The sequence below is a fragment of the Sphingopyxis indica genome (assembly GCF_900188185.1).
In the GTDB taxonomy this organism is placed as follows: domain Bacteria; phylum Pseudomonadota; class Alphaproteobacteria; order Sphingomonadales; family Sphingomonadaceae; genus Sphingopyxis; species Sphingopyxis indica.
In genome coordinates this window covers 111601-165801 of sequence record NZ_FZPA01000010.1, presented here as the reverse complement: position 1 = coordinate 165801, position 54201 = coordinate 111601, and the positions used below count along the sequence as shown (strand labels likewise).

Annotated in this window: 58 protein-coding genes (2 of these 58 cut by a window edge); 22 read left to right on the top strand and 36 right to left on the bottom strand. The window is 68.6% G+C overall.

Annotated features, from left to right (window positions below):
- The 3 genes from CHB69_RS14100 to CHB69_RS14090 form a co-directional block, all read right to left on the bottom strand.
- Positions 1–1885: the 5' portion of a glycoside hydrolase family 2 protein gene (locus tag CHB69_RS14100; protein WP_212541935.1), read on the bottom strand. 62 nt of this gene lie to the left of the window's left edge; the window shows 1885 of its 1947 coding nt (coding positions 1–1885); the start codon lies at positions 1883–1885; its stop codon lies beyond the left edge, outside the window.
- A 119-nt stretch (positions 1886–2004) separates the two neighbouring features.
- Complete coding sequence (locus CHB69_RS14095; RefSeq protein WP_089216653.1) at positions 2005–4365, bottom strand: GH92 family glycosyl hydrolase; 2361 nt, start codon at positions 4363–4365, stop codon at positions 2005–2007.
- A 26-nt stretch (positions 4366–4391) separates the two neighbouring features.
- A complete protein-coding gene (locus CHB69_RS14090) occupies positions 4392–5222 on the bottom strand; it encodes a class I mannose-6-phosphate isomerase (protein ID WP_089216669.1) in 831 nt (276 codons plus the stop codon).
- 229 nt (positions 5223–5451) lie between these two features.
- On the opposite strand from CHB69_RS14090, the gene CHB69_RS14085 reads away from it, so the two are divergent.
- Positions 5452–6819, top strand: coding sequence for a sugar porter family MFS transporter (locus CHB69_RS14085; protein ID WP_089216652.1), 1368 nt, complete (start codon positions 5452–5454; stop codon positions 6817–6819).
- On the opposite strand, the gene CHB69_RS14080 is transcribed toward CHB69_RS14085, so the two are convergent.
- On the bottom strand, positions 6816–8057 hold the full coding sequence (locus CHB69_RS14080; RefSeq protein ID WP_089216651.1) for an ROK family transcriptional regulator: 1242 nt from the start codon (positions 8055–8057) through the stop codon (positions 6816–6818). The genes CHB69_RS14085 and CHB69_RS14080 overlap by 4 nt on opposite strands.
- Before the next feature lie 176 nt (positions 8058–8233).
- Between CHB69_RS14080 and CHB69_RS14075 the strand changes: the two genes are divergently transcribed.
- Positions 8234–8881, top strand: a complete 648-nt coding sequence (locus tag CHB69_RS14075) for a response regulator transcription factor (RefSeq protein ID WP_245836804.1) — start codon at positions 8234–8236, stop codon at positions 8879–8881.
- Between the two features lie 166 nt (positions 8882–9047).
- Here CHB69_RS14075 and CHB69_RS14070 read toward each other — a convergent pair whose 3' ends face one another.
- Complete coding sequence (locus CHB69_RS14070; RefSeq protein WP_089216650.1) at positions 9048–10100, bottom strand: acyl carrier protein; 1053 nt, start codon at positions 10098–10100, stop codon at positions 9048–9050.
- Positions 10097–12298 (bottom strand): thiamine pyrophosphate-dependent enzyme, encoded by a 2202-nt coding sequence (locus tag CHB69_RS14065; protein ID WP_089216649.1) that lies wholly within the window; start codon positions 12296–12298, stop codon positions 10097–10099. Before CHB69_RS14065 ends, CHB69_RS14070 begins: the two co-directional genes overlap by 4 nt.
- A gap of 155 nt (positions 12299–12453) precedes the next feature.
- Here CHB69_RS14065 and CHB69_RS14060 point away from each other — a divergent pair, with 155 nt between their 5' ends.
- The 8 genes from CHB69_RS14060 to CHB69_RS14025 all read left to right on the top strand — a co-directional run bounded on the left by CHB69_RS14060 (position 12454) and on the right by CHB69_RS14025 (position 19946).
- Positions 12454–13140: a DUF4129 domain-containing protein gene (locus tag CHB69_RS14060; RefSeq protein ID WP_089216648.1), complete on the top strand. Its 687-nt coding sequence runs from the start codon at positions 12454–12456 to the stop codon at positions 13138–13140.
- On the top strand, positions 13137–14369 hold the full coding sequence (locus CHB69_RS14055; RefSeq protein ID WP_089216647.1) for a DUF4350 domain-containing protein: 1233 nt from the start codon (positions 13137–13139) through the stop codon (positions 14367–14369). Before CHB69_RS14060 ends, CHB69_RS14055 begins: the two co-directional genes overlap by 4 nt.
- Entirely contained in the window at positions 14359–15324 is a 966-nt protein-coding gene (locus CHB69_RS14050) for an AAA family ATPase (protein ID WP_089216646.1), read from the top strand. Before CHB69_RS14055 ends, CHB69_RS14050 begins: the two co-directional genes overlap by 11 nt.
- Before the next feature lie 190 nt (positions 15325–15514).
- On the top strand, positions 15515–16849 hold the full coding sequence (locus tag CHB69_RS14045; RefSeq protein WP_089216645.1) for a DUF58 domain-containing protein: 1335 nt from the start codon (positions 15515–15517) through the stop codon (positions 16847–16849).
- A complete protein-coding gene (locus CHB69_RS14040; protein ID WP_089216644.1) occupies positions 16849–17877 on the top strand; it encodes a stage II sporulation protein M in 1029 nt (342 codons plus the stop codon). The genes CHB69_RS14045 and CHB69_RS14040 overlap by 1 nt, the downstream gene beginning before the upstream one ends.
- A complete protein-coding gene (locus CHB69_RS14035) occupies positions 17874–18743 on the top strand; it encodes an RDD family protein (protein ID WP_089216643.1) in 870 nt (289 codons plus the stop codon). The genes CHB69_RS14040 and CHB69_RS14035 overlap by 4 nt, the downstream gene beginning before the upstream one ends.
- A complete protein-coding gene (locus CHB69_RS14030) occupies positions 18730–19431 on the top strand; it encodes a nitroreductase (protein WP_089216642.1) in 702 nt (233 codons plus the stop codon). The genes CHB69_RS14035 and CHB69_RS14030 overlap by 14 nt, the downstream gene beginning before the upstream one ends.
- The gene (locus tag CHB69_RS14025; protein ID WP_089216641.1) at positions 19428–19946 is read left to right on the top strand and encodes a hypothetical protein; all 519 of its coding nucleotides are present in this window, start codon (positions 19428–19430) and stop codon (positions 19944–19946) included. Before CHB69_RS14030 ends, CHB69_RS14025 begins: the two co-directional genes overlap by 4 nt.
- Before the next feature lie 480 nt (positions 19947–20426).
- Here the strand turns inward: CHB69_RS14025 and CHB69_RS14020 are convergent, their stop codons facing one another.
- Positions 20427–20873 (bottom strand): hypothetical protein, encoded by a 447-nt coding sequence (locus tag CHB69_RS14020; protein ID WP_141133991.1) that lies wholly within the window; start codon positions 20871–20873, stop codon positions 20427–20429.
- A 98-nt stretch (positions 20874–20971) separates the two neighbouring features.
- Here CHB69_RS14020 and gyrB point away from each other — a divergent pair, with 98 nt between their 5' ends.
- The 5 genes from gyrB to CHB69_RS13995 all read left to right on the top strand — a co-directional run bounded on the left by gyrB (position 20972) and on the right by CHB69_RS13995 (position 25488).
- Positions 20972–23521 carry a DNA topoisomerase (ATP-hydrolyzing) subunit B gene (gyrB, locus tag CHB69_RS14015; protein WP_089216639.1) on the top strand — a complete coding sequence of 850 codons (2550 nt, stop codon included), beginning with the start codon at positions 20972–20974 and terminating at the stop codon, positions 23519–23521.
- Between the two features lie 134 nt (positions 23522–23655).
- Positions 23656–24093 carry a septal ring lytic transglycosylase RlpA family protein gene (locus CHB69_RS14010; protein WP_089216638.1) on the top strand — a complete coding sequence of 146 codons (438 nt, stop codon included), beginning with the start codon at positions 23656–23658 and terminating at the stop codon, positions 24091–24093.
- A gap of 128 nt (positions 24094–24221) precedes the next feature.
- Positions 24222–24695, top strand: coding sequence for a VOC family protein (locus tag CHB69_RS14005; RefSeq protein WP_089216637.1), 474 nt, complete (start codon positions 24222–24224; stop codon positions 24693–24695).
- Complete coding sequence (locus CHB69_RS14000) at positions 24692–25021, top strand: ArsR/SmtB family transcription factor (RefSeq protein WP_089216636.1); 330 nt, start codon at positions 24692–24694, stop codon at positions 25019–25021. The genes CHB69_RS14005 and CHB69_RS14000 overlap by 4 nt, the downstream gene beginning before the upstream one ends.
- Positions 25018–25488, top strand: a complete 471-nt coding sequence (locus CHB69_RS13995; protein WP_089216635.1) for an SRPBCC domain-containing protein — start codon at positions 25018–25020, stop codon at positions 25486–25488. The genes CHB69_RS14000 and CHB69_RS13995 overlap by 4 nt, the downstream gene beginning before the upstream one ends.
- Before the next feature lie 28 nt (positions 25489–25516).
- Here CHB69_RS13995 and CHB69_RS13990 read toward each other — a convergent pair whose 3' ends face one another.
- Positions 25517–26374 carry a TauD/TfdA dioxygenase family protein gene (locus tag CHB69_RS13990; protein WP_089216634.1) on the bottom strand — a complete coding sequence of 286 codons (858 nt, stop codon included), beginning with the start codon at positions 26372–26374 and terminating at the stop codon, positions 25517–25519.
- A 189-nt stretch (positions 26375–26563) separates the two neighbouring features.
- Between CHB69_RS13990 and CHB69_RS13985 the strand changes: the two genes are divergently transcribed.
- Positions 26564–26767 carry a dodecin family protein gene (locus CHB69_RS13985; RefSeq protein WP_089216633.1) on the top strand — a complete coding sequence of 68 codons (204 nt, stop codon included), beginning with the start codon at positions 26564–26566 and terminating at the stop codon, positions 26765–26767.
- On the opposite strand, the gene CHB69_RS13980 is transcribed toward CHB69_RS13985, so the two are convergent.
- Positions 26764–27648 carry an arylamine N-acetyltransferase family protein gene (locus tag CHB69_RS13980; RefSeq protein ID WP_245836803.1) on the bottom strand — a complete coding sequence of 295 codons (885 nt, stop codon included), beginning with the start codon at positions 27646–27648 and terminating at the stop codon, positions 26764–26766. The two genes, CHB69_RS13985 and CHB69_RS13980, sit on opposite strands and share 4 nt — an antisense overlap.
- Positions 27649–27795: 147 nt before the next feature.
- On the opposite strand from CHB69_RS13980, the gene CHB69_RS13975 reads away from it, so the two are divergent.
- On the top strand, positions 27796–28326 hold the full coding sequence (locus tag CHB69_RS13975) for a hypothetical protein (RefSeq protein ID WP_089216632.1): 531 nt from the start codon (positions 27796–27798) through the stop codon (positions 28324–28326).
- An 8-nt stretch (positions 28327–28334) separates the two neighbouring features.
- Positions 28335–28661, top strand: coding sequence for an antibiotic biosynthesis monooxygenase family protein (locus CHB69_RS13970; RefSeq protein ID WP_089216631.1), 327 nt, complete (start codon positions 28335–28337; stop codon positions 28659–28661).
- A 12-nt stretch (positions 28662–28673) separates the two neighbouring features.
- Here the strand turns inward: CHB69_RS13970 and CHB69_RS13965 are convergent, their stop codons facing one another.
- The 4 genes from CHB69_RS13965 to CHB69_RS13950 form a co-directional block, all read right to left on the bottom strand.
- Positions 28674–29102: an OsmC family protein gene (locus tag CHB69_RS13965; protein WP_089216630.1), complete on the bottom strand. Its 429-nt coding sequence runs from the start codon at positions 29100–29102 to the stop codon at positions 28674–28676.
- Between the two features lie 53 nt (positions 29103–29155).
- The gene (locus tag CHB69_RS13960; RefSeq protein ID WP_089216629.1) at positions 29156–29362 is read right to left on the bottom strand and encodes a DUF2061 domain-containing protein; all 207 of its coding nucleotides are present in this window, start codon (positions 29360–29362) and stop codon (positions 29156–29158) included.
- Between the two features lie 106 nt (positions 29363–29468).
- Positions 29469–29801 (bottom strand): Mpo1-like protein, encoded by a 333-nt coding sequence (locus CHB69_RS13955; RefSeq protein ID WP_089216628.1) that lies wholly within the window; start codon positions 29799–29801, stop codon positions 29469–29471.
- A gap of 57 nt (positions 29802–29858) precedes the next feature.
- Positions 29859–31079: a polyhydroxyalkanoate depolymerase gene (locus CHB69_RS13950; RefSeq protein ID WP_089216627.1), complete on the bottom strand. Its 1221-nt coding sequence runs from the start codon at positions 31077–31079 to the stop codon at positions 29859–29861.
- Between the two features lie 174 nt (positions 31080–31253).
- Here CHB69_RS13950 and CHB69_RS13945 point away from each other — a divergent pair, with 174 nt between their 5' ends.
- A complete protein-coding gene (locus tag CHB69_RS13945; protein WP_089216626.1) occupies positions 31254–33056 on the top strand; it encodes an ABC transporter transmembrane domain-containing protein in 1803 nt (600 codons plus the stop codon).
- Between the two features lie 28 nt (positions 33057–33084).
- The gene (locus tag CHB69_RS13940) at positions 33085–33621 is read left to right on the top strand and encodes a DUF1993 domain-containing protein (protein ID WP_089216625.1); all 537 of its coding nucleotides are present in this window, start codon (positions 33085–33087) and stop codon (positions 33619–33621) included.
- A 19-nt stretch (positions 33622–33640) separates the two neighbouring features.
- Here the strand turns inward: CHB69_RS13940 and CHB69_RS13935 are convergent, their stop codons facing one another.
- From CHB69_RS13935 to CHB69_RS13885, 11 genes are all read right to left on the bottom strand, one after another.
- Entirely contained in the window at positions 33641–34066 is a 426-nt protein-coding gene (locus CHB69_RS13935) for an ExbD/TolR family protein (protein ID WP_089216624.1), read from the bottom strand.
- Between the two features lie 236 nt (positions 34067–34302).
- The gene (locus CHB69_RS13930) at positions 34303–35421 is read right to left on the bottom strand and encodes an OmpA family protein (protein ID WP_089216623.1); all 1119 of its coding nucleotides are present in this window, start codon (positions 35419–35421) and stop codon (positions 34303–34305) included.
- 131 nt (positions 35422–35552) lie between these two features.
- Complete coding sequence (locus CHB69_RS13925; RefSeq protein WP_089216622.1) at positions 35553–36005, bottom strand: DUF2793 domain-containing protein; 453 nt, start codon at positions 36003–36005, stop codon at positions 35553–35555.
- 33 nt (positions 36006–36038) lie between these two features.
- Positions 36039–38216 (bottom strand): GTA baseplate fiber-binding domain-containing protein, encoded by a 2178-nt coding sequence (locus tag CHB69_RS13920; RefSeq protein WP_089216621.1) that lies wholly within the window; start codon positions 38214–38216, stop codon positions 36039–36041.
- Between the two features lie 73 nt (positions 38217–38289).
- Complete coding sequence (locus CHB69_RS13915) at positions 38290–38709, bottom strand: NlpC/P60 family protein (protein WP_245836801.1); 420 nt, start codon at positions 38707–38709, stop codon at positions 38290–38292.
- A complete protein-coding gene (locus CHB69_RS13910; protein WP_089216620.1) occupies positions 38702–39529 on the bottom strand; it encodes a DUF2163 domain-containing protein in 828 nt (275 codons plus the stop codon). The genes CHB69_RS13915 and CHB69_RS13910 overlap by 8 nt, the downstream gene beginning before the upstream one ends.
- Positions 39523–41853, bottom strand: a complete 2331-nt coding sequence (locus tag CHB69_RS13905) for a DUF2460 domain-containing protein (protein ID WP_089216619.1) — start codon at positions 41851–41853, stop codon at positions 39523–39525. The genes CHB69_RS13910 and CHB69_RS13905 overlap by 7 nt, the downstream gene beginning before the upstream one ends.
- 179 nt (positions 41854–42032) lie before the next feature.
- Positions 42033–42590 (bottom strand): tail tape measure protein, encoded by a 558-nt coding sequence (locus tag CHB69_RS13900; RefSeq protein WP_089216618.1) that lies wholly within the window; start codon positions 42588–42590, stop codon positions 42033–42035.
- Positions 42583–42738 carry a phage tail assembly chaperone gene (locus CHB69_RS13895; RefSeq protein WP_089216617.1) on the bottom strand — a complete coding sequence of 52 codons (156 nt, stop codon included), beginning with the start codon at positions 42736–42738 and terminating at the stop codon, positions 42583–42585. The genes CHB69_RS13900 and CHB69_RS13895 overlap by 8 nt, the downstream gene beginning before the upstream one ends.
- A 124-nt stretch (positions 42739–42862) precedes the next feature.
- Positions 42863–43177 carry a gene transfer agent family protein gene (locus tag CHB69_RS13890; protein ID WP_089216616.1) on the bottom strand — a complete coding sequence of 105 codons (315 nt, stop codon included), beginning with the start codon at positions 43175–43177 and terminating at the stop codon, positions 42863–42865.
- Entirely contained in the window at positions 43174–43581 is a 408-nt protein-coding gene (locus tag CHB69_RS13885) for a phage tail tube protein (protein ID WP_089216615.1), read from the bottom strand. Before CHB69_RS13885 ends, CHB69_RS13890 begins: the two co-directional genes overlap by 4 nt.
- A 48-nt stretch (positions 43582–43629) precedes the next feature.
- Here CHB69_RS13885 and CHB69_RS13880 point away from each other — a divergent pair, with 48 nt between their 5' ends.
- Positions 43630–43965 (top strand): hypothetical protein, encoded by a 336-nt coding sequence (locus CHB69_RS13880; RefSeq protein WP_089216614.1) that lies wholly within the window; start codon positions 43630–43632, stop codon positions 43963–43965.
- A gap of 96 nt (positions 43966–44061) precedes the next feature.
- Here CHB69_RS13880 and gp17 read toward each other — a convergent pair whose 3' ends face one another.
- The 12 genes from gp17 to CHB69_RS13825 form a co-directional block, all read right to left on the bottom strand.
- The gene (gene gp17 / locus CHB69_RS13875; protein ID WP_089216613.1) at positions 44062–44451 is read right to left on the bottom strand and encodes a tail completion protein gp17; all 390 of its coding nucleotides are present in this window, start codon (positions 44449–44451) and stop codon (positions 44062–44064) included.
- Positions 44448–44996: a head-tail connector protein gene (locus tag CHB69_RS13870; protein ID WP_089216612.1), complete on the bottom strand. Its 549-nt coding sequence runs from the start codon at positions 44994–44996 to the stop codon at positions 44448–44450. The genes gp17 and CHB69_RS13870 overlap by 4 nt, the downstream gene beginning before the upstream one ends.
- Complete coding sequence (locus CHB69_RS13865; RefSeq protein ID WP_089216611.1) at positions 44993–45274, bottom strand: phage fiber-tail adaptor protein; 282 nt, start codon at positions 45272–45274, stop codon at positions 44993–44995. The genes CHB69_RS13870 and CHB69_RS13865 overlap by 4 nt, the downstream gene beginning before the upstream one ends.
- 14 nt (positions 45275–45288) lie before the next feature.
- The gene (locus CHB69_RS20170; RefSeq protein WP_170935563.1) at positions 45289–45444 is read right to left on the bottom strand and encodes a hypothetical protein; all 156 of its coding nucleotides are present in this window, start codon (positions 45442–45444) and stop codon (positions 45289–45291) included.
- Positions 45441–46955: a tail fiber domain-containing protein gene (locus CHB69_RS13860; RefSeq protein WP_089216610.1), complete on the bottom strand. Its 1515-nt coding sequence runs from the start codon at positions 46953–46955 to the stop codon at positions 45441–45443. The genes CHB69_RS20170 and CHB69_RS13860 overlap by 4 nt, the downstream gene beginning before the upstream one ends.
- 303 nt (positions 46956–47258) lie before the next feature.
- Positions 47259–48398 carry a phage major capsid protein gene (locus tag CHB69_RS13855; RefSeq protein ID WP_089216609.1) on the bottom strand — a complete coding sequence of 380 codons (1140 nt, stop codon included), beginning with the start codon at positions 48396–48398 and terminating at the stop codon, positions 47259–47261.
- Between the two features lie 137 nt (positions 48399–48535).
- Positions 48536–49024: an HK97 family phage prohead protease gene (locus CHB69_RS13850; RefSeq protein WP_425442431.1), complete on the bottom strand. Its 489-nt coding sequence runs from the start codon at positions 49022–49024 to the stop codon at positions 48536–48538.
- A 131-nt stretch (positions 49025–49155) separates the two neighbouring features.
- A complete protein-coding gene (locus CHB69_RS13845; RefSeq protein ID WP_089216607.1) occupies positions 49156–49491 on the bottom strand; it encodes a DUF6127 family protein in 336 nt (111 codons plus the stop codon).
- 69 nt (positions 49492–49560) lie between these two features.
- Positions 49561–50706: a phage portal protein gene (locus CHB69_RS13840; RefSeq protein ID WP_089216606.1), complete on the bottom strand. Its 1146-nt coding sequence runs from the start codon at positions 50704–50706 to the stop codon at positions 49561–49563.
- A gap of 15 nt (positions 50707–50721) precedes the next feature.
- Entirely contained in the window at positions 50722–51351 is a 630-nt protein-coding gene (locus tag CHB69_RS13835) for an NYN domain-containing protein (protein ID WP_089216605.1), read from the bottom strand.
- Between the two features lie 158 nt (positions 51352–51509).
- The gene (locus tag CHB69_RS13830; protein ID WP_089216604.1) at positions 51510–52820 is read right to left on the bottom strand and encodes a DNA-packaging protein; all 1311 of its coding nucleotides are present in this window, start codon (positions 52818–52820) and stop codon (positions 51510–51512) included.
- A complete protein-coding gene (locus CHB69_RS13825; RefSeq protein WP_089216603.1) occupies positions 52817–53308 on the bottom strand; it encodes a hypothetical protein in 492 nt (163 codons plus the stop codon). The genes CHB69_RS13830 and CHB69_RS13825 overlap by 4 nt, the downstream gene beginning before the upstream one ends.
- Before the next feature lie 338 nt (positions 53309–53646).
- Here CHB69_RS13825 and CHB69_RS13820 point away from each other — a divergent pair, with 338 nt between their 5' ends.
- Positions 53647–54201, top strand: the 5' portion of a protein-coding gene (locus CHB69_RS13820) for a phosphoribosyltransferase (RefSeq protein WP_089216602.1). The gene runs 24 nt beyond the window's last position; the window shows 555 of its 579 coding nt (coding positions 1–555); the start codon lies at positions 53647–53649; its stop codon lies off the right edge, out of view.

Sequence of the window (54201 nt, the reverse complement as noted above, 5' to 3'; positions counted from 1 at the left end):
CCTTGGGCACCGCGCGGTCATAGGTCAGCAAGCCGTTGATCTCGTCCTCGACATCGCTCGTCTGCGTATAGACCGCGGCGCTGAGCCCGGCCTCCTTCACCTGGCGGATCACGCCCTCGAGCTTCTTGCGGAAGCGGTCGAGATAGTCGGCCGGCTCGCGGGCGACCTGATAGCTCCAATTGCCCTTGCCGGGCCGCCAGATATGGCCTTCGACCGGGAAGCCGACGCCGCCATATTCGCCGAGCACGATCGCGCGCCGCGACTGGTGGCGGGGGGTGTTCGGCACATCTTCATAGGTGTGGATGTCGAGCACGTCCGACGCCTCGGGCGCGACGTCGAGCCAGCCCGAGGTCGCATCGACGAGCCGCGACGGGTCGAGCCCCTTGACCAAGCGCGCGAGCGTCGCGGCGTCATATTGCCCCCAACCCTCGTTGTTGACGACCCACATCACGATCGACGGAAAGGCGCGAAGTTCGCCGATCATTTCGGCGAGTTGCTTCTGCTGTTCGGCCATCGTCTCCGACGGGAAGACCGCCTGATACTGGCTCGTCCCCGCGAGATAATGATCCTCGCCGCCGCCCGAGGGCATGTCCTGCCAGATCAGCATCCCCAGCCGGTCGGCGTCGTAATAATAGCGCGCGGGCTCGACCTTGATATGCTTCCTCAGCATATTGAAGCCCGCTTTTTTCAGGAAGACGATGTCGCTCGCCATCGCTTCCTCCGACGGCGGCGTATAAAGCCCGTCGGGCCACCAGCCCTGATCGAGCACGCCGCTTTGAAACAGCGGCTCGTTGTTGAGCAGGATCGCCGGCTGACCCTCGACGCGGCCCGGTCCGACCGAAATCTTGCGCATCGCGAAATAGGCCTCGGCCGTGTCGCGCGGCGCGCCCGCGACCTCGGCCTTCGCATAGACCCGCCGTTCATGGCCGGTGAAGCGCGAATCATAGGCCTTGCGGTCGCGCTCCTTCTCGCCCGCATAGGGATCGCGCACCGTCACCAGCTCGGCCTTGAGATCGTAAAGGAAGGGATCATCGGGCGACCAGAGATGTGCATTCGGGATCGCAAGGCTGGCGCGGCGGTTGGCGCGCACGATCGTCGAGGCGATCGCCTTGCCGCCTGCGCTCGCGGTGAGCCGCACCGCATCCGTGTCGCCCGCCCATCCGCTCAGCGCGACCGCGACGTCGACGGTGCCGCGGTCGATGTCGGGCGTCGCGCGCACCTCGGCAATATGGAGTTGGGGGACGGGTTCGAGCCACACCGTCTGCCAGATGCCGCTGACCGCAGTGTACCAGATGCCGGCGGGGTCGAGGATCTGCTTGCCGCGCGGCTGCATTCCCGCGCTCGTCGGGTCGGTCACCTCGACGACGAGCTCGTTCGCGCCGGCCTTCAGATAGGGGGTAATATCGAAGCCGAAGGCGTCGAAGCCGCCCTTGTGCGCGCCGACGACCGATCCGTTGACGCGCACCACCGTTTCATAATCGACCGCGCCGAAGTTGAGCATGATATGCTCGCCCTGCCAGCCCGCAGGGACGGTGAAGCTGCGGCGATACCAGATGCGATCCTCCGGCGTGACCTTGCGCTGGGCGCGCGACAGCTTCGATTCGACCGGGAAGGGGACGAGTATCTGTCCGTCCATCCGCGCCGGCTGCGCATCGCCCTTGGGCGCGATCGCATAGTCCCAAAGGCCGTTGAGGTTGAGCCAGCGCTCACGCTTCAGCTGCGGGCGCGGATAGCTGCGCCACGCATTCGCGGGCGTCACTTCCTTGCCCCAGCGCGTCATCAGATCGCTCGTATAGACGGCATCGGCGGGAGGCGCGGCCCCCTGTGCCGAGGCCGCAACAGGCGCGAAGGCGAGGCAGGTGGCGAGGAGAAGCGAGCGGCGCATGGGACGGGTCTTTCCTTGGAACGGCGGGTGGCGGGTGAGCCCGGGACCAGAGGGGGGGGTTAGCGGGTCCCGGGCTCGGCCTCCGCGCATGGTGCGGAGGATGTGGTCGGTGCGCGGCCTTAGCGGCGGCGCGACATCGACGGCGGCGCGGCGTCGGGCGCGGCGCCCCAGCTCTTGTTCGGCCTCGGCCCCATGGTGAAGACAAAGGTTGCGCCGTCCTTGATATCGTCGTGGCTGAACCACGGCCTGGTCCACGGCCTGCCGTTCAGCGTCGCCGACTGGATATAGACGTTCGCGGCCGAATTATTCTTCGCGACGATGCGCAGCGTCTTGCCGTTGCCCATGTCGAGGCTCGCGTCGTCGAAGAGCGGGCTGCCGATGATATAATGCTGGCTCGACGGGTCGACCGGATAGAAGCCGAGCGCACTCAGCGCATACCAGGACGAGGTCGCGCCCTGATCGTCCATGCCGGGATAGCCGTAGCCGCTCGCGTCGCTGCCATAGGTTTCGGCCAGAATGCGCCGCACAAGCGCCTGCGTCTTCCACGGCTGGCCGCTCCAGTTGTAATAATAGGGCGCCTGCTGGTCGGGCTGGTTGCCCTGCACATATTGGCCGATCACCCCCGTGCAGTCGCGGCAGATTCCGGTCGGATTATAGGGCCGGGTGAAAAATTGATCGAGCCTGGCGTTGAAGGCGTCGCGCCCGCCCATCAGCTCGATCAGCCCCTGCACGTCGTGCGGCACGAGCCACAGGGTCGACCAACCCGACGCCTCCTTCATCATGAAGTTGTAATAGGGCTCGGCCGGATCGAAGGGCGCGATCCACTGGCCGTCGTCGGTGCGGCCGCGGACGAAGCCGATCGACTTGTCGAAGACGTTGGCATAATTCCCCGCGCGCTTCAGGAACATCCGGTAGTCGGCATCCTTGCCGAGCTTCTTGGCGAACAGCGCGAGCGCATAATCGTCCCACGCATATTCGAGCGTCGTCGCCGCGCCCGCCTTGCCCCCGGCATAGGGCGGGCTGGGGTTGTGATCGGGGACGATGTCCGAAATCCAGCCGCGCTTCATATATTCGGCGAGATAGCCGCGCGGCCCCTTGGGATCGGTCGCATTCCTGCGCAGATAGTCATAGGCGGCTTCATAGTCGAACTCGATGCCGCGCTCCCACGCGCCGAGATAGAGGAACACCGCATTGTCACCGTGGAAGGAGGTGTTCATATACCCCTTCTCGCGCGCCATATCGAGTTCGGACGCCATGATATTCTTCACCGCCTCGGGCTCCATCAGCTCGAGCAGCACGATCTGGTTGCGCCCCGTGTCCCAGAAGGGAACCGGGCTGTAGCGGTCGTGCGCGGCGACCTGCACCTTGCCATTGGTGTCGGCGAATTTTTCGCCCTTTGCAGCGATCAGCCGTGGCGAAGCGAAAGACTGGAACAAGGTCGAATAGAAGAGCTTTCGCTGCTTTTCGCTGCCCCCCGTCACGCGGACGCGGTTCAGAAGCTGCGCCCATTCGCCGCGCGCGGCGGCGCGCACGCCGTCGAAATCCCAGCCGGGAATCTCGGCCTTCAATCGCTGTTCGGCCTGTTCGTAGCTGGTGCCGTGGGCCATCTTGACCAGCACCTGCTCGCCCGCCGCGGTCGCGAAATCGACATAGGCGCCGGCGTAGCTGCCCGACAGGCTGCACGCGCCGGGCTGGACGTCGCTGTTGCCGATGCCCCAGCCTTCATTGTCGCCGGGCGATTTGCGGAAGGTGCCGAGCTTTACGAAGGGCTTTGAAAATTCGGCGACGAACCAGGCGCCGTCGACGCCGCGGCTCTCGTTCGACCGGCCGCGGATCATGCGGTCGCCGACGATCTCGACCGTGCCGCCATGGCGCGGGAAGTTGACGATGACGTGCGCGCGCCGGCTTTCGGGGAAGGTGAAGCGCATCAGGCTTGCCCAGCGCGTCGCCGTAAGCTCGGCGCGAGTCCGGAAACTGTCGAGGAACACCGAATAATAGCCCGGCGCCGCCTTTTCGCGCGCCTTGTCATAATATGACTGGCTGTAGGCGGGGGGCGGCGACCAGTCGCCGACCACGGGCATGACGATCGGCTCGGCATTGCCGCCATAGGTCGGTCCGCCCCCGCCGGTGAAGCCGATCATCGTCGGATTGGTGTAATAATAGGGGACGGGCACGCCGTTCGGATATTGCAGTTCGATATTATTGTTGACCGGCGCCGCCTCGACCGAGCCGTGTGGCAGGCGCGCGCCCGGCGAGGTCTGCCCCGAATAGACGGGCTCGCCCGGCGGCGGCGCATTGCCGATCACCGCCGGATCGTCGAGCGGCGCGGTGCCGACGAGCGGATCGGCGAGATCGACCGGCGTAATCCCGCCGGTCTGTGCGGTAGCCGCCGAAGCGGCGAGCATAAGGGGCAGTATCGCCGCTCTCTTGCCCAGCCCCGCCCTGCCCGGCGCCCGCGCGCCGCCCCTGTCGTCGGTCATCTCGATCCTCCCTTTATTTTCTTGGTTCAGTCGCCGAGCCGCTGCGCGCCCGGATAGGCGAGCAGCAGGTCGGCATGGTCTTCGGCAACAAGGCGAACGGTGCCGGTGAGCGCCAGGCATTCGCCGGCCTTGAATTCGGTGCCGTCGGCTTCGCCGCTGCCGACGACCGGAATCAGCCAGGCGGTGAGGCCTTCGGGCAGGGTCAGCGTGCGATCGCCGCCGCCGAGCCGTTCGAGCACGAACTTCGGCCCTTCAACGAGGATGCTGCGGCCCTCTTCAACCTTGCCGGGCGAAGCATAGGGCACATAGGGCCGCGCGTCGGAGACCGCGACGCCGTCGTCCAGATGCAGCTCGCGCGGCCGGCCATAGTCGTAGAGGCGATAAGTGGTTTCGGAATTCTGCTGCACCTCGATCAAGGTGATGCCCGCGCCGATCGCATGGACCGTGCCCGACGCGGCGTAGAGGAAGTCCCCCGCCTTGACCGGCTTCCAGTCGAGCAACGCTTCGATGCTGCCGTCGAGCGCCGCGGCGCGCAGCGTTTCGGCATCGACCGGCCGCTTCGTCCCCGCCGCGATCGTCGAATCGGGTTCGGCACCCAGGATCAGCCAGCATTCATCCTTGCCGCGCGTCAGCCCACGCGCCTGCGCCTGCGCATCGTCGGGATGCACCTGCACCGACAGCTTCTCGCTGGTGAAAAGATATTTGATCAGCAGGTCCGGCGTGCTGTCACCCGGCGCCTGGAACCAGATTTCGCCCACCGGTTCGCCATCGGCCGGCGCGTCGGGAAACGGGCCCCACAGGCGCCGGCGCCCCCAGGGTTTTTCGACGCGATGGGTCGCTAGCAGCTTTGCCGGCACGACACTCTCCCTTTCGTCTTTCGGCGGTTCGTTGCGGGTGTGCGGCACCGCCGCCCGTCGGCGTTCCGACCCCGTTTTGCGCAAACCTGCCCCGCGCGCGGTCTTGCCGTCAAGACAATAATGGAATTTAATTTATTTTCTCAGCCGAGCCCTTGTGCCATGATCGCCGGATGGCGAGCGCATGCCGGTCGCCCCAGAAGAGCCCCCTATGAGGGTCGAGGGAGAGACAATGACGGGTGAGCTGCACGGAAATCAAAACAAAGCCGGATCGCCGCAAGGCGGACGCATCACGCTCGCCGCCGCGATCGGCACCGCGGCGCTCGCGGGCCTGCTCTTCGGGTTCGACACTGCGGTCATCGCCGGGGTCACGCATGACCTGACGCGCCTCTTCGCGCTCACCCCCGAGACGCTCGGCCTCACCGTGTCGGCGGCGCTGTGGGGAACCCTCGCGGGCGCGCTGTTCGCGGGCAAGCCCGGCGACGCCTTCGGGAGCCGCGACAGCCTGCGCGTGCTCGCCGCCTTTTATTTCGTCGCGGGACTCGGCTGCGCGCTGGCGCCCAGCTGGACGCTGTTCCTGTTCTTTCGCTTTCTGTGCGGCCTCGCGATCGGCGGATCGTCGGTGCTCGCGCCCGTCTATATCGCCGAGATCGCGCCGCCGCGGCGCCGCGGCCTGCTCGTCGGACTCTTCCAGCTGATGATCGTCATCGGCATCCTCACCGCCTATCTCAGCAATGCGGTAATCGCGGGGCTTGTCGACGGCGGCGCCGGCTGGCGGTGGAAGCTCGGGATCACCGCCGCGCCCGCGCTGCTCTTCTTCATCCTTCTCTTCGCCATTCCCCACAGCCCTCGCTGGCTGGTCGTGAAGGGACGCGCCAGCGAAGCGCGCGAGGCGCTCGCGCGCATCGGCATGGCGCCCGACGCCGCGGCCGCCGAACTGGCACGCGTCGAGCAAGCGCTGATGCGCGATCCGCCGAACGAGAAACTGTCGTGGCGCCGCCATCGCCGCCCGATGACGCTCGCGATCCTCGTCGCGATGTTCAACCAGCTCGCGGGCATCAATGCGGTGCTCTATTATCTCAACGACATCTTCGCGCGCGCGGGATCGCTGTCGCCCGACCGGCAGGCGGTGCTGATCGGCCTCGCCAATTTGATTTTCACTCTCGTCGGCATGGCGCTGATCGACCGGATCGGGCGCAAGACGCTGCTGCTCGCGGGCGCGGCGGGGATGGCGTTGTGCCTGTCGATCGCCGCGGGCGTGCTGTTCGGCGCGCTCGGAAATGCGCTGATGCTGCCTGCGCTGGTCGGCTTCATCGCCTTTTTCGCGACGAGTCAGGGCGCAGTGATCTGGGTCTATATCTCCGAAGTCTTTCCGACGCCGGTGCGTGCGCGTGGCAGCGCGCTCGGCGCGAGCACCCACTGGCTGATGAACGCACTGATCGCGGGCGTCTTTCCGATTCTGGTCGCCTGGTCGCCCGGCGCGCCCTTCGCGATTTTCGCCGCGGCGATGGTGCTTCAGTTCGTCGTCGTCGCGGCGATCTTCCCCGAAACGCGCGGAGTCGATCTCGACGCGATGGCCGAACGGATGGAGGCGGCCTAACGCCCCGCCTGCATCAGGATCGATTCGGACGGCAGCACATTGTCGAGGAAGGGGATGATCGCGGCGCCGATCGCCGAGGCATCGTCGGCGGTCTCGGCGCGGCGCACCGGCGCGACGACGGGAAGCTGACGTTCGGCCATGCGCGCGTTGAGCCGTTCGACGAGCGCGTCAGCGAGCCTGCCCGGCAGCCGCCCGCCGATCAGGATTGCAGCGGGATTGATCAGGCAGTTGACCGCGATCAGCGGCTGGACGAGCGCGTCGGCCGCATCGTCGAGCCACCCGCCGATGATCGCATCCTTGCCGCCCGACCCGTCGACCAGCGCCTCGGGCCGGTCGACCGCGTGCCCCGCTTCCTCGAGCCGGGCATAGAGCGCCGAGAGCGACACCGTGTCCTGCACATTGGCGCCCGCGCCGCGCGCCGGGTCGGGCATCGCCCAGATTTCGCCCGAACGCGCATCGGCGCCGCGCACATAGCTGCGGTCGATGACGAGTCCGCCGCCGAGCCCGGCGCTGATCAAGAGATAGAAGAAGCTCGGCAGCGCGATGCCATTGCCGAGATGCACCTCGCCGAGCGCCGCCGACGCGGCGTCATTGTCGGCGTGGAGCGGCCAGGGCAGCACCTCGCCGAGCAATTCGCCGAGGTCGATACCGTTCCACGCGTCATAGGCCGCGGGCCGATGCGGCAGCGCGATCCGTCCGAGATCGTCGGGAAGCGCGACCCCGACGCCGAGGATGCGGCGGCGGTCGACGCCGCCTTCGTCGAGCAGTTCGGGCAGCACCTCGCGGACATAGCCGACGACCATTTCGGGAAGCGCGAAGGCGATCTCGCGCGTCTGCCGGCTGCGGATGCGGCCCGCGAGGTCGAGCGTGACCAGCGTGATATGATCGCGGTCGATGTTGAGCCCGATCGAAAAGGCACCGTCGGGGTCGATGACGATCCGCATCGCCGGCTGGCCGCGCCGGCCCTGAAGCCGCCCCGCGGGCTTGACGAGCCCCAGATCCTCGAGCCGCTTGGTGATATTGGCGATCGTCGGCGGGGTCAGTCCGGTCACGCGCGCGAGTTCGCTGCGCGTCGTTTCTTCGCTGAGGCGGATCGCCTGCAGCACGATCCGCTGATTATAGTCGCCCGCGCGCTCGAGGTTCGTTCCCGACAGGCTGAGCGTCAGGCGGGCGTCGCGCGCCTCGGAACCGCTCGTTGCAGGCGGCCGGCGATCCCGACCGGGAAGGTTGAGTCTCATCGTCGATCGGCCCCTGCAAGCGCTTTAATAATTCCTTTTTCATAAAGACGAGCGGGCGCCGCATGTCAATCGGGGGTGTCCGCCCCCGCTGCCGGCCCCGCCGATCGCTTCATTCCGGCGCCGAAGCCGAGGCGATCATGCTCGGCCTGCCGCGCGGATTGCGACACCATGGCGGCATGACCGAGACGGGGGGCCATATCCATCTGATCCTGCCCGACGCGACCGAGCGCGCCGCCTGCTTTCGCGCGATCGCCGCAGGGACGACGCGGGTGGTGCGGAGCTTTGCGAGCGCCGACGCGTGGCTCGAAGCCGAGCCCGACCCGGGCGACGCCATTCTGCTTTTTCGCTGGCGCCAGCCGGGGAAGGTTAGCGGCGGCGCGCTGCTCGATCGCATCGCATCCTGCCCCGGCCTCGTCGCCTTCGTCGCCGCCGAACGGCTGAGCATCGCCGAATCGCGCGCGGTCTTGCGCGGCGGCGCGCACGATTTGCTGCCTGCACCGCTCGACCCGCGGCTGGTGCGGCGCACGATCGACGCGGCATTGAGCGACTGGCATGCGCAGCGGCGGGCGGCCGCCGCGCACCGCGACGCCGAAACGCGGCTCGCGGCACTGACCCCGCGCGAACGCGACATCCTCGAATCGCTCGCCGCGGGGCTCGGCAACAAGGCGATCGCGCGGCGGCTCGACCTCAGCCCGCGCACCGTCGAGGTTCATCGCGCGAACATCATGCGCCGCGCAGGCGCCGCCAATGTCGCCGAACTGCTCCGCCTCGCCTTCATCGCCGAACAGGCGCAGGCGGGATTTTCGATCCGAAATGGCGCTTGATGCGCGCCGCATCCGGCCAGCCGCGGCGCGGCCATCCTATAAGTATATCGAACGGCCCACCGCCCCTGTGTTGGTCCCCAAGGGCGCTGCCGTTCGCCTCCGCGCGGCCTTCCCCACCTGGCCGCGCACCCACAGGGCCGGCCGGGAGCCCACCTCCCGGTCGGCCCTATTCGTCGGCCACCACGCGCGCACGCTGATCGGGGCGCCCCATCGCCAGCAGGATCGGATCCTCCGTCTGCCGCGCAGCGAAATCGGCCTTGCCCGTCAGCCCCTGCCAGCCGATGCCGATCAGCGATTGCGCGATCGCGCTGCCGAGCGTGTCGCCGGGGCCGGGCAGGATGATGACGTCGGGCGCATATTCCTTGACTGCGACCTGTACCGAGCCCGCGAAATCATAGGGCGCGAGGATCTGGTGGCCGAAGCTATAGTCCCATATCGCATCGGGGTCGGAGGAAAAGCGGCGCCAGACGTGGCCGCGACCATCGACCATCGGCAGCGCAGGCGCGCGGAAGAGCGAGGACGGGAGTTCGGCCTTCGCCTTCTGTGAACTGCCGATCATCAATGGCGTGTGGAACGGGCCGTGCCCCGCAAGCCGCAGCGGATCGCGCCCCGGCGTCGGCGGCACCCCGGCCAGCAGCGCGCCAAGCCCCTCCTCATTGCCCGCGAAGACGAGCATCCCGCCGAGGTCGATCGACAGCGCAAGGTCGTGGCCGGGCCGCGCCGCGATTTCGTCGGCGAGGCCGAGCAGCGCATCGCGCAGTCCCGGCACCGGCCGCCAGTCCTCGTCGACGATCTGGAGCAATATCTGCCCGCCGGGCCCGTGCGCCTGGCTGTTCAGGCCCATCGCATTGGCGATGCGAAAGCCGTCCTCGACCGACACCGCGCCGCCGAGCGCGAGCGCGCTGTACCAGCCCATCGAATTGCCCGCGACCGCAACGACGTCGAACCGATCGCGGTCGATGCTGAGGAAATCGAGCATAGTCGCGGTATAGATCAGCGGCGCCGCGACGTCGCCGCGCATGTGCGTCGCGACGCTGAAGCGTTCGGCGCCGTCGAGTTCGGTCACCGTCGGCTGGCCGCGCGCGCGGCGCTGCGCGTCGAAATCGGCGATCAGCCCGGCGAAGCGGCGCCCGTGCAGCCGCGCGATGCTGCCGAGTTCGCCCTTGCCATAGGTGCCGCGCCCCGGCGCGACGACGAGCGCGGTCTTGCGGCCGCTCATGCCAGCAGCGCCTTCGCCGCGGCGACGATCGAATCGCGGCTCGGCAGGGTCAAAGTCGCCGCCTTGCCGAGCGGAATGAAGCTGTCGTCGGCAGCGATGCGTGCGAGCTTGCGATCGGGCAGGCGCTCGGTGAACAGCGCCATCAGCGCCTCGCTCTGCGAGCCGGTGATGCGGCATTCGTCGACGATCAGGATACGCCGCGCGTCGCCGACCGCGGCGACGAGCTTCCCCTCATCGACCGGCCCGAGCCAGCGCAGGTCGATCACCCGCGCCTCGACCCCGTCGCCCGCGAGCAATTTTTCGGCCTGGCGCGACAGATAAGTGCCGTTGCCATAGGTGACGATCGCAAGATCGCTGCCGTCGCCATGCACCCCGACATCGCCGAGCCGGATCGGCGCCCCCTCGCCCGGCGCCTCGTAAACGCTCGTCCAGAGGCCATCGCCCTCTTCGTGCAGGTCGCGGGTCATATAGAGGGCGATCGGTTCGACGAAGACCACGACGCGCTGCTCCTCGCGCGCCAGACGCACGCATTCGCGCAGCATTTGCACCGCATCGCGCCCGTTCGACGGCACGGCAAGAATGACGCCCGGAATGTCGCGGAAGACGGCGAGGCTGTTGTCATTGTGGAAATGGCCGCCGAAACCCTTTTGATAGCCCAGCCCGGCGATACGGATCACCATCGGGTTGCTGTACTGGCCGTTCGAAAAGAAGCTCAAGGTCGCGGCCTCGCCGCGGATCTGATCCTCGGCATTGTGGACATAGGCGAGGAACTGGATTTCGGGCATCGGGACGAAGCCGTTGTGCGCCATGCCGATCGCGAGGCCGAGGATCGCCTGTTCGTCGAGCAGCGTGTTGACGACGCGCGCCGAGCCGAAGCGCTGGTGGAGCTTTGCCGTGACATTATAGACGCCGCCCTTGGGCCCGACATCCTCGCCCGCGACGACGATCTCCTTGTGCGCGAGCATCAGGTCGGCGAGCGCCCACGACAGGAGCCGCGCCATGTGCATCGGCTTGTCCATCTGGCCCCAGTCGCTGCCGAACATCGCCTTGCGATCCTCGTCCGACGGGGTGTTCGCGCGCGGCAGATCGCGCTTCGGCGGGATCAGGCTCGCCATCACCGCGGCGCTCGTCGTCAGCTTGGGGCGCTGGATCGCCGCTTCGGCCTGCCGCGCCAGCGCCCCGCCGATCTCCTCATAGGCCTCGGCGACCTCGGACGCGGTCATCCAGCCCTGCTGCGTCATCAGCGCGGCGCCGGCGAGCAGCGGATCGCGCGCCTCGTCGGCTTCGATCAGCGCTTTCGGCAGATAGGCGCCCTGCACGTCCGACCCCGCGTGGCCGTAAAGCCGCACCGCCCTCATGTGCAGGAACACGGGTTTTCGCGTGCCGCGCGCATAGTCCGCCGCCGCCTTCGCGCCCGCATAGGCCGACACGATGTCGGTGCCGTCGCACTGGATATAGTGGAGCCCCGCGCGGTTGCGGAACTGCGCCTCGATCCACCCCGTCGGGGTACGCGTAGAAATGCCGATGCCATTGTCTTCGCACAGGAAGATCAGCGGCATCGGCGTCCCCTGATAGGCGGTCCAGCCCGCGGTGTTGAACGCGCCCTGCGCCGTCGAATGGTTCGCCGACGCATCGCCGAAGCTCGCGAGGACGACGGCATCGGCGGGAAGCGGAAGATCGGTCATGCCGAGCCGCCGCGCGATGCCGATCGAAAAGGCGGCGCCGACCGCTTTCGGCAGGTGCGAGGCGATCGTCGAGGTCTGCGGCGGGATCGCAAGCGGTTTCGAGCCGATCACCTTGTGCCGCCCGCCCGAAATCGGGTCCTCGGCCGATGCCGCAAAGCTCAGCAGCATGTCCCAGTTCGGCGTCCCGCCCGGACGCTGGCGCGCCCGGTGGAGCTGGAAGGCGTTCGAGCGATAATGGAGGAAGGCCATATCGGTGACGCGCAGCGCCGCCGCGACCGCGGCATTGCCTTCGTGCCCCGACGAACCGATCGTGTAGAAGCCCTCGCCCCGCGCCTGCAGCGTGCGCGACAACCGGTCCATCTGGCGGCTGGTCAGTTGCGATAGGAAGATGTCGATGGCCTCGGCACGCGAGAGCCCCGTCGCGGCGGGATCGGGCGCATCGGCAGCGCGCGCCAGCCGCCCCTCGCCCAGCGCCGCCAGAAACTTCTCATGCACCGCCTGCGCCGCGTCCACGCCTGTCCTCCTGCCGGCCACAAGGTTGCCGCTGCAACCATATCGCGCGGGGCTAGAGCGCGTCCGTTGCCGGCGCAAGCATCTCTTGCCTTGGCGCGCCGCCTCGCGCTACCTGTTGGCGCGATGACCATGCGGGGCGAGGCCGGAATTTCAACATGATGTCGCCGCTCGTCCTCGCGGCGGCTGCGGCCGCGCCCGTCGGCGAGGGCTGGCTGATCGACCCCGAACTCGTCGATCCCGGCTATAGTCAGACGATCGCGGGCGGCACCATCCAGACCAGCCTTCCGGCGCCGCCTCCGGCGCCCGAAACCCCCGAATGGCTGCGCTCGCTGTTCGCCGCGCTGCGCGATTTCCTCGAATGGGCGCAGCCCGCCTACAAGCCGCTGCTGTGGCTCGCCATAGCGGCGCTGGCGCTCGTGCTGCTCTATCATTTCGTCCCCGCCTTCACGCGCTGGGTCGACAGCTTGCCCTTGCTGCGCCGCAAGGGCGCCGAGGCCGAGGAGGAAGGCGTCGTCGAAGCGGGCGCCGCGCGCGCGCTGCTCGCCGAGGCCGATGCGCTCGCCGCGGCGGGGCGCTTCGCCGAAGCCGTCCACCTGCTGCTCTATCGCAGCATCGAGGATATCGACACGCGCCGCCCGGGGCTGGTGCGCCCCGCGATGACCTCGCGCGAGCTTGCCGAGGCGCGCGACCTGCCCGCGACCGCGCGCGGCGCCTTCAGCCGCATCGCGCGCGCGGTCGAGATCAGCCTGTTCGGCGGCCGCGCGATCGACGCGGAGGCCTGGACGGGCTGCCGCAGCGCCTATGCCGAGCTGACGGTGCCCAAGAGCTGGGCGCGCGCATGAGCGGCGCGGCGGCGAATGAACGGGCGTTCGACCCGCGGCTGATCGGCGGCGTGATCGCCATCGGCATCATCGCTTTCATCGCGCTGTGGGCGCTGATCGCGCTCGGCCCCGATCTCAGGAGCGGCAACGACGGCAAGGGCCATGCCCTTTCGCGCGGCGCGCCGGGTTTTGGGGGTATCGTCGATCTGCTCGAGCGCGCGGGCGCCGAAGTCGAACTGCGCCGCCGACCCGAACGCTATGGCGGCGGAGATCAGCCGCTGCTGATCCTGACCCCGACGCACCGGACACAGCCCGGCGAGGTCGCCGAATTGCTGAACGCCCAGGGCGGCGCGCCGACGCTGGTAATCCTGCCCAAATGGTATGCGCTGCCGATCCCCAATGAAGCCGAAAAACCCGGCTGGTCCGGCCCTGCGATGGCGGTGCCGCCGCCGCTCCGCCTGCTCCCCGAAGCGCGCTTCGGCGCCGTCGAACTCGGGCCGCGCGGAGCGGGCGGACAACGGGTGCGCGGCGAGGTCGCGGGACGCGCGATCGAACTGATCCTGCCGAAACAGGTGCAGACGATAAAAGGCGACGCGCTCGACACGCTGATCGCCGCACCTGGCGGCGGCGCTCTGCTTGCGCGCGCAAAGAACGCCGACCTCTACATCCTCGCCGATCCCGACCTTGTCGACAATTTCGCTTTCGCCTCGCGCGACAAGGCGCGCGGCGCCGCGTTGCTGCTCGATGCGATCGGCGAGGATGCGAATGCGAGCGGCTTCGCCTTTGACCTGACGCTCGCCGGCTTCGGCGGCGGGCGCTCGCTGCTCCGCTTTGCCTTCGTCCCGCCCTTCATCGGCATCACGCTGTGCGTCATTGCCGCCGGCCTGCTCGCGCTGTGGCAGGCGTGGATGCGCTTCGGCCCGGCGCTGCGGCCCGCGCGCGCGATCCCGGTCTCCAAGGCCGCGCTGATCGCGAACAGCGCCGAGCTGATCGCGCAGGCGGGGCGCGATCTCGACGGCGCGCGCGCCTATGTGGCGAACCAGCGCGGCGCGATCGCGCGGCGGCTGCACGCGCCCGCAGGCCTCGACGAGGCCGAAACCGACGGCTGGATCGACCGCCACCTTCCCGCCGGACGCGAGCCCTTTTCGGCGCTCGCGCGGCGGCTGCCGCTCGCGCGAAGCCCCCACGAATTTCTGGAGGACGCGCAGGCGCTCCACGACATCAGAAAGGATTTATTGCGTGACAGCTGACAGGATCGGAAGCGTGGCTGCGCTCGGCGCCGCGATCGAGCGCGAGGTGGCGAAGGCGGTGTTCGGACAGGCGGGCCTCACGCGCATGGTGACGATCGCGCTGCTCGCGGGCGGCCATGTGCTGCTCGAAGGCCCGCCGGGAACCGCGAAGACGCTGCTCGCCCAGGCCTTCGCACGCGCGGTCGGGCTCGACTTCGGGCGCATCCAGTTCACTCCCGACCTGATGCCCGGCGACATATTGGGGTCGAACCTGTTCAACTTCCAGACGTCGAGCTTCACCCTGACCAAGGGGCCGATCTTCACCGAACTGCTGCTCGCCGACGAGATCAACCGCACCCCGCCCAAGACGCAGGCGGCGCTGCTCGAGGCGATGCAGGAGCGCCGCGTCACGATCAATGGCGAGCCGCATACAATGAGCCCGCGCTTCACCGTGCTCGCGACGCAGAATCCGATCGAGCAGCAGGGCGTCTATCCGCTTCCCGAAGCGCAGCTCGACCGCTTCCTGTTCAAGCTCGTCGTCGACTATCCCGACGCCGCCGAGGAACGGCGCATCGTCGCCGACCATGGCGGGCGCTTCAAAAGCCCCGCGGTCGCCGACTTCGGGGTTGAGCGGATCGCCGACGCCGCCGCGATCGCCGCCGCGATCGACACGATCGCCGAGGTCCGGCTCGCCGACGAGATCGTGGACTATATCGTCCGCCTCGTCCGCGCGACGCGCGAGAGCGCCGACCTCGAATGCGGCGCAAGCCCGCGCGCCGCGACCCTGCTCGCGCGCGCCGCCTGCGCCGCCGCGGCACTCGACGGGCGCGACTATGCGATCCCCGACGATGTCCAGCGCCTCGCCGCCGGGGTGCTGCGCCACCGCGTCATCCTGTCGGCCGCGGCCGAGATCGAGGGGCGCAGCGTCGAACAGGTCGTCGCGGCGCTGCTCGAGCGCGAGGAAGTGCCGCGGTGATCGAGCCAGCTATTTTCAATTCCGCATCCCCGAGCCCTTCGACTGCCCTGGCGGGCGCTCAGGATAAACTTCGGCCATTGGCCGAAGACGAGGGGCTCGTTCGAGCGGAGCGAGAACCGCAGCGTCGCAGCCTCGACTTCGCTCGGCAATGCCCCTCGTCTTCGCTCGGGGATGCGGAGAAGGGTTTGCCATGATCTACCCCACCCGCCGTGCGATCTTTCTGTTGCTCGCGGGCGCGCCCGCGGCGCTTGCGCTCGGGCTCGTGCGGCCCGAGCTGTGGCTGGTCGCGCCGGCGTGGATCGGCGTGATCGCCGCGTGCCTGATCCTCGACATCCTCTTCGGCGCGAGCCCGCGACGGCTCGCGCTCGATGCGCGCTTTCCGTATCAGGTCGGCGTCGGCGATCCCTTCGAACTGACGCTTGCCGCGCGCAGCAGCGGGACGGTGCCCGGAGGCGGCGCCGAACTGGCGCTTCAGGTCGACGAGCGGCTCGCCGAAGGCGGGCGGATCGCCGGGCGGATGCGCGCCGCCGACGCGGGCGACGCGCACCCGCACACGCTCGTGCAGACGCTGCCGCTCGCCGCGGCCCGGCGGGGCGAAGCGCGACTTGAGGCGCTGTGGGTCCGCTGGCGCGGCCCGCTCGGGCTCGTGTGGAAGCAGCGCCGCTTCGGCGTCGGGGGGGCAATCAGCGTCGTCCCCAGCCTTCGCGCCGCGACCGAGGAAGGAAGGCGATTGTTCCAGCGCAACAGCCTGTTCGGCCTGAGGCAACAGCGGCTGCGCGGCGAGGGCAGCGAATATGAGGCGCTCGCCGAATATCACCCCGGGATGGACCGGCGGGCGATCGACTGGACTGCCTCGGCGCGCCATGTGAAGCTGCTCGCCAAGGAATATCGCGTCGAGCGCGACAATCGCGTCGTGCTGGCGATCGACGCCGGGCGGACGATGGCCGAGCCGGCGGGCGGGATGCCGCGCGTCGACCGCGCGGTGTCGGCGGCGCTGCTGCTCGCCTTTGTCGGGTTGAAACTGCACGACCGGATCAGCCTCTTCTCCTTCGCCGCGCAGCCGCACGCGCTGACCCCCGCCTATATGCACACGCAGGATTTCCCCGCGTTGCAGCGCGCCGCGGCGCGGATCGACTATGCGCATGTCGAAAGCAATTTCACCCTCGCGCTCGCGGCGCTCGGCGCGCGGCTCGACCGGCGGTCGCTGATCATCCTGTTCACCGAATTCACCGATGCGACGAGCGCCGATTTGATGATCCGCGCCGCGGGGCGGCTCGTTAAAAAGCATCGACTGCTGTTCGTGGTCATCGAGGATGAGGAGCTTGAAAGCGAGGAGCGCCGCCGCCCCCACGCCCCCGCCGACGTCACCCGCGCCAATGTCGCCGCGGCGATGCTGCGCGAACGGCGCCTCGTGATCGCGCGGCTGCAGCGGCTCGGGGTCGATGTGATCGAGGTTCCGGCCGACGCGATGGGGGCGAGCGCGGTCGAGGCCTATCTGGGCATCAAGCGCGCGGGGAACCTGTGATGGACGCCGCGGTGCCGACGAACGAAACCCCCGCCTTTTCCACCGCGCGCTTTCGCGACGAGCGCGAAGCCGACTGGATCGCCTTCGACGCGCTGCTCACCCGGCTCGAAAGGCGCGGCGCGAAGGCGTTGTCGAGCGACGAGCTGTTGCAACTGCCCCTGCTCTATCGCGCCACCCTCTCCTCGCTGTCGATCGCGCGCGCGACGAGCCTCGACAAGGCGCTGCTCGACCATCTCGAGGCGCTGTCGATCCGCGGCTATTTCCTGATCTATGGGGTGCGCGAATCGCGGCTCGGCCGGCTGAAGCGCTTCTTCCTCCACGACTGGCCCGCCGCGGTCCGCGCATTGTGGAAAGAGACGCTGATCGTCGCGCTGATCCTGATCCTGGGCGTCGCGACGAGCTGGCTGCTCGTCGCGCACGATCCCGAATGGTATTTCCATTTCATCCCCGAAGAGCTTTCGGGCGGACGCGACCCGCGCGCCTCGGTCGAGTTTCTGCGCAGCACGATCGGTCATGGCAAGGCGCCGGACGGCGAGGACGGGATGCTCCACGTCTTTGCGACCTATCTTTTCACCCACAACAGCCGCGTGTCGATCATGGCCTTTGCGCTCGGCTTCGCCTTCGGCGTGCCGACGATGATCCTCGAATTTTATCAGGGGCTCAGCCTCGGCGCGATGCTCGCGGTCTTTTCGGGCAAGGGACTGGGGGTCGAATTCGGCGGCTGGCTGTTCATCCACGGCACCACCGAGCTGTTCGCCGCGACGCTCGCGGGTGCGGCGGGACTGAAGATCGGCACCGCGGTCGTCTTTCCGGGCGCGCGCGGGCGGCTCGACGCCGCGGCGGCGGCCGGGCGCACCGCGGGCAAGGTGATGGTCGGAGTGATCGTCATGCTGCTCGCCGCGGGACTGCTCGAGGGCTTCGGGCGCCAGCTCGTCACCGACACGCTCGTGCGCTACGGCATCGGCACGCTGATGCTGCTCTTCTGGCTCGGCTATTATTACCTGCCGCGGCGGAGCGCCCTGCCATGACTCCCGCGCGCACCGACGCCCGCTTGCGCGCCGCGCAGGCAAGGAAGATCCGCGAGTTCATCACGCCCGAGGGGATCGACCTCGAGCTGAGGATCGCGAGCGCGTCGCTGCGGCTCGGCGCGCTGGTGATCGACCTTGCACTGATCGTCGTCGCGCTGATCCTGTTCACCATTTTGATGCTCTGGGCGGGTTTCGCTTCGCGCTCGACGATCATGCTCAGCATCTGGATGCTCGGCGGCTTCGTACTCAGGAATTTCTGGTTCATCGGCTTCGAGCTCGGCCAGCGCGCCGCGACGCCGGGCAAGAGGCTGATGGGCATCCGCGTCGTCGCGCGCGACGGCGGGCGGCTGACCGCCGATGCGGTCGTCGCGCGCAACCTGATCCGCGAGCTCGAGCTGTTCCTGCCGCTGACGATGCTGTCGGTGAGCGCGGCCGAGGATATGGCGGGCGCGTGGACCGCGCTGTTCGGCTTCGGCTGGGCGCTGACGCTCAGTCTCTTTCCGCTGTTCAACCGCGACCGGATGCGGATGGGCGACCTGATCGCGGGCACCTGGGTCGTGATGGCGCAGCGCCGCAAGCTCGACCGCGACATGGCGAGCGGCGAGGCCGCGCACCAGGTCGCGTTCAGCGACGCCGAACTCGCGGTCTATGGCATCTTCGAACTGCAGGAACTCGAACGCGTGCTGCGCACCGCCGACGCGAAGCAGATGCGCGAGGTCGCCGACACGATCCGCGGCAAGATCGGCCGGCCGGTCGCCGAAGAGGATGACGTCTTCCTCACCTCTTATTATCGCCAGCTCAAGACCCGCCTCGAACGGCAATTGCTGTTCGGCAAGCGCCGAGAGGATAAATATGCCAGCGACTGACACCCTTGCCCGTTCGGTAACCTATGCGCTCCATGCGCGCCGGTCGGTGCGCGCCTTTACCGGCCGCGCGGTCGATCCCGCACTGCTGAAAGAGGTGTTCGCCGCGGCGCAGCGCGCGCCGTCGGGCGGCAACCTCCAGCCGTGGCAGGCGGTGGTGCTCACGGGCGCGCCGTGGCAGGCGGTCAAGGATGCGGTCGCGGCGCGGATCGCGATGGGGCGCGCGGGCTATCAACCCGAATATGACATCTATCCCAAGGCGCTCACCGATCCGTGGGAGGCGCGCCGCTTCGGCGTCGGCGAAGCGCTCTACGCCTCGCTCGGTATCGCGCGCGAGGACAAGCGCGGGCGACTCGCGCAGTTCATGCACAATTATACGGGCTTCGGCGCGCCGGTGATGCTGTTCCTCCATTGCTCGCGGATCATGGGGCCGCCGCAATGGGCCGACATGGGGATGTGGCTGCAATCGGTGATGCTGCTGCTCGTCGAAAAGGGGCTCGCAAGCTGCCCGCAGGAATGCTGGGCGATGTATGGCGAGACGGTGCGTGCCGCGCTCGCGATCGGCGACGACCAGATCCTGTTTACCGGCCTCGCGATCGGCTATGCCGACGAAGAAGCGGCGGTGAACCGCTGGCCGGTGCCGCGCGCCGGGGTTGACGAAGCGATCGACTGGCGGGGATTTGGCGAATGAGCAAAAGACACAGCCTGCTGCGCGGCGCCGCCGCGGTCCTGCCGATGCTGGCGATCGCGGGCTGCGCCGCGATCCCGAAGCCCGAAGCGCCGGCACCCGCCCCCGCGCCCGTCGCCGCGCCGCCCCCCTCGCCTGCGCCGCCGCCGGCACTGCCGTGGGACGAACGCCAGTTGGACAAGGGCGCGTGGAGCTATGACGCGGGCAGCCGCACTGCGCGCTTCGTCCAGACGGGCAATGCGAGCCCGCTCGTCACCATGGCGTGCAGCGGCGGCGCCATCCGCCTCGCGGCCGGGCTCGGCGGAACGGGCGCGCCGCTCGACGTATCGCTGCGCACGAGTTCGGGTGCCGACCGGCTGCGCTTCGAAGGCGGCGCAGCGACACTCCCCGCGCGTGACGCACGGCTCGACCGCATCGCCTTCAGCCGCGGCCGCTTCGCGCTCGAGGCCAGCAACGGCAGCACGCTGACGCTGCCGGTGCAGTCGGAGATCGGGCGCGTGATCGAGGATTGCCGATAGGCTTGCAACGACGGCTTTGGGGTGGGCCAGTTGCCATCGCCGTCTTTGGTAATCGCGGGCCGGGTCCGCCTCGTCGTTTCAAAGTTCAGCAAAGGTCAGCCTTGTGCAGCCGCCGATGGGCCGCGTTCGGCGACCATGCCGAGCCGGCTCCCGCCCGCATCCGCAAACCGGGCTGCGACCGCTTTTATTCACCTATCGAAAGAGCCGAGACGAAGGCTGGCACAACCGAATGATGTAGGACAGCGGTTTTTTCGCGGCGGGTGTCCGACTTGGGGTGGGGGCAAGACGATCCTCCCCGCTTGCGGGGAGGTGGCAGCGCGAAGCGCTGACGGAGGGGGGTGGCGTCCTTCGGCGGCGCGTCAGGCCGACAGCCCCCTCCACCACCGCCTTCGGCGGCGGTCCCCCTCCCCGCACGCGGGGAGGATTTCGATGACCGCAACCGGTCGTTAGCCGCCGTCCATCTCTCCAGAGGCGATCGGCTCAAGCCCCCAGCCGCACCGTTCCGCCGCGGATCCAGCCCCAGCGGCACGGGCCCTGATATTCGCGGGCGTTCGGCACCGAGCGGCCGACGCCGCACATGTCCTTGTCGGTGCCGGGCGCCGCAAAGACGATGCCGAACCAGCGATCATTGTCCGCCGCTTCGCACAGCGACACCGGCGTGCCCCCCGCGAGCCGCGCCTTGACGACGCGCGTTTCGCCGGGCGCCCAATAGACGTCGGTGCCGCCGTCCTTGACGCGGCTGATGCTCGAACAGGCAGGAAGCGTCGGGCCTTCGGTGCCGACCATCACCGCGCGCGTCGCGATCGGCTCGCCGCCCGCGAGCTTCGCATTGTCGGGCGGCGGTGCGGGCTGCGAACAGCCGGCGAGCGCGAGCGCGCAGAAGGCAAGAACGGCAGGACCGGGGCGAAGGGCGGAAAGCATCGTCATGCGTTCGAAACTAGCCGCCGCGGCGCGCGCGCGCAACGCCCCGTCGCACGGTGCGGAGAGGCGCATTTTCGCTTGGGTTTTGCCCCCTTCGACCCTATATGATCGGCATGACGGACACCCCTGAAACCCCGGCGCCCGAATCCGGCGCAAAGCAGCCCAATATGAGCGCCTATGGCGCCGATTCGATCAAGGTCCTCAAGGGCCTCGACGCGGTGCGCAAGCGCCCCGGCATGTATATCGGCGACACCGACGACGGGTCGGGGCTGCATCATATGGTGTTCGAGGTTTCGGACAATGCGATCGACGAGGCGCTTGCGGGGCATTGCGACCTGGTGCTGATCACATTGAACAGCGACGGGTCGGTCAGCGTCGAGGACAATGGCCGCGGTATCCCGACCGATATCCACGCCGAAGAGGGCGTGTCGGCGGCCGAGGTCATCATGACCCAGCTCCACGCGGGCGGGAAGTTCGAGAATACCAGCGACGACAATGCCTACAAGGTGTCGGGCGGCCTCCACGGCGTCGGCGTCAGCGTCGTCAACGCGCTGTCCGAATGGCTCGAGCTGACGATCTGGCGCGACGGCAAGGAACATTGGATGCGCTTCGAGCATGGCGACGCGGTCGCCCCGCTCGAGATTCGCGGCCCCGCGCCCGCAGGCAAGAAGGGCACGCGCGTCACCTTCTCCGCCTCGACCGACACGTTCAAGAATGTCACCGAGTTCGATTTCGACAAGCTCGAGCATCGCTATCGCGAGCTTGCCTTCCTGAACTCAGGGGTGCGCATCAAGCTGGTCGATGCGCGCCACGCCGAGCACGTCACCCACGACCTGTTCTACGAGGGCGGCATCGCGGCCTTCGTCAAATGGCTCGACCGCAACAAAAATGCCCTGCTGCCCGAGCCGATCGCGATCAGCAGCGAGCGCGACGGCATCGGCATCGACGTCGCGCTCGAGTGGAACGACAGCTATTATGAAAATGTCCTCTGCTTCACGAACAACATCCCGCAGCGCGACGGCGGCACCCACCTCGCGGCCTTCCGCGCCGCGTTGACCCGCACGATCAACAGCTATGGCGAAAAGTCGGGCGCCCTCAAGAAGGAGAAGGTCAGCCTGACCGGCGACGACATGCGCGAAGGGCTGACCGCGATTGTCTCGGTCAAGCTGCCCGATCCCAAATTCTCGTCGCAGACCAAGGACAAGCTCGTCAGCAGCGAGGTCCGCCAGCCGCTCGAAAGCCTGATGGCCGACCGGATGACCGAATGGCTCGAGGAAAATCCCGCCTATGCGAAGGCCGTGATCCAGAAGATCGTCGACGCCGCCGCGGCGCGCGAGGCGGCGCGCAAGGCGCGCGAGCTCACGCGGCGCAAGGGCGCGATGGACATCGCCTCGCTCCCCGGCAAGCTCGCCGACTGCCAGGAACGCGACCCGTCGAAGTGCGAACTCTTTCTGGTCGAGGGCGATTCGGCAGGCGGATCGGCGAAGCAGGGCCGCGACCGGCATGTGCAGGCGATCCTGCCGCTCAAGGGCAAGATTTTGAACGTCGAGCGCGCGCGCTTTGACCGCATCATTTCTTCGAAGGAAGTCGGCACGCTGATCCAGGCGCTCGGCACCGGCATTCGCGACGAATTCAACATCGAAAAGCTGCGCTATCACAAGATCGTGATCATGACCGACGCCGACGTCGACGGCGCGCATATCCGCACGCTCCTGCTGACCTTCTTCTATCGCCAGATGCCCGAGATCATCGAGAACGGCCATCTCTACATCGCCCAGCCGCCGCTCTACAAGGTCGCGAAGGGGCGCAGCGAAGTCTATCTGAAGGACGACACCGCGCTCGAAAATTATCTCGTCGATGCGGGCATCGACGCGCTGCTGCTCGAAAGCGCGGGCGGCGCGCGGTCGGGCAACGATCTGCGCACGCTGATCGAGCACGGCCGGCGGCTGCGCGCGCTGATGCGCTATGTCCCGCGCACCCTCGACCACGGGCTGGTCGAAGCGCTCGCGCTCGCGGGGGCGCTCGATCCGGCACTCGATACCGCGGGGCGGCACAGCGCCGCCGAAACCGCCGCGCAATGGCTCAATGCCGCCGAACGCGCGCTCACCGGCGGCGCCGAAGCGCTGTGGACCGTCGAGGCGGTCGAGGGCGGCGGCTACACGCTCGAACGCCGCTGGCGCGGGGTCAGCGACCATCATGTCGTCGACGCCGCCTTCCTCGCGAGCCAGGAGGCGCGCCGCCTCCACACGCTCGCGAGCGAGCAGGCCGAAACCTATGCGAGCCCGGCGCGGCTGGTGAAGGGCACCGCCGCCGCCACGACCGGAGCCGATGCAGAGGAAGAGGATGGCGAAGCCATCGCATCGAGCAGCGCGAAGGCGAGCCCGGTGACGCGGCCGTCCGAACTGCTCGACGCGATCTTCGCCTTCAGCCGCAAGGGCCTGTCGATCAGCCGCTACAAGGGGCTGGGCGAGATGAATGCCGAGCAATTGTGGGAGACCACGCTGGACCCCGCCAACCGCTCGCTGCTGCGCGTCGAGGCCGAACAGGCCGACGTCGCGCACGAGATTTTCGAGCGGCTGATGGGCGACGAGGTCGAGCCGCGGCGCGATTTCATCCAGACCAATGCGCTAAGCGTCGCAAATCTGGACGTTTAATTTGCGTTGAGCGCCGATTTGCGCCGCTCGGGATTCCACCGCTAGGCGCAGATTCGGTGCGGCCGGACGCGCTTTGCTTGCAGCGGACCGCCGACGCTGCTTTGAGCGCCCCACCTGAAAAGGGGGAGGTCGCCATGCATCGCTTGACCGCCATGATGTTGCCGTTGCTGCTCGCCATTCCGGCCGTTGCGCAGGATGAGATCGCCGATGGCGCCACCGATCTCGGCAGCGGAACCGCGAGCTATTACGGCGACGAACTCGCCGGCAACCGCACCGCCAGCGGCGAGCGGTTCGACCCCGACGACCTCACCGCCGCGCACCGCACGCTTGCCTTCGGCAGCCGCGTGCGCGTCACCAACCTCGCCAACGGCCAGAGCGTCGTCGTCCGCATCAACGATCGCGGCCCGTTCAGCCGCGGCCGCGTGATCGACGTCAGCCACGCCGCGGCACGCGAGATCGGCATGGACCGCGCGGGGCTCGCGCGGGTCAGCATGACCCTGCTCGATAACGAGACCGAACTCGCCGCCGCCGACAACGCCGCCGGAGCGGCGGCGGTCGGCGCCGCCGACTGACGCCAGGCCTTCCTTCTCCGCCAATCCCCATCGCAACGCCCGCTTCGTTGCCGGCGCGCCTATATACTTTCATTTTTCCGCAAATATTATAGAATAGGATCATCATTCCGAGTCGGAGGAGAAGCATCATGGCCGAATCCCACCGCCCGAAAGGGCTCGCTAGCGCGGTCAGCTATCGGGACAGCAAGGCGGCGTATCGCTGGCTCGAGGAGGCGTTCGGCTTCGAGCCGCTGTTCGTGCTGCTCGACGAGGACGGCAATCTTGCGCACAGCGAGATGGGCTATGGCCAGTCGGTGGTGATGGTCGGCAACGAATGGTCGGACGATCACCGGAGCCCGGCGTCGATCGGCGGCAAGAACACGCAGAGCGTCCACGTCCAGCTCGGCGCGGGCGAAGATATCGACGCGCATTGCGACCGCGCGCGCGGCGCGGGCGCCGCGATCATCGCCGAGCCCGAAACGCAATTCTATGGCGACCGCACCTATCGCGCCAAGGACCCCGAAGGGCATATCTGGACCTTCGGCGTCACGGTCGAGGCGAAGACCGCCGCCGAATGGGACGCCGAGGGTGGCTTCACCACCAAGACGCGGCTCGACGATTGAGCACGGGCCTGGACCGCACGCTCGCCGCGCTCGCCGACCCCGCGCGGCGGCGCGCGGTCGAGCTGCTCGGCGAGCGGCCGCGCAGCGCGGGCGAGCTCGCGCGCGACCTCGGCCTCGCGCCGCCCGCGATGAGCCGCCATTTGCGCGCGCTGAAGGCCGGCGGGCTCGTCGAGGACGGGCACCCCGATTTCGACGCCCGCGTGCGCATCTATCGGCTCAAACACGGCGCGACCGACGAGCTCAAGGCGTGGCTCGCCGCGACCGAAGAACGCTGGACGCACCAGCTTGCCGCCTTCAAACGTCACGTCGAGGCGGCGAGCGAATGAGCGGCGCCGCTGTCATCGTCGCGCTGCGCGTCGGCGCGACGCCCGCCGCCGCCTTTGCCGCCTTTACCGAGGGCATCGGCCGCTGGTGGACGAGCCACCCGCTCTTTCCGCTCTCGCCCAAGGGTGACGGCACGCTGCGCTTCGATCCCGCGGGGCCGGACGGGCGCCTCGTCACGCGCTTCGACGATGGCGAGGAGTGGGAGATCGGCAGGGTAGCGGACTGGCGCCCCGGCGAACGCCTCGCCTTCGGCTGGCGCCTGCCGAGCTTCGCCGAGGATCAGGCGACCGAGGTCGAGGTGCGCTTCGAGGCGATCGGCGACGAAACGCGCGTCACGGTCGAACATCGCGGCTGGGACACCATCCCGCAGCGCCATGCCGCGCGCCACGGCTTCGAACTGATGCTGTTCCAGCGCCGTCTCGGCGAGCATTGGCAAGCGCTGCTCCGCAGGCTGAGCGGCGAATGCTGATCGCCCGATGCATCGGAGTGGTTTCGAGTCAGCGCTCGTCCTTGTAGAAAGGCCGGTCGCCCGCGATCGTCACGCGCTCCATGCGGCGCACCGCGGGGAAATAGTCCGACGCGGCATAATGCTGCACCGCGCGATTGTCCCAGAAGGCGATCGAATTGGCTTCCCAGCGAAAGCGGCACTGGAACTCGGGCACCGCGGCCTGCGCATAGAGATGCTGGAGCAGCCAGTCGCTCTCCTTCTCCGACAGCCCTTCGATATGGCTGGTGAAGGCGGTGTTGACATAAAGCGCCTGCTCGCCGGTTTCGGGGTGGGTGCGCACCACGGGGTGCGATTGCGGCGGATATTGGTCGTGCAGCTCTTCGGGCCGCTTGCCGAGCCGCCTCGCAAAGACGCGGGCGATGTCGTGCGACGCGGTCAGGCCGCGGCAGAATTGCTGCATCGCCGGCGACAGGCTGCGGAACGCGGCGCCCATGTCGGCGAACAAGGTGTCGCCGCCGACCGGGGGCACCTCGACCGCGCGCAGGATCGAGCCGAGCGACGGCTCTGTGCGCCAGGTGACGTCGGAATGCCATGCATTTTCCTGCCCCTTCGAATCGGGGCCGTGCGCGATGTGGAGCACTTCGGGGTCGGGCTGGTCCTTCGGCGTCGCGGGGTGGATCTCGAGGCGGCCGAAGCGGCGCGCAAAGGCGATATGCTGCGCGGGCGTGATGTCCTGATCGCGAAAGAAGATCACCTTGTGCCGGAGCAGCGCGGCGCGGATTTCGGCGATCGCCCGATCATCCTGTTCTTCGCGCAGGTCGATGCCTGCAATCTCGGCGCCGATGTGCGGCGTCAGCGGCGCCACTTGCAATCGTGTGAAACTGGCCTGCCCGGCGGCAATGTTCATGGCACCCTCTCCTTCGTCTCTTTTGCGAAGACATTAGGACCCTAAGGGTGCCGCGAGTCAAGCCGCCGCCGCCGCGGGGCGCGCCGGTGAACCTTTCGGCCGCTGGCCCGTTATGTCCGAAAGGACGCACCGCCCCGCCGGGCGGCGGCGGCGTCCTTCCTTGCCGGCCCGGCCCAAGGGAGGCTTTTCATGTCCGTTGCCAAGGTCACCGAAATCATCGCCGCTTCGACCGTGGGAATCGAAGACGCCGTGCGGCAGGGCGTCCAGCGCGCGTCGAAAACCATCGACGGGATCGAAGCGGTCTGGGTCAAGGATATCAAGGCGCGCGTCGCCAAGGGCGACATCGTCGAATGGCGCTGCACGCTCAAGATCACCTTCGTCGTCAAGGATTAGGCGTCGATCTCCGCCGCTGCCGCGCGCTCGATCGCGGTGCGCCAGTGTGGCCGGATAGCCAGATGGAAATGCTCGGCGAGCGCGCGCTCGATCGCGTCGGCGGTCAGATAATGCCGCTCGCTCGTCCCGTCGGCGCGGCGGATCGTCAGCCGGTTGTCGCGCAGCGCATAGCGCGCCTCCGCGGTCGTGCGCGCGGCGATCAGCTGGTGGCGGAAATGCGAGGCCGGATGCGTCGCGGTGTACCAGTTGGCGACCTCATAATCTATCGCCGGCGGCACCGCGTCGTCGATGACATAGACCGGCATCCATTCGCCGTCGATCCGGGTCCGCACCGACCATTGGCCGCCGTGCCGTGCGATGCGATAGGCTTCGTGCACGGTCGGCTGCGCGGCCTCGACGTCCATCGCGAGCGGCGCCGGCGGCACCGCCGACCCGAAGCCGACGTCGACAAGCCACGGCCGGCCGCCCAGCCGCACGCGGATCACCATATGGCTGCGCGGCGTCGGCGGCGCCCCGGCGGGCTGCATCCAGCGCACGCGGCCGAGCAGCCCTTCGGCATCGAAGCCGATGGCGCGCAGCACGCGCAGGAACAGCCCATTCTGTTCGAAGCAATAGCCGCCGCGCCGCTGGTCGATCAGCTTCGCCGCGACCGCATCGGCGCCGATGTCGACATTGCCCTCGACGAGCGCGTCGATCGCCTCGAACGGGATCGCCGCGATATGCGCGGCCTGCAATGCGCGCAGCACGCCGGGCGTCGGTTCGGCGGGGCCGGCATAGCCGATCCGATCGAAATAGCGCCGCAACAGATTATCGCCGGACGTGGCAAGCCGTGTATTCAGCCTGTCGGAAACGGAGGAAAAAGGGCGGTACAGCATCGACATGTCTCCGGGTCGCGAATCGTCGGCCCTTTGATGCAAGCTCAACCGCGGTTTAGATCAAGCGGAAAATCCGGCGGGGACCGGTCCATCCCCGAAACGGCTTCAAATGCGGCGGCCGTTCGTGGCATATGCCGCACGAAGGGAGTTGCCATGACCAACAATTTCGCCCCTCACACGCTGCTGCTCGGCGCCATGCTGTCGCTCGGCGCCTGCGGCCAGAGCGCAGACAAGAGCGCCGCCGACGGCGCCGCCGCGACGTCGCCCGCTCCGTCGGCCGACGCGACGGCTCCCGCGAAAGGCGCCGAAGACACCGGCCTTTCCGCCTATGTCGGCAAATATCCGTTCGACGAGGTGAACGGCGTCGCATGGAGCGACCATCCGGCGGTCAAGGCGGGGCTCGCCGCGACCGTCACCGACCCCAAGATCCGCGAGACGATCGCAACGCGCGCCGGCCCCTCGGCACCGATCGAAATATATGAAGGAAAGGTCATGGCATGGGCGTGCGAGGCGCATAATTGCGGCCCGCACCAATGGGCGGTGCTGGTCGACCCCGCGAGCGGCGCCACCGACGCCTGCTATTATGACGAAGCGGTCGACAGCGGCCGCGCGCACTGGTTCCTCGCCGCCGGCAAGGAGGAATGGCGCGACGGCAATTGCCAGCTCGGGCAGGAAGAAAGCTGAGCGAAACCATGTTCGTCGCGGCCTATTGGTGGAAGGTGAAACCGGGCAAGGAAGAGCAATTTCGCGCGGCGTGGCGCCGCGGGACCGAATTGATCCGCGAAAAATACGGCTCGCTCGGCTCGCGCCTGCATCGCGAGGATATGCCCGGCGGCGGCACGCGTTTCGTCGGCATCGCCGAATGGCCCGACCGCGCGACATGGCAGGCCGCCTTCGACGCCAAAATGGCCTATGACGAGCCGGCGACGCGCGCCGCCTTCGTCGATGCCATCGCCGAAGCCGCCGACGAACCGCTGCTGCTGCTCGAAGTCACCGACGATCTGCTCGACCGCGGGTGAAGGGATCAATACCTAGCTTTCGAGCGTGTATTCGAGGGTGATCTCGCAGTTCAGCAGCTTCGAAATCGGGCAGTTCGCCTTGGCATTGGCGGCGATGCCGGCAAATTCGCCGCCGTCGATAGCCGGCACTTTCGCGGTCAGGGTCAGCGCCGACCGGGTCACCGAAAAGCCGTCGCCATCCTTGTCGAGCGTCACCTCCGCCCTGGTATCGAGCTGACCGTCGCTATGCCCCGCCGCCGCGAGCGCGAAAGACAGCGCCATGGTGAAGCAGGCGGCGTGCGCCGCCGCGATCAGTTCTTCGGGATTGGTGCCGGGGCCATCCTCGAAACGCGAAGCAAAACCATAGGGCTCGCCGTCGAGCGCGCCGCGCTTCGTCCAGATATGCCCTTTGCCGTCCTTGCCGAGCCCTTCGTAACGGGCGGTTGCGCTGTTCACGGTCATTCGCTTTCTCCTTCGATTCTGCATAACGGCACCGCCGCGAGCGGAGTTCCGTATCAGGCGAACGCCGGTCGAGTATGCTGCACACCGGCACGCTTCCACGCCCTTTCATGAAAGAAGAAGGCGACGGCATTGATACAGGGCTCGACCAGCGCGATTCCGCCGGCAACATGCGCCGATCCGGTCATCGCATAGGCGACGCTGAACCCGATCGTCAGGTGCAACGACAGATAGGTGAAGGTCTTGGTCAAATCGCGCGGCATCAGCCCGTCTCCATCCAGAACAGGCGAAGAAATTAGGAATGACTCGCAATAAGCGCCAGCGCAGGCTTTCGCTCACTCTGATCGAAATCCCGCCGCGAGCGCCGGCTCAGCGGGCGACGCCGGCCCTGTCGAGTTCGCGGCCGAGCCGCCCGGTCAGCCACAGCGCCCACATTCTGAAATCGGCGGCGAGGCTCCACAGCGGATAGGTGAAGGTCGCCGGGCGGTTCTTTTCGATCCCGAAATGCGCCACCCAGGCAAAGGCATAGCCCGCCACCGGCAGCGCCGCGAGCGCCCACCAGCGCCCGCTCAGCAGCGCCGCCAGCGCGATCAGGACGACTAGGCTCGTCCCGACATAATGCAGCGCCCGCGTCCAGGGCTTGCTGTGCTCGCGCAGGTAAAAGGGCCAGAAATCGGCGAAAGTGGCATATACGCGCGCCATCGCACGAGAATGCGCTGCGCACCGGATCGCGTCAAGGCGTCCCGATCGCCGGCGGTTCTACCCGCCGTTGGCGCGGATCCACTCCTCGACCACCGGCGCGATCTCCTCGCGCCACTTACGGCCGTTGAAGATGCCGTAATGGCCGACGCCCCTCGCCATCAGATAGCGCTTCTTCCCGGCCGGCAGCGCCTTGGCCAGCGTCAGCGCCGCCTTGGTCTGGCCGATCCCCGAAATATCGTCGCGCTCGCCCTCGATCGCGAGCAGGCCGATGTCCTCGATCGCGTTCGGATCGACGATCTTGCCGCGATGCTCGAATTCGCCCCTGGGCAACAGGTGGCGCTGGAACACCGCATCGACGGTCTGCAGATAGAATTCGGCGGTCATGTCGCAGACCGCGCGATATTCGTCGTAGAAATCCTTGGTCTTGTCGGCGCTCTCGCCGTCGCCCTCGACCAGATGCTTGAACATCTCCCAATGGCTCATCATGTGGTTGCCGAGGTTCATCGACATGAAGCCGGCGAGCTGCAGGAAGCCCGGATAGACGCGGCGCCCCGCGCCCGGATACCAGGCCGGCACCGTCGCGATGACATTTTCCTGGAACCAGGCATAGGGCCGCGTCGTCGCGTGCTGGTTGACCGCGGTCGGCGCCTTGCGCGTGTCGATCGGCCCGCCCATCATCGTCAGCGTGCGCGGCCGGCACTTATGCTTCTCGGCCGCCATGACCGCCGCGGCGGCATAGCAGGGAACCGACGGCTGGCACACCGCGAGCACATGCGCGCCCGGCCCGATATGTTCGAGCCAGCCGATCAGATAGTCGATATAATCGTCGAGATCGAACTTGCCCGCTTCGAGCGGGACGTTGCGGGCATCGCGCCAGTCGGTGATCCACACGTCGTGGCGCGGCAGCATCCGCTCGACCGTGCCGCGAAGCAGGGTCGCATAATGGCCCGACATCGGCGCGACGATCAACAGCTTCGGCGCGTCCTTCGCGCCCTCGTGCCTGAAATGCTTCAACTGGCCAAAGGGTTTGCGCGCCTCGATCTTTTCGGTCACCCGCACCGTCTCGCCATCGACTTCGGTTTCATAGAGGTCGAAGCCCGGCTTGCCACGCGGCGCGGAGGCGTGCGCGAAGACCTCGAGCGCCGAGGCGAACATCGGACTGCCGCTGAAATAGCCGAGCGGGTTGGCGGGATGCTGCATGACCTGCGCACCCGCGGTTGCGAGCGCGCTCGCGCCGGCGAGCCAGCTCTTCTGCATGTCAAAGGCGTGATAAAGCATGTATCGAAATGTCCTTGCGTCCATCCGGGTGCTCTGACGGCGCCTCGGGCCCGCCATGTTAGGCCATCGGCGCCATTGTGCAACGCATCATTTTGCTCCGCTTCAAGCCCCGTGAAGCAGGACGCCATTCTCGGGCGTTGAGCGCCGCACCCGCGGCTGCTAGGGCCAAGCGCGATGGCGACTTCACCCCACCAATCCGCCCCGACCCAGCCCCAGGAACCGCGCCGCCGCAAGCTCGGCAGCCTTCGCATGATCTGGCGCTATGCGAGCCGCTATCCGCTGCAACTGATCGTCGCGGCGATCGCGCTGGGGGTCGCCGCGCTCGCAACCCTCGCCATCCCCTGGCAGTTCAAGGCGATGATCGACAGCGGTTTCGTCGCCGGCGGCGGCGACGTCGCCCCGCATTTCCGCCTCTTCTATGTCATCGTCGTCCTGCTCGCGCTCGCGACCGCGCTGCGCTTCTATTTCGTGAGCTGGCTCGGCGAGCGCACCGTCGCCGACATCCGCCAGGCGGTCCAGCGCAACCTGCTGCGCCTCGCCCCCGGCTTCTTCGAGGAAAACCGGCCGTCGGAAATCGCCTCGCGCATGACGTCGGACACCGCGATCATCGAACAGGTCGTCGGCACCACCGTCTCGGTCGCGCTGCGCAACCTCGTGATGGGCATCGGCGGCATCGTCTATCTCTTCACCCTGTCGCCCGCGCTGACGGCCGGCATGTTGGTCGGCATTCCGGTGATCATCCTGCCGATCGTGCTGCTCGGCCGGCGCCTCCAGTCGGTTTCGCGCACCAGCCAGGACCGTGTCGCCGACATCGGCGCGACCACCGCCGAGCAATTGGGCGCCATGAAGATCGTTCAGGCTTTCGGGCAGGAAGCGCGCGAAGCCGACCGCTTCACCACCGCGGTCGAGGCCAATTTCGCGACGGCCAAGCGCCGCATCCGCCTGCGCGCGATCATCACCGCGACGGTGATCGGCCTGCTCTTCGGCGCGATCACCACCCTGCTCTGGTACGGCGCGGCGGGCGTCGCGGCGGGGACGATCACCGGCGGCACCATCGCCGCCTTCGTCCTCACCGGCGGGCTCGTCGCGGGCGCGTTCGGCGCGCTCACCGAAGTCTATGGCGACCTCCTCCGCGCCGCGGGCGCCGCCGAGCGCTTGAGCGAGCTGCTCCACGCCGAACCCGCGATCGCGCCGCCTGCCCATCCCCGGCCGCTGCCTCAGCCCGCCACCGGGACGCTCGAATTCGCGGCCGTCGAGTTCCGCTATCCGACCCGCCCCGACACCGCAGCCTTGCACGATTTTTCGCTCGCCATCCGCCCGCGCGAGACCGTGGCGATCGTCGGCCCCTCGGGCGCCGGTAAATCGACCCTCTTCCAGCTCGCCGAACGCTTCTACGATCCGCAGGCGGGCGAGATCCGCCTCGACGGCGTCGCGCTGACCGAGGCCGATCCCGCCGACATCCGCGCGCGCATCGCGATGGTGCCGCAGGAGACGGTGATCTTCGCCGCCTCGGCGCGCGACAATCTGCGCTACGGCAATTGGCTGGCGAGCGACGAGGAGTTGTGGGAAGCCGCGCGTGCCGCCAATGCCGAGGAGTTTTTGCGCAAGCTGCCGCAAGGCCTCGACACCTTCATGGGCGAGGGCGGCGCGCGGCTGTCGGGCGGCCAGCGCCAGCGCGTCGCGATCGCCCGCGCGCTGCTGCGCCGCGCCCCGCTGCTCCTGCTCGACGAAGCAACCTCGGCGCTCGACGCCGAGTCCGAACGGCTCGTCCAGGACGCGCTCGAGGCGCTGATGCACGACCGCACGACGATCGTCATCGCGCACCGCCTCGCGACCGTCCGCGCCGCCGACCGCATCATCGTCATGGACGAAGGCCGCATCGTCGAGGAGGGCCGCCACGACGATCTCGTCGCCGCCGATGGCCTCTACGCCCGCCTCGCACGCCTGCAATTCCAGGACAATCTGGCACCTGCCTGACATTTTTCACGAAAGAGGGATCGACCCCATGCTCTATGCGATGACCATTCCCGCCTATGTCAACGGCCTCACCGCTCTGTCGGGCCAACTCGACAAGGCGCTCGCCTGGGGTGCCGACAACAATGTCGGCGAGCTCCAGTTCGTCGCCGCGCGGCTCGCGCCCGACATGTTCCCGCTCGCGTCACAGGTGCATTTCACCTGCGCGCAGGCGCTTCAGGGCGCGACGCGCCTCGGCGCGCCGGGTGCCCCGCAGATCAGCGAGGATGCTGAGGATTTTGCCGGATTTCAGGCGCAGATCGCAGAGACGCTCGGCTGGCTCGATACCGTCGATGCCGGCGCGATCGACCGCGACCCCGATCGCCCGGTCGATTTCACTTTACCCAATGGCATGGCGTTCGACATGACCGCCGTCACTTACGTGCGCGACTGGGCGCAGCCGCAATTTTATTTCCATCTCGTCGCGGCCTATGCCGTGATGCGCCACATGGGGGTGCCGCTCGGCAAGCCCGACTATGTCAGCTATATGATGGCGTATCTTCGCCCCGGCACCGCGCCCGTCGCTTGAGCGACTGGGCGGCCGGACGTCAGATCAGCTCGCGATATTGCGCAATCCCCGGGAAAGCGATCCGCGTTCCGCCGTTGCGCCGGATCGCGCCGATCGCTGCGTCGACGCGCAGGTAACGCGCCCGCGCCTCGGGCTCGAGCATCAGCGTTGCCGGCTCGGCGCGCTCCGACGCCCGCTTCACCAGCAGCCCCAGTTCGGCGAGATCGACCGCTTCGCCGTTCCAGCGGATGATGTCGGCCGCGTCGATCGTGATACGGTTCCGATCGCGAATATCGACAGGCAGCGCGGCGTCGGACGGTAGCGTTACATCGACGCTGTGCGTGGGCGGCGGAACCGTGATGATGAACATCACCAGCATGACGAGCATCACATCGATCAGCGGCGTCGTGTTGATCATCGGGTCGGCATTTGGGTCGGTCCGAAAAATGCTGCGGCGTCGGCGCATCGTGTCTCTCCCTCTCGGGCGGCCGACCCGTCCCCTTTGCAGGCACCCCGGCCGCATGCGAACCGGCGCTGCGAGATATGCCCCGGCTTCATCTGTTATGGTATAACATAATAGAGAAAGCGCAAATAAAAAGCAGCAATCGGCAGCAAGGCACAATCGACGCATAAAGAAAGGGCGGCACCTTTCGGCACCGCCCCCTCTTTTCATCCAGTCCCCGTCGGGATTGGAAACCGGTCTTACATGCCCGAACCCGGACCGTAAGTGATTTCCACGCGACGGTTCTGGTCGTTGCGGACACCGTCGGCGGTCGCAACGGCCGGACGGGTTTCGCCGAACGCCTCGGTCATGATCGAGCTGTCGGCAACGCCGCGAGCCGTCATATAGGCCTTCACGGCATCGGCGCGACGCTGCGACAGACCGACGTTGTACTTGGCCGAACCCGAACGGTCGGCGTGACCGGCGAGCATGACCTGCTGACCGCTGCAGCCCTGGTTGTAGGCGCTGATCGCATTGTCCAGCGTCGAAGCCGCTTCGGGCGTAATCGCCGACTGATCCCAGTCGAAGTAGACGATATACGGTCCCGGCGAGCATACCGGCGGAGGCGGCGGCGGCGGCGGGGGAGGCGGCGGCGGCGGCGGGGGAGGCGGCGGCGGAGCCGGCGGCGGCGGCGGTTCAGCCCCACCGAAGTTATAGGTCAGCGTGCCGAGAATCGAGTGCGAACGGAAGCGCGTCGAAACGTCGCGACCGGCCTGATCAACCAGGTCAAGACCGCTTGCATTGAAGAAGCGATACTTGATGCCGGCATCCCAGTTGCGGGTCAGCGGCGCACGAATGCCCGCAATCGCCTGCCAGGCGAAACCCGTATCCGAATCGTCGAGGAACGGACCGGCGAAAACCGGCTCGACCGAGACGCGGGCGACACCCGCACCGCCGCCGACGAAGCCCTGCAGGCCGTCGTCGTCGCCGAAGTCGAACATGCCGTTGACCATGAAGCTCAGAGCATTGCTGTCACCGTTCAGGTCGGTGGTGCCGACGAACGGCGTCCCCGAACCCGAAGCCGATTGCGGAATGCCGGGAGCGCTGAAACGGCCGCTCTGGATATCCGCTTCACGATAGCCGACTTCGACTTCCGCACGGAACGTGCCGAAATCGTAACCGACGGTGCCTTCGAAATCATAGCCAGTACCGTGATCGAGCGTACCCGCATTATCAATGGTGCCAATGTCGAGATCCATGTCCTCGACGAGCATCACACCGCCACCAACTCCCACATACCAGGAGTTGTCGCGCGCCATTGCTGGCGACGACGCAAGGGCAGTAGAGGCCAATGCCACCGCGACGGCTAGCTTCCTCATAGTAGATTCCCCTTTCAATTGAGATTTACGTCTCGTCAGACGTTCTACTCGTCGCTTTGGTTCCACGCAAGATGACAAATCGCCAATCTGTTGCCGAAAAGTCGCACTATCGTCGTTAAAAAAAGGAAAAATCAGCCCACGATCAGAAGACCATGCGCCGAAAGACAGGAAATCAGGGCGCCGATAACCGCTCTCGCCTCAGTATCGACAACCGCCCCTCCGGCCGGCGCGGCGATCGCGGGAGGTGCCGACCACGTCGCGCCGTCGAAACAAAGGCATAGCCCGTCGTCGAGGCGCGTGACGCGCATTCCCGCGCGCGGCGCGACGAACCGCCAGCCACCCGCCGTCCACAGCGCCAGCGTTCCGGGCTCGCCGGCCCAGGCGCCCGTCGGCGCGGCGCCGACCAGCCAGACCTGCCCGGCCAGCGGCGTTTCCGGCGGATCGTTTTGCGGCCCCGCCTCCACCGTCGGCACGACCAGAGCATCGAGCAGGGTCAGCGCTTCATTGTGCGTCACCTCCTTCTGCGCCTGCGCGACGGCGAGCAATGGCAGTGAAAAGCGCGCGGTAATCGGGGAATCGGTCATGATCGGCCTTTCTGATATTCTATTGCCTCGAGCCTAGCCCAGCGCGACGGTGAGAGGGTCGGAGAGGGCGAGGTCGCCGACTTGCCGGATTTCCATCGCGGCGCCGCCGGCAAGGCCCGCCGCCATCGCCGCATCGAGGTGCAGCAGCGGCCGGTCGGTCTCCCACGGACCGAGCCCCGGGACCGCGGGGTCGAGCGCGACGCGATAGCGTTCGCGGCTCTCGCCCAGCGGCAGGTCGACCTCGTCGCGCCAGCCCGTGTCGAGGCGGCTGCGGCGCGTCCACTCGACGATCAGACCGCCTTCGCCGTCGCCCGACACGCGCGGATGGACCGGCGACAGCGGCCGCACCGCCTGCCCGCCTGACGGAACGGCAAGCTCGGTGAGCGCCACATCGTTGCGCTCGGCCCATTGCACCCGCGCGGCGGCGCTCGCCGCCCAGCCCGCGAGATCCTCCGGCAGCATCAGAGCGCCGGCATCGTCGAGGCTCAGGAAAGGCGCGCCGGCCGCATGTTCGCTGTCGCAAGCGGTGCCCGCGCGGCCGCGAAGCAGGCGCGAGAGCCGCCAAAGCGTCGGCGACAGCGGCTCGGCGAGCTGGAACTGGATCAGTTCGCCGCCGATCATCGCGCGATTGGCGCCGCCCAAAAGCTGGGCATGGCTCACCGACTCGAACGCCATCGACGCATTATCGAGTTCGACGATGACAACATGGGCTTCGTCGACCAGATCGGGGCTCCCCGGCGCGAGCGCAGCCGCGAGCACCCCCATCGCCGCCGCCGGCCGCAGCGAACCGAGCGCGACCGGCTCGGCCTCCGCCGCCGGCACGAACCAGCAGTCGGCGCCGCGCCAGCCGTCGTTGCTTCCCGCACCCGCGACGGCGATCCGCGCGGCCGTGGCGGCGGAAGCGCCGATCGACGGCAGATCGAACAGCCGCACGACGCCGGTCGCGTCGGGCCAGTCGGGCGCGCTCACGGGCACCCCAGGGTCGGCCGGAACGCCGGCGTCGGCGAGCGGCTGATGCCGCAGCAGCTCGATCGTCACGCCGCTGGCCTTCACCGTCCGCCGGGCGAGGCGCCACACGCTCGCGTCGGCCAGCGCGATTCGTCCGCCGACCGGCAGCGCCATCGCGGCGAGGTCGGCCTGCCACACGCAAGTTTCGCGCCCGTCGGCCGCGGCCGCTGCGAGCCGCCGCGCCAGGCCGCGCGCAGCCGCTGCGGGAAGCGCCGCGGGCAGGTCGATCCGCTCCTCCCGCGCGCCGCCTCCCGCGACCGCATGGCTTTGCTGTCCCAGCTGATAGTCGCGTCCGGGTTCATAATGGCGCAGGCGAATCAGGCCGGGAAGCGCCGAGAGCGGGGCGCGGCGCTGCTCGACCCGGTCGCTCGCCGCTTCGCCGCCGCGCGCCTCGCGAAAATCGGCGAGCGCCACCATGTCGCCCGCAAGCGATGCCGGTGCGATCTGCCACCCGTCGCTTCGGCTCACCAGCCGTGCCGCATCGACCTCGAACAGCGGCGCGAGCGCGTCGCGCGCGCGGTCGCCCGACGCCGCATAGCCCGAAAGCGGCCATTGTCCGGCGCACCGCCCCGCCTCGCCGAGCAGCGTGTCGCCGATCAGCCCCGCGTCGATGTCTCCCGCATCGGCCTCGACCTCGAAAGTCAGCGAGGGGATGCGATTGCCGAAGCTCGCAAGGTCCAGCTCCTCGAATAGCGCATAAGCGGTCCCGCGGAACGCGCTCGCCGACCCGCTGCCGACCGCCGAGGCGATCAGCGGGTCGACCGCCTGATCCTCGCTCCCGTCGTACCAGCGAAAGGTGCAGCGTTCCTTGAACGTCCCGCTCGCGCCGCGCAGCAGATTGCCGTCGGCCCATATCCGCCGGATCGCGCGCACCCGCCGCGACGACAGCGCGACCGCCATCGACACCGCATAGCTATATTCGGTCACCGACGGCCGCCCCTTGCCGCCGCCGCTCTTCGCCCGCCGTTCGATCAGGTCGGTCGCCCAGATCACGCTGCCGGCGACGCGCATCGTCCCGAACAGCTGCGGGATCTGTTGGCCATAGGTCGATGCCTGCACCTTCAGGTCGGCGAGCCGCGGCCCCTCGCGCCCCTTCGGCGCAAAGATCGCCGCATCAGCCTGCCGCCCGATCGCCGCGCCCAGCGCCGCCCCGACCGGCCCGCCCACGATCCCGCCGACCACCGTCAGCACCAAAGTCGCCATCAAAATGCTCCCGATTATCCCATGCACCCCTCCCGCTTGCGGGATGGGCAGCGAGACTTGCGAGCTTGCTCGCTTAGTCGCAGCGGGGTGGGCCTTCCCCAAGCCGCCACCGCGCCATCGCGCCCGGTGCCCCGCCGAGCGGCGTCTCGACCACCCGCCGCAACCCGGCATGGGCATGAACGAAACTCCGCTCACCGATCAGCCCCAGATGAAATTGCCCCGCCGGCAGCGCGAACAAGGCCGCGTCCCCCACCCGCGCATCCGCGATCGGATGGAACCCCGCCGCGACCAACGCCGCCTCGACCCGCGCCCGCGACCACCCGCGCAGCGGATAACCCACCGGCCGCACGAGCCGCCGCCCGGCGGCGGCATAGGCCGCCCACACGAGCCCGACGCAATCGAGTCCCGTCGCCGCCTCGCACCCCTGCCGCCGGAACCGCACCCCGACCATCGTCCGCGCCGCGGCAAAGGCGCGCGCGCCGGCGTCATCCACCGGGATAGCGCGTCAGCAAATCATTCCCCGGCAGATGCGCCTCGCCGCGAAAATTCGCTGCATTGCCGAACCGGTCGCGGCACGTCGCAAGCTGCCTGTCGCACCCTTCGGTCAACCGCACCCGCACCGGCGCGCCGACATCGAAGGGCGGCATCTCGGCGAGCGTCAGCACCGCACCCGCCTCGCCGATCACCGGGCTCGCGAGCCCGCACGCCGGCCCTTCGATCCACAAAAGCTCGCCGAACGCCATCGTCCCCGCCGGCGCCGCGCCGTCGAGCGTCACCGCGCGCCCGTCGACCGCGACGACGCGCCGCCAGTGCGTGCGCGGCGCCAGGTCGACCCGGCACGCCCGGTCGCCGAGCGTCGCGCGGCACGACGGCGAGGTCGCCGGGCACACCGGCCGGTCGAGCGCGCGCGTCACCCCCTGCAACTCGGCGGTAAACGCCGCCCCGCGCCGCTCGACCGCGCCGAGCACCCCGCGCGCGACCGTCACCGGCGCCGTTTCGGGCGCGCTCCAGTCGGTCACGAACAAGGTCAGCGCGGCGCCGTCCCAGCGCCCCGCGTCGAGGTCGCGCGCCGCGATCGCATCGCTCGCGATCGCACCTTCGAGGTCGAGCGTCTCGACGTCGAGCGCATCGCTCGTCTCGAGTGCCGAGGGCTTCATCCCCGGCGCCGCGCGATAGGCGATCCCGTCCACAATCAGGTCGCGGTCGTGCGAGGTCAGCCCGATCACCACCCCGTCGCGCCGCGACAGCCGCCAGCACCAGGCGAGCGTCACCAGTTCTTCGCGCAGCCAGTCGGGCGCGGCCCCCATCACCATGGCGCACGGACCTCGACCAGCGGCACGCTCGCGAGCTCGCCCGCAAGGAAGGTCGCGCGGCTCACCTCGAGCCGGTCCTCGGCAAAGCGCACCGGCACGTCGAACAGGAACCCCGCGCGCACCACCGCCCCTGCGGCCGGCGCCGCATCGAACAGCACCTCGCCGTCGGCGGTCATCGCGAACGCCGCCGTCTCGACCCCGTCGACCGACACGCGCACGCTGCCCTCGACCGGCAGGCGGATCGCACGCTCCTGCACCGCGTCGCCATCGCCATAATGTTTGACGAGCGCGAACTGCCGCCGGCTACCGTCGCCATAGCCGAGCCGCTGGTCGCTCGCGGTCGGCAGTCCGTCGTCCGCCGCCGAACTCTGGTCGAACGGATCGCGAAAACGGAACGCCCGCGCCGCCCCGCGCCGCGCGCGAAAAAAGTCGATCAACATCCGCACATCGGCTTCGGACCGGATTCCCGGCCCCGCGTCATAGCGCATCCGCGCCTCAGCCCATTCGCTCGCGCGCTGTTCGTGCCCCGACGGCGAGCTGACGATCTGGGTCGAAAATTCGGTGACCGCCAGCGCCTCGCGCCCGATCGCCAGCGGGAAATCCACCGCATCATAAGCCTGCACCTCGCCCTCCTCTTCCTCGCCATCGAACGCCACAAAGCCGTCGCGCGCGACCTGCGGCAGCGCCCAGACGAAGGCGCGCGCCACCCCCGCCCGCCGCGCCGCCTCGGCCGCGGCGGCGATCGGCGCCCACAGCGCCCGATCCTCGCCATTGAGCACGAAGCCTGCGAAATAATGCTGCTGCCCGGCCGGATAGCCGAGCCGCTGGATCATCGCGTCGCGCGCGCCGGCGGTCTCCGCCCCGCGCCCCGCCGTCACCCAGTCATAATCCTCGAGCTGCAGCACATCGAACGCCGGCGCCGCCCAGCCGGCCGGCACATTGGCGCGCCGCAGCTCGGGCGCATAGGGGTCGAGCACCGTCGGCAGAAAGACGAGCAAATGGCTCGTCAGCCCGGCCGCCCCCGCTTCGTCGCGCGCCGCATCGACCAGCGCCGCGGTCGATGCCGCGAGCAGCCCGCCGAGCGCGTCGAGCATCGCCGCCTGCCCCGCATCGAGCGCCCCGCGCACATCGGCAATCGCGACGCTCGCGCTCCCCAGCGCGGCGGTCGCCGCCGCATCATAGGCGCAGATCCGCCCGCCCGGATTGACCCACCACCACGGCTCGCCGACCTGGAATTTGACGTCGAGCCCCGCCGCGGCGGCAATCCCGACAAAGGCGCGCGCGACCGCTTGCAAATATCCCATCGCCGCACCGTTCGCGGGCGACAGCAGGGTCGACGGCGGCACCCATCCGGTCAGCGCCGGCGCCCCGGCTGCATCGCGCTGCTTCCACGCCTCGGGGCAATAAGCGTCGAACAATTCATAGGACAGCGACCAGATGATCCCCAGCCCCGCATCGCGGCACGCGGCGGCAAAGGCGGCGTGCCACGCCGCCGTCGACGCATTGAGCGCCCCGCCATCGGCGCTGACCGCAAAGCCGCCGCCCGCCGCCTCCAGCCGCATATAATGGCTCATCCCGACATAATGGACGACGTCGCCGCGATAGCCGAGCGCGACCATTTGCCGCACCACCCGCGCAGGCGTCAGATGATAGCTGTCGTCATAGCCGTTCGCGATCCCCAGCCCATGTTCGGGCAGCATCGCATCGCCGATCGCAAGCACCGATCCCGATCCGGTGCAGGTGATCGCGCTCATCTCGGCCCAGCCCTCGACGGGCGCCGCGAGTGCGGCTTCGGTCAGGTCATAATCGGGCGGCACCAGCGAGACGAACATCCGGTCGATATCGCCCGCCCACACCGGATCGGCCTCGCCGGGCAGCAGGAAGCCGCCATCGAGCGCGTCGAAATCGAGGCTGACGACCGCGTCCTCTGCGGTGCCCGACGCATAATTCCACAGCCGCACATACCAGGCGCGCGCATTCCCTTCGGCATCGCGTCCCTCGATCGTCAAGGTCGGCCCGTGCAGCGCGTCGAGCGGCTTCACCCCGCCCGACCGCCAGCGAAAGCTGAGCCGCGTGCCGCGAAAATCGCGCTTCGTCTCATAGGCGAGCAGCGGGTGGTCCCAGCGATCCTCGGCCTCCCAGATCAGCCCCGCGAGGTCCTGCCGGTTGTAAAACACCGCCTCGACGCGCAGCGCCGCCGGCGCCGTCGTCACCACGCTCGCCATCATCGGGCGCGCGAAATCGACGGTCCAGAAGCGCGCATCGAAGCGCTTGATCCACCCCTTGCGATGATGCGGCTCGGCCGCGACGAGCGCCCAGCCCATCACGAACGTCCTCCCCTCCCGCTTGCGGGAGGGGCAGCGAGACTTGCGGACTTGTCCGTTAGTCGCAGCGGGGTGGGCCATGGCACCGTCGCTGGCCCACCCCCGACCCCTCCCGCAAGCGGGAGGGGAGAAACGGCGCCGCGTTCGAAAATCATCCTCTCTATCATGCCGCTGCCCCCCTACTCCTCCGCCGCCACCGCGCGCCGCACCGCACGCGCCAGCTGCCGGCCGGTCTGCGCGAGCCGCTGCGGCTCGGCCGCCCCGCCGCCCTGCACATTCACCGTGATCGCGATGTTGCGCACGCCCGCGCCGCCCGCTGCCTCGATCCGCCCGCTTGCGGTGGGCACGAACAGCTCGGGTCCGTTTTCGCCGACGCGATAGGCGCGCCCCGCGCTCACCGGCCCGCCCGTCGCGCGCCCCGGCACCCCCAGCAGCGAGAGCAGCGCCCCCTGCCCCGCCGACACCAGCCCGCCGCCGCCAAAGATGGCGCCGAGCCCGCCCGAAATCGCCGACCGCGCAATGTCGTTCATCGCCGCCAGCGCGGCGCGCTTCAGATCCTCGAACCCCAGCTTGCCGCTCAGCACCGCGCGCATCAGCGCCCGCTCGATCCCGCGCCCCGCATCGTCGGCGGCCGAGACCAAAGGCCCGGCCAACTCGCTCCGCATCGCGGCAATGTCGCGCCGGAACGCCTCGGTATCGGCGCGCACCGCGACGACCATCTCATCGACCTCATCCATCGGGACATTGCTCCATCATCGCCGCCAGCGCGCCGCGATCGACGCCGGCGCTCTCCGCCTCGGGCATCCACGCCGCCAGCACCGCCGCGACATCGGCCGGCGTCGCCGCCCACAATTCCTCGGGCCGCCACCCTGCCACCCGCGCCATCACACCGGCCAAGCCCAGCGCGACCGCCCCGACTCCCCTCTCCCGCTCGCGGGAGGGGCAGCGAGACTTGCGGGCTTGCCCGCTAGTCGCAGCGGGGTGGGCCGCTCCTTCATCGCCCGCCACCTCACCGCCCCCGCACGATCTGCCCGAGCAGCATCCGCAAAGCCGGCGTCACCGCCGCCAGCCCCTGCGCGACCACCGCCTCGCCGACCGCCTCGCGCGTCAGCCCCGCGGGCCGCTCGCGCAGGCAATGCCAGAACAGCGCCGCCAGCTCGCCGAGCCTGAGCCCGCCGCCGGCGGCGCGCTCGACCAGCGCGAACAGCGGCCCCAGCTCCTCCTCGGCGGCGACCAGCGCCGCAAAGCTCGGCCGCAGCACATGCATATTTTCGCCGATGCGCAGCTCCGCCTCGCCGCGCAGCGGATTGGCTCCCGCGCTCACAGGCTCACCACCGGGCCGCTCGACTCCAGGCTCAGCACATATTGCCGCTCGCCGTTATAATCGCCCGAATAGTCGAGCCGCGTGACGAGGAAGCGCCCCTCCATCCGCTCGCCGCTCTCGAAACTCAGCTGGAAATCGTCGATCGTCCCGGCGAGCGCCTGGGCGCGCAGCCGCGTCTCGGCGTCGGAGCCGGTGAAAATCCCCGCCGCGCTCACCGACACCGACCGCACCCCCGCGCCCGACAGCAGCTCGCGCCAGCCACCCGATTCCTTGGTCGTGACGTTCACCGCTTCGCCGTTCACCGACAGCTGCGTCGTGCGCAGTCCGGCGACGGTCCGATAGGCGGGGGGCGCCGACCCGTCGCCGATCTTGAGCAGAAAAGCGCTCCCATTTTCGACTGCCATCGTTTATTCTCCTCAACACAAATCATCCGAAAAACGGGGAGAAAGAGGATGCTCATCACCAGCTTGCTTCTGGTCGCCATGGCGCAATCGCCATCCGCCGATGTCGCCACGGCGCGCGTCGCCTTCACCAAATGCCTGCACGCCGACATGAAGAAGTCGCTCGAGGCCAAAATGGCCCCGGCCGACTATGAAACCGCGATCAAGACCGTCTGTCAGACCGAACGCGACGCCTTTCGCAAGGCGGTGATCGCGCTCGACAAGGCGAGCGGCGATTCCGACGCCGACGCGGCCGAAGACGCCGACATGCAGGTCGAGGATTATCACGAGAACTTCCTCGAGAAGTTCACGGACTATACCGAGACCAACACCATGCCGGCGGGTTAGGCGCGATCAACTTTGAGCGAAACGCTTACAAGGGTTCGTGTGTCCCCGCGAAGGCGGGAGCACACACGCTTCAATGAAAGTTGATCAGGCTCTAACTCACGCCGCAAGGCAGCGGCAGCGCAGCACATAGTCCTGCCGCCAGCCGCCCTCGCGGCGCAGCGCGAACCGGCTGCGCACAAGGCGCGCGGCGACGATCTGCCATCCGTCGGATGTGCCGCGCAGCGCCGGCACGATCGCCTCGATCCGCGCCGCCGCCGCGCCCGGTCCCGCGGGGTCGACCCCCGCCAGCGTCAATGTCAGGCGCACCTCGCGTCCCGCCCGGTCCTTGGTGCCCCAATCGCTTCCCTCGGCGCCGCCGACGGCGACATAGGGCATCGCCCCCCGCCGCGGGACGCCGTCGAACACGCCATGGACCAGCGCGGCAAGCTCGCCATCCTCCGCCAGCAAGCCGAGCGCCCGCGCGCGCAGCGCCTGCTCGGCGCTCATGCCGCGCCGCCCAGGCTCATCCGCCGCCACGGCTGCCACAGCGCCGCGACCGCCGCCGGCGGGCCTCCGCCGGCGCCGTCGCGCGCCTCGTGCAGATGCTGGACCAGCCGGACGATCCCCTGCCGGATCGCTTCGGGCACCTCGTTCGGCCCCGCCGCGATTCCGGCGCGATAGCCGACGCGCAGCCGCCCGCCGCCAACCGCGCCGCTCAGCGTCAGCCGCCCCGTGCCGTCGCGCCCGATCGCCAGCCGATAATCGCCATCGCCGAGCGCCGTTTCGCTCCCCTCCTCCGACAGCAACGCGGCCGTGTCGACGCCAACGACCGGCCGCACGCCGAGCTGCACCGCACCCGGTCCGACGGAAAGCACCTCTTCGACCGCACCGGCGATCAGCCGGCACCCGATAAACGCCTCGCAGATATTGGTCGCGGCGCGGATCAGCTGTGCGACGACCGCATCGTCGATCGACGCCCCCATGCGCAGCCAGCCGCGCGCCTCGTTCAAACTCACCGGAACGTCGCCCGGCGTCAGGATTGCGCCCATCATCGCTCCTCCACCCGCACGCTCATCGAACGCTCGTCGATCTGCCCGTCGCTCAGCGTCACCCGGTTGGTGACGCGATAGACGCGACCGGCGATGCCGCCGGTCAAGGTCACGGTGCTTTGCAACAGATCGTGCGCCGATGCGGCCACGCTCACGCCGCCCGCCTCGTCGGGCTCGGCGCTCCAGTCGCTCGCGGTCACCGCCTGCCCCGCGGGATAGGCGGCGCTCCAGTCGAATTCATAGTCGATCCGCGTCCCCGGATCCTTGACCAGCAGGGTCATCGCCGTTCCTTTCTTCAGGGTTTGTGCAGCATCAGCCGCCGCACGCGCTCGCGCGGCGGCCGCGCGACGGTCGGGGCGAGGCGCGGATCGGGGCCGCCCCAGCTGCTCGCCAGCTCGCGGCGCGAGGCATCGCCGATCGCCCGCGCCGACAGCGCCGCTCCGCCGATCATGCCGCTGCCTCCAGCGCCGTCAGCCGCGCTTCCTGCGCGGCGATCAGAAACAGCGCCAGCTGGTCGGGGCGGATGCCGAAGCGGTCACCCGCCGCACGGACGATCGCCCCTTCGGCGTCGCGTTCCTCGTCCCATCGGTCGTAGCATAAAAAGGCATAGCGGCTGTCGGGCGGCTCGCCGGGGGCGACCGGCGCGATCAGCCCTTCGTCGGCCATGATCGACCAGACCGCCTGCGCCCGCACGCCGAAGTGATACCGGGCCTTTTCGGCGCCCTTCGTTTCGATCTGTGTCAGCCACTGGAAAAATCCCAGTTCGGCAGCGATGCGCCGGCCGGCGCGCCGCTCGGCCTCTCCGGGCCCACCATGCCACAGCTTTTCACGGACATCGCAGGTATTGATCGTGCCGGTGATGGCATAGACCTGCGCCGGCCGGTTGGCGGCGCCCCCGATGTTGAACGCATTGTCGGTGCCCGGATAAAAGGTGCCCGTCGCGGCCGAGACGCGCCACTCACCGGCGTCGGTGCGTAGAACGAGGTTCGACGAGGCCGCCGAAACGATATTGGTAAAGGTGGTGAACCACCGCGTCCCGCTCGTGCCCAGGTCCTGGCTTGCATTCGCGCCCGGCTGGACCGTGCCGGTCGATGTGATGCGCAGATGTTCGCCAGCGTCGCCGGCGCGGAACACGATGTTTCCCGCGCCCGCGCCGTTGGTCACGGCGATGGTGCCCGTGCCGGAAGCCCCCGAGGTTTCCAGCCGTAACCGGATAAGCCCTGAAGAACCGATCTGGATCGCGCGATTGGCGCCGCCGCTGACCCCGCCGACGACCAGGTCGGCCGGCGCCGTCGTCGTGCCGAGCAACAGCCGGCCGCTCGCGTCGATCCTCGCCTTCTCGGCGCCGCCGGCCGCGAACCCCAGCGCATCGGACGACGGCCGGAACAGGCCGGTATCGGGATCGCCCGAAAAACTGAGCGCGGGTGCCGCTGCGGTCCCTGCCTGCGCGCCGAGCGGACCGGCGAGCTCGTGCCGCCCCGCGTCGCTGAGGTAGGCCATCGCGGCCAGCGGCAGATTGACCCAGCCGCTCGCGCGCCGCACCGTCACCAGGTCGCCCGCCGCCCCCGTCGCCACCGCATCGTGGCTCGTCGACAGCGGCTGCTTGTCCGCGAGCGCGGCGTCCGTCGCCGCTGCGGTCGCATCGCTCGCCGCGAACCAGCCGGCGCCGACGGTCAGCGCGATCGTCTTCAGCCCCGGCGCGAAATCGACGATGGCGCCCCCGGCGCTCGACGCCGCAACGCTGTCGCGCTGCAACCGCCCTTCCGCGTCGATCCGGCCCTGCCCCGTTTCCCACTGATCGGGGCTCGCGATCCCCGCGATCGCATAATGAAAGGGCGTATCCACCGGCACTGCGTCGGCAAAGCGCCGGTGCCCCGGCACTGCGCCGCCCGGCGTCAGCGCCCCGGTCCCGCCCGCCTCGCACAGCTCGCGCACCAGATCGGCAAAGAAAAGCGTCGGCATGGCCAGCCCATCCTTTCGGAAAATACAAAGATGTCGGAAAAAAGCGATCGACGGCCGTGAATTTGGCTCGGGTCCATCGACGGCCGAATCGGTTGCCAATTTCGGTCAGTCCGAGCCGAAAATGGTGACGTCCCGCGACCCGCAGCGCAGCGCAGCGTGCTTCTGCACGTGAGCAGCGGAAAGCGCGGGACGGCGCCATTTGCAGGCCGGAATGGGCGGAATTGGCAGCCGATTCGTTGACGCCCGGCCCTCCCCCGAAAGGGCAGGGAGCGCGGGCCGGGCGCCCTCGCGCGCCAGCGCTGCTTAGCTGGCGGCGAATTTCATCAGCTTGATCGCGTTCGAATCGACAATCGCGCCGCCCACCCTTTTGGTTGCATAGAAATGCACGAAGGGCTTGTTGCTGAACGGATCGCGCAGGATGCGCGTCTCGCCGCGGTCGGCGATCAGGTAACCGGCGCGGAAATTGCCGAAGGCGATTGCCAGGCTGTCGGCGGCGACCGCCGGCATGTCCTCGGCCTCGACCACCGGATAGCCGAGCAGCGTCGCCGCCTGCCCCTCGACCAGCCCCGGCTGCCACAGAAAGGCGCCGTCCGAGGTCTTGAACTTGCGGATGCGCGCCAGCGTATCGCTGTTCATCACCCAGCAGGCGCCCTGCCGATAGGGCGCGCGCAGCGAGTGGACCAGCTCGATCAGCCCGTCCTGCGGGCTCACCGCCGCAAAACCGCCCGACGCGCCGCTCGCGACATATTGCAGCGTCCCGAAGGCGCGGGCCGCATCATCCTCGTCGCTCGCGGCATAGGAGAGAAAGCCCTTGGGCCGGTTCGTCCCGTCACCGTTCACGAAGGCCGCCCCTTCGGCGACCGCGAATTCGCGCGCGATCTCGCCCGTCAGCCAGTCCTCGACGTTGAACATCGCATCGTCGAGCATCGCCTGGCTCGCCGCCGGATTGGCATAAAGCTCGCCCGACGGCGGCGCGATCTCGGCAAAGCTGCGCGTGCCCGTCTCGGGCCGCGCCGCGGTCTCGCCGACCCAGCCCGCCGCGGTCGCGCCGGTCGCGATCAGCTTGCGATAGCCGCTCGTCCCCGTCTGCACGACCGTCGCGATGCTGCGGATCGGCGACAGCGACTTGAGCGTGCCCGCGATCGCCCCGTCGATCTCGCGCGGCACCGCATAGCCGCCCTCGCCGCCGCTCGCCCCCGACAGGCTCTTCATCTCGATCCCCGCGTCGATCCCGCGCCGCAGATAGCGCTCGACAAAGGCACCCGCCGCCGGATCGGCCGCCTTCGCCCCGTCGAGCGGCAGCCGCGACGCCGCGACCGCCTGGCGCTCGACCTGCGCCTTCAGCGCCGCGACCGACGCCTTCAGCTCGTCGACCGCCTCCGCCGCCAGCACCGCGTCGAACGCCCCCTCGAGCGCATCGGCCTTCACTTCGAAATCGTCCATTCGCTTCACTCCTTCCAACAACCCCGGAACCCGGAAAAATTCCGCGCAGAGGCGCAGAGACCGCAGAGCAATGAAAAGGGCGGCAAAGCCGCCCAGATCCACCCTCGCCACCTGTCTCCGCATCGCCGCACAAAGGCTCAAATCCTCGGCGCTCTCTGCGCCTCTGCGCGAATCCTCTCCCTGCCCACGGGCAGGCTCTCCACCGCAATCACCCGCGCCGCCGGCTGCATCGGCATCGCGACCAGGCTCACTTCGGCAAGGTCGAGCGCCAGCAATTCACGCGGGTTCGCCCCCCGCGCGCCGCGCACCCGATATCCGAACGACAGTCCGGTCAGCGCCCCGCGCGCGACCAGCCCCGCCGCGGTCGGATGCGTGACCCGCGCGACGACGCGCAAGCCCCGCGCATCCTCGGCCAGCGTCTCGATCACCCCCACGACCGCTCCCGGCCGATGCTGCCACAGCAAAGGCACCACGCGGCGCTCGCGCAAACTCGCCGCAAAGGCCCCGCTGCGCACGACATCGCCGCCGCGGTCGACGCTGTCGAACACCGAGACATAGCCCGCAAAGCGAACCGCAAGGGGTTCACGCGGAGACGCGGAGGCGCGGAGATTGAAAAAGGGCGGCAAAGCCGCCCCTTCGCTTTCCGCCATCACAGCCTTGAATGATTGCAGGTTGGGAGGCGAACCTGGGCGCATCGGGCCGTCTCTCCGCGTCTCCGCGTCTCCGCGTGAACCCTTTTCAAGCCGAGCCGCCGTTCTCACTTGAGCAGCCCCGGCAGCCCCAGCTTAACCGCCAGCCCGACGACGACCAGCGCGAGCGCGCCCCGCACCGCCCAGTCGACCACCGCCGCCCACACGCTCTTCTTCGCATCGCGCCACGCGCCGAGCAGCTGGCGCAAGTCGCCGATGTCGTCGCGCGCCGCTTCGTCGGCGAGCCCCAGCCGCGCGAGCGCCCGCCGCGCCCCCAGCTCGCTCGCCTCCTCGACGACCGCGCGCAACAGCGCCGCATCGGCCGTGCCGGCCGCGCCGGCCGCGCCGGCCGCACTCGTCCCCGCCAGCGCGACCAACCGCGCCAGCGCCTCTTCCTCGTCCATGTCGATTTCCTTTCGTCATCCCGGACTTGATCCGGGATCCACAGCGGCGCCGAAGTCGTGGAACCCGGATCAAGTCCGGGTTGACGAGGGTGGCTGAAAGTCCACCCCCAACAGCGCCTTCTTCTCCTCGGCCGTCAGCCAGTCGGCCCCCGACACCTCGCGCCACAGCGCCATCCGGTCCTCGGCGAGCGCCGGCACCCGGTCGAGATCGACGCGCAGCGCCGCATCCTCGAACCAGCCCGAAAGCCCCTGCGAAATCGCCCCCAAAATCTTCGCGCACAAGGGCAGCACGGTCAGCCGCCACAGCGCGCGATTGGCCTCGCGATAATTGGCATAGGTCGCATCCCCCGGCAGCCCGAGCAGCATCGGCGGCACCCCGAACGCCATGGCGATTTCGCGCGCCGCGCTATGCTTCAGCTCCAGAAAGTCCATCTCGGCGGGCGACAGCGACAGCGCCTGCCACTTGAGCCCGCCTTCGAGCAGCAACGGCCGTCCCGCATTCGCGCCGCCCGCAAAACTCTCGGCCAGCTCCTCGCGCAGCCGGTCGACCTGCTCGGCCGACAGCGGCATCCCCTTGTCGCCCGGATCGTGGACGAGCGCCCCCGACGGCCGCGCCGCATTCTCCAGCAGCGCCGCATTCCACGCCGCCGCCGCATTATGCGCCGCGATCGCGCCCGCCGCCGCGCCCAGGCACCCCGCGCCATAATGATCGTCCAGGGGATGCAGCGCCTTCACATGAACCACCGCCACGCGCCCCGCGCCATCCTCGGCCGGCAGCACCGCCACGCTACCGCCAGCTTTATAGCGATAGGCGACCGGCCACCCGCGCGCGTCGGCCTCCACGGTCACCCGCCCGGGCCGCAGCGCAAACAGCTCGGCCGGCGCCCCCGCGCCGTCGGCCAAAATCTGCACATAGCCATTGCCGTGGAGCAGCAGCTGCGACGCCAGCGTCTCGACCAGCCCCTGCCCGCCCGACGTCGCCTGAACGAGCCGCAGCAAAGCCGGATCGCTCGCCGCGAGCGGCGCCGACCCCGCCGCCTCGGCTATGAGCCGCACGGCACGCTGCACGATCGCATTGCCCAAATAACCGGCGCGCACCTGCGCCTCCCACGACAGCGGCGCGGGCACGCTCCCCATGATCCCATATGTCCCATACACACGCGACAAAGCAGGCCGCGCAGCCCCCTGCGCAGCCTTGCGGCCAAACCAGTCCATGATGTTCTCCTGAAATTACGGAGCAGATTTCGGACGATAATCCCGCTTATCGAGACATTGATCATAAAGCTGGCGGTCCAGCTTTATCCAATCGGTCTTATCGATCCCCCTGACTCGAAATGCAGGACTATGCGGAAAGGCCGATGCGACCTTGATCCAGCGATCCTGCTCTTTGGCGATCAGGCGGATTTCATCGGCTACCTCGGTCAGATCCTGATCTCGACAGAATAATATGGCTACGTCGAACTCTCTTTTCAGCGCGAGCCGTATCACGTCGAGCGAAATTCGAACGTCGATTCCCTTCTCATCGCCATCGAGAAATGAATGCTCGGTTCCGTCTGGCAGTCTTACAATCTTGTTTCGATATCTCAGCGGCCGCGTAAATACATATACGCCTTCCCGACCCATCTGCGCTGCTTTGGCGTTCCAAAAATGGTTCCAGAAGGGTTTGTCGGCGGCGTCGGGGACGCCAGTATAGAATCTCGTCTGTTGCAACTGCCAACCGTGGTCCGCGCATACACGTGCGGCCAGCAGTTTCGGATTGAAGTTCGGCCATGTGTAACCGAACGCCTGCTTCGCCGAATGGAAAAGATTTTGGCCGTCAAAGAAGGCGACGGCGCGAATCAACGGTAATTGATCGGTCATCAACGGAACATGTCAGGAACATTGCAATTTGCAAAGGCCCAAAATGAATAACCCCGCCGGAGGCCTATCGGCGTGTCCGACGGGGAAGAAGTTGATGAGCGTGAAATAGGAGATGTCCTATTAACGTCAAGTGAAAAAATATCCCGTCGGGATAATTCCTACACCACCCGCACCCCCGGCTCCCGTCCCTTCCGCACCCCCTCCAGCAACTCCGCCAGCGCCCATACGCACGCGTCGCCGCGGTCGGGCGACCTTCCCGGACCCGCATAGCCGCCGCCCGTCTGGAACCCGCAAAGCTGGTCTTCCAGCGCCGCGAACACCCCCGCATGCACCACCTGCCCGCGCTCATAGGCCAGCGCCACCGGCTCCGCGCGGCGCGCCTTGCCGACGCTCGCATGGACCGCGCGCACCGGCAGCGTCACATCGGCCTGCGCCAGCGTGCCCGCGACCATTTCGCCGCCCATATTGCTTTCGGCGACCACCCGGTCGGCGCCCCAGCGCGCCGCGGCGGCGGCGACCGCCTGCGCCCAGACGAGCGGCGGTGCCTTCGCGACGCTCGCATCCTCGACCACCGCGATCCGGCGATCGCGCAGCAGCGCCGCGACGACGATCCCGCACGCATCGCCGCCGCTCGTCGCCGGCGGATCGACGCCGATCACGACGCGCACCGGCTTGCCGACCGCATCGGCACCGGCCCGGCACCGCTCGATCAGCGCGCGCGTCCACAGCGCGCCCTCGACATCCTCGAGCATCGCGCCGTCGAGTTCCTGCCGCCCCAGCCGCGTCCCGCCGTAAATCCGCTGCATCGCCGCGAGCCACGGCCCCGACAGGTTGAACCGGTTCGCGCCCGTCGCCCCGCCGGTCGGAACGACGCCCGCTTCCTTCATCAGCCGCCGCACCAGCGGCACCGCGCGCGGTGTCGTCGTCGCGACGACGCGCGGCGCGTGGCCGATCCGCATCGTCAGCATCAGATTGTCCCACGCCGCCTCGCCGTGCGGCCATTTGGCGATTTCGTCGCACCATGCCGCGCCATGTTCGGGGCCGCGCAGGCTCTCGGGCTCGGCCGCCGAAAACAGCGTCGCCACCGCGCCGTTCGCCCAGGTCAGCCGCCTCAGGCTGCTTTCATAGGCCGGGCGCGCCCAGCTCGGCGCGATCGCCAGCAGCCCGCTTTCGCCCTCGACCATCACCTGCCGCGCCTCGTGCAGCGACGCGGCGACCAGCGCGATCCGCGCCCCCGGCGTCGTCTCGGCGAGTTCGCGCACCCATTCGGCCCCCGTGCGCGTCTTGCCGAAGCCGCGCCCCGCGAGGAGCAGCCACACGCGCCAGTCGCCAGCGGGCGGCCGCTGGTCGCCGCGCCGCCAGAAATCCCAGTCGGTCCGCCATTTCTCGGCCTGTTCGTCGCTCAGCCGCCGCAACCATGCGTCGAGATCCCGGGGCGGTCCCTCCGCCCAATCGATCGCGCGCTTCAAAATCCGTCGTCCCCATCATCATCGGCGCCCGACGCGCGCTCCTCCTGCACCCGCGCCTGCATCGCGCGCAGCTTCGCCGCGAGCCGCGCCTTGGCGTTCCCGGCCCCGCCCGTCGCTGCCGCCGCCGGCGTCGGCATATTGCCGCGCACCGCGGCGCGATGCGCGGCAAGCAACGACAGGCCGAGCCGATATTTCTGCGCGCGCGACTTCAGCGTCGCCTCCTTCACATTGCCGTTCGGCGTGACCAGCGCTTCGGACAGAAGCTCGGCCTCCAGCCGCGCATAGCCCTCGCACAATGCCGCGAGCCAGCGCTTGGCGAAGGCAGCGTTGCGCCGCCGCTCGCGGTACATCGCGTTGGCCGAAACGCCCGCCGCGCGTGCCGAGGCCGCGACGTTCGAGCTCGCAGCGAGTTCGTCGAGAAAGACATCCATCTGCGCCCGGCCGGGACGCCCCGCCCGCTCGGCGCGATTCGGCTTCGTGCGCCGCATCCCGCATCCTCCAAAAGCAATCGGGCCGCACGCCCCACGGCGCCGGCCCGACTCGCAATTCTTCATGATGCGTTGCTTGTGCCATATCAGCGTTACGATGTCAATAGAAAATAACCTATATGGTTATCAAAGATCCAATCGAACGACAACTGGCCTCCCCTCCCGCTTGCGGGAGGGGCAGCGAGGCTTGCGAGCTTGCTCGCTAGCCGCAGCGGGGTGGGTCATTGCGCCGTCGCTGCCCACCCCCGACCCCTCCCGCAAGCGGGAGGGGAGAAGGAATGACCGCGTCCGCCCCCACCCGCCTTGCCCGCCCCCGCCCCTGCGGTTAGACCTCGCCCATGAGCGACGAGAAAATCTTCATCAGCGCGAACGAACTGCTCGCCGATTCGATGCGGCTCGGGCGGCAGGTGCTCGACAGCGGCTTCGCGCCGACGCATCTCGTCGGCATCTGGCGCGGCGGCGCGCCGGTCGGCATCGCGGTGCAGGAGCTGCTCGACTATCATGGCGTGCCCTGCGACCATATCGCGATCCGCACCTCCTCCTACCACGGCATCGACCGGCAGGACCCGCAGGTGAAGGTGTTCGCATTGGGCTACCTCATCGACACGCTGAACCCCGACGACCGCCTGCTGCTGATCGACGACGTCTTCGATTCGGGGCGCAGCATCCGCGCCTTCCTCGCCGAGCTAAAGGCACGCTGCCGCTACAACATGCCGCGCGACATCCGCATCGCTACCGTCTGGTACAAGCCGCGCCGCAACGTCACCGACCTCGTGCCCGACTATTTCGTCCACGAAACCGACCGCTGGCTGATCTTCCCGCACGAGATCGACGGACTCACCGCCGACGAAATCCGCCGCCACAAGCCCGAGGCGGCGATCATCCTCGGCGAA

Excerpts from the sequence above, each read along its gene's own strand:
- CHB69_RS14030 (WP_089216642.1), top strand. The coding sequence starts at position 18,730 with ATGCCAGCGACTGACACCCTTGCCCGTTCGGTAACCTATGCGCTCCAT.
- CHB69_RS13845 (WP_089216607.1), bottom strand. The coding sequence starts at position 49,491 with ATGGACGAGGAAGAGGCGCTGGCGCGGTTGGTCGCGCTGGCGGGGACG.
- CHB69_RS13865 (WP_089216611.1), bottom strand. The coding sequence starts at position 45,274 with ATGACCCTGCTGGTCAAGGATCCGGGGACGCGGATCGACTATGAATTC.
- CHB69_RS13835 (WP_089216605.1), bottom strand. The coding sequence starts at position 51,351 with ATGACCGATCAATTACCGTTGATTCGCGCCGTCGCCTTCTTTGACGGC.
- CHB69_RS13950 (WP_089216627.1), bottom strand. The coding sequence starts at position 31,079 with ATGCTTTATCACGCCTTTGACATGCAGAAGAGCTGGCTCGCCGGCGCG.
- CHB69_RS13895 (WP_089216617.1), bottom strand. The coding sequence starts at position 42,738 with ATGGCGCGGGTGGCAGGGTGGCGGCCCGAGGAATTGTGGGCGGCGACG.
- CHB69_RS14035 (WP_089216643.1), top strand. The coding sequence starts at position 17,874 with ATGACTCCCGCGCGCACCGACGCCCGCTTGCGCGCCGCGCAGGCAAGG.
- CHB69_RS14070 (WP_089216650.1), bottom strand. The coding sequence starts at position 10,100 with ATGAGCGGCCGCAAGACCGCGCTCGTCGTCGCGCCGGGGCGCGGCACC.
- CHB69_RS13855 (WP_089216609.1), bottom strand. The coding sequence starts at position 48,398 with ATGGACGATTTCGAAGTGAAGGCCGATGCGCTCGAGGGGGCGTTCGAC.
- CHB69_RS14020 (WP_141133991.1), bottom strand. The coding sequence starts at position 20,873 with ATGACGATGCTTTCCGCCCTTCGCCCCGGTCCTGCCGTTCTTGCCTTC.
- CHB69_RS13910 (WP_089216620.1), bottom strand. The coding sequence starts at position 39,529 with ATGGTGATGGGGGCCGCGCCCGACTGGCTGCGCGAAGAACTGGTGACG.
- CHB69_RS13980 (WP_245836803.1), bottom strand. The coding sequence starts at position 27,648 with ATGTCGATGCTGTACCGCCCTTTTTCCTCCGTTTCCGACAGGCTGAAT.
- CHB69_RS13995 (WP_089216635.1), top strand. The coding sequence starts at position 25,018 with ATGAGCGGCGCCGCTGTCATCGTCGCGCTGCGCGTCGGCGCGACGCCC.
- CHB69_RS13900 (WP_089216618.1), bottom strand. The coding sequence starts at position 42,590 with ATGGATGAGGTCGATGAGATGGTCGTCGCGGTGCGCGCCGATACCGAG.
- CHB69_RS13925 (WP_089216622.1), bottom strand. The coding sequence starts at position 36,005 with ATGACCGATTCCCCGATTACCGCGCGCTTTTCACTGCCATTGCTCGCC.
- CHB69_RS13920 (WP_089216621.1), bottom strand. The coding sequence starts at position 38,216 with ATGGCGACTTTGGTGCTGACGGTGGTCGGCGGGATCGTGGGCGGGCCG.
- CHB69_RS13970 (WP_089216631.1), top strand. The coding sequence starts at position 28,335 with ATGTTCGTCGCGGCCTATTGGTGGAAGGTGAAACCGGGCAAGGAAGAG.
- CHB69_RS14085 (WP_089216652.1), top strand. The coding sequence starts at position 5,452 with ATGACGGGTGAGCTGCACGGAAATCAAAACAAAGCCGGATCGCCGCAA.
- CHB69_RS14095 (WP_089216653.1), bottom strand. The coding sequence starts at position 4,365 with ATGACCGACGACAGGGGCGGCGCGCGGGCGCCGGGCAGGGCGGGGCTG.
- CHB69_RS13935 (WP_089216624.1), bottom strand. The coding sequence starts at position 34,066 with ATGCGCCGACGCCGCAGCATTTTTCGGACCGACCCAAATGCCGACCCG.
- CHB69_RS14055 (WP_089216647.1), top strand. The coding sequence starts at position 13,137 with ATGAGCGGCGCGGCGGCGAATGAACGGGCGTTCGACCCGCGGCTGATC.
- CHB69_RS20170 (WP_170935563.1), bottom strand. The coding sequence starts at position 45,444 with ATGATCGGCGGAGCGGCGCTGTCGGCGCGGGCGATCGGCGATGCCTCG.
- CHB69_RS13940 (WP_089216625.1), top strand. The coding sequence starts at position 33,085 with ATGCTCTATGCGATGACCATTCCCGCCTATGTCAACGGCCTCACCGCT.
- CHB69_RS13840 (WP_089216606.1), bottom strand. The coding sequence starts at position 50,706 with ATGGACTGGTTTGGCCGCAAGGCTGCGCAGGGGGCTGCGCGGCCTGCT.
- CHB69_RS13955 (WP_089216628.1), bottom strand. The coding sequence starts at position 29,801 with ATGGCGCGCGTATATGCCACTTTCGCCGATTTCTGGCCCTTTTACCTG.
- CHB69_RS13965 (WP_089216630.1), bottom strand. The coding sequence starts at position 29,102 with ATGACCGTGAACAGCGCAACCGCCCGTTACGAAGGGCTCGGCAAGGAC.
- CHB69_RS13880 (WP_089216614.1), top strand. The coding sequence starts at position 43,630 with ATGCTCATCACCAGCTTGCTTCTGGTCGCCATGGCGCAATCGCCATCC.
- CHB69_RS13975 (WP_089216632.1), top strand. The coding sequence starts at position 27,796 with ATGACCAACAATTTCGCCCCTCACACGCTGCTGCTCGGCGCCATGCTG.
- CHB69_RS13860 (WP_089216610.1), bottom strand. The coding sequence starts at position 46,955 with ATGCCGACGCTTTTCTTTGCCGATCTGGTGCGCGAGCTGTGCGAGGCG.
- CHB69_RS13905 (WP_089216619.1), bottom strand. The coding sequence starts at position 41,853 with ATGGGCTGGGCGCTCGTCGCGGCCGAGCCGCATCATCGCAAGGGGTGG.
- gp17 (WP_089216613.1), bottom strand. The coding sequence starts at position 44,451 with ATGAGCGCCGAGCAGGCGCTGCGCGCGCGGGCGCTCGGCTTGCTGGCG.
- CHB69_RS14010 (WP_089216638.1), top strand. The coding sequence starts at position 23,656 with ATGCATCGCTTGACCGCCATGATGTTGCCGTTGCTGCTCGCCATTCCG.
- CHB69_RS13945 (WP_089216626.1), top strand. The coding sequence starts at position 31,254 with ATGGCGACTTCACCCCACCAATCCGCCCCGACCCAGCCCCAGGAACCG.
- CHB69_RS14040 (WP_089216644.1), top strand. The coding sequence starts at position 16,849 with ATGGACGCCGCGGTGCCGACGAACGAAACCCCCGCCTTTTCCACCGCG.
- CHB69_RS13985 (WP_089216633.1), top strand. The coding sequence starts at position 26,564 with ATGTCCGTTGCCAAGGTCACCGAAATCATCGCCGCTTCGACCGTGGGA.
- CHB69_RS14080 (WP_089216651.1), bottom strand. The coding sequence starts at position 8,057 with ATGAGACTCAACCTTCCCGGTCGGGATCGCCGGCCGCCTGCAACGAGC.
- gyrB (WP_089216639.1), top strand. The coding sequence starts at position 20,972 with ATGATCGGCATGACGGACACCCCTGAAACCCCGGCGCCCGAATCCGGC.
- CHB69_RS13930 (WP_089216623.1), bottom strand. The coding sequence starts at position 35,421 with ATGAGGAAGCTAGCCGTCGCGGTGGCATTGGCCTCTACTGCCCTTGCG.
- CHB69_RS14045 (WP_089216645.1), top strand. The coding sequence starts at position 15,515 with ATGATCTACCCCACCCGCCGTGCGATCTTTCTGTTGCTCGCGGGCGCG.
- CHB69_RS13825 (WP_089216603.1), bottom strand. The coding sequence starts at position 53,308 with ATGCGGCGCACGAAGCCGAATCGCGCCGAGCGGGCGGGGCGTCCCGGC.
- CHB69_RS14060 (WP_089216648.1), top strand. The coding sequence starts at position 12,454 with ATGATGTCGCCGCTCGTCCTCGCGGCGGCTGCGGCCGCGCCCGTCGGC.
- CHB69_RS13960 (WP_089216629.1), bottom strand. The coding sequence starts at position 29,362 with ATGCCGCGCGATTTGACCAAGACCTTCACCTATCTGTCGTTGCACCTG.
- CHB69_RS13870 (WP_089216612.1), bottom strand. The coding sequence starts at position 44,996 with ATGATGGGCGCAATCCTGACGCCGGGCGACGTTCCGGTGAGTTTGAAC.
- CHB69_RS13990 (WP_089216634.1), bottom strand. The coding sequence starts at position 26,374 with ATGAACATTGCCGCCGGGCAGGCCAGTTTCACACGATTGCAAGTGGCG.
- CHB69_RS14005 (WP_089216637.1), top strand. The coding sequence starts at position 24,222 with ATGGCCGAATCCCACCGCCCGAAAGGGCTCGCTAGCGCGGTCAGCTAT.
- CHB69_RS13885 (WP_089216615.1), bottom strand. The coding sequence starts at position 43,581 with ATGGCAGTCGAAAATGGGAGCGCTTTTCTGCTCAAGATCGGCGACGGG.
- CHB69_RS14075 (WP_245836804.1), top strand. The coding sequence starts at position 8,234 with ATGACCGAGACGGGGGGCCATATCCATCTGATCCTGCCCGACGCGACC.
- CHB69_RS14025 (WP_089216641.1), top strand. The coding sequence starts at position 19,428 with ATGAGCAAAAGACACAGCCTGCTGCGCGGCGCCGCCGCGGTCCTGCCG.